The following is a 57671-nucleotide window of genomic DNA, read 5'->3' as shown; positions in this document are numbered from 1 at the left end:
CATGGAACTGGATGACCTGCACTTCCAACAGGCCGACCGCCGTGAGGCGCTGCACACGCTGCTGCAAGCCTTCCTGCGCGAAGCAGGTGGCCCCATGCACCTTAGTGTCTTCAGCACTGGCAAGCTGTCACCGAACGGACAAGCACAGTGGCTGGAGGCATTGGCCCGTCTCGGCCTGACGGTATGGTGGCAGGACGGCGCGGGGACCGGGCGCCTGCCTGAGTTCGTCCGCCAGCAGTACGCGGCAGCGCTCGCCTGCGAGATTGGCATCATCCGTGAAGCGTTTCGCCAAACCAGCACGGAAGGTCAACCGTTCAAGGCCACCCCCGCTCCACCGCAAACCACTACAAGCTGCCATCCGCAGGCCGTGTTTGAATTGCATTACCGGCCGTGGGCCAAGCACCTCCTGTCCGCGCCAGACGGTACCTGAGCCAGCTTCTGCTAGTCCGCCGTATCGGCTTCGCTGCCAGGCCCGGCGCCGACCGGCAAGCCACCAAAGCGCTTGTAGAACCCTGCGCTGGCATCCGGCAACGGCCCGTCGGCGGTCTCCATCGCCGACTCCAGCCACTGCTCGGCTGCCGCATAGATCAAGCGATAGATATTCCGGCACAACTGCCGCGCTGCACGCCCTTCCCAATCGCCAGGGAGCAATTCGTCAGGCAACTGCGGGTCACGCAGCAGCAGCTTGCGGTACTCATGAATCAGCAGGATGCGCGCCAGGAAGCATTCCTGTGGGTCGAGTTGCTCCTGCTCGCGCAGGCTTTGCCACAGTGGCCGGAACAACTGGATGAACTCGCTGTAATGTGCCGCCAACTCATCGATGTTCCAACTCTCGCGAACCTGCATGCGCAGTGCTTTTGAAGCCATCACATCCTGTGCAGTGGTCTCGAACAGCAGTGTGTCTTCCTGTGCGCCGAGGTCCAGAAGCGTGGCGTTCACATCGGCCCGGTCGCAACGTGGACACGCCAGCACCACCGGAGAAATCGCACCAAAGCCTTGCCACTCCAACTCTTCGCGCACCTGCTTGCGCTTGTCGGCCGGCAGTTGAGTCAACATTGCCAGGCACCACGAGCCGTCCCAGGCCGGTAAAGTGCTCGCGTAGACCCGCTTGAAGGCCTTGTCGAAACGACGCCGTCCCGTGCCGGTCAAGCTGTAATAGCTGCGCCGCCCGACTTTTTCAGCCGTTAGCCAGTTCTCCTTGGTCAAGCGAAAAATGGATGTGCGAATCAAGCGCTCGTTGATCCCAACGGGTTCGAGCAGCTGGATCAGGCTTCCCAGCCACACGGTACCGCCATGAGGCTCAATGGCATCACCGTAGAGCGTGATGATCAACGAACTGGCGCGAATGGGCGTTTGCTGCTGGAAACGGTCGATCAGTTGAGTGAGCGGAGCTAGGGACGACATGGGCGTTCCGGTCGAAAAATAAGAAATATACCCCTGGCAGTCAGCAATGACCATTCAGGGCACAGCCGGGGCGCTGTTCAGGCGCTGCCCGAGGACTTGGGGCGCAACCCGCTGTCATGGATACGGCGGCGGTCGGCCTCGACGACGCTCAGTGGCGTGCATTCCTGCAGCGAGGCCATGCAGCGTTGCGCCAACACTTGATATTCGCGAGTACCGGCCTGCTTCCAGGCCACTTCCTCATCGCTGAGCCGACGCTTGACCTGCGCAGGTGAGCCCAGCACCAACGATTGCTCTGGGCAACTGAAACCGGCCTTGACCAGCGCACCGGCCGAAACGAACGAACGCGCAGCGATATGCGCGTTATCCATCACCACTGCATTCATGCCAATCAAGGCATCTGCACCGACCCGGCATCCGTGCAGTACCGCGCCGTGACCGACGTGGCCATTGCGTTCAACTACCGTGTCGCTGTCCGGAAAACCATGCATCACACAGGTGTCCTGAACGTTCGCGCCCTCCTCCAGCACGATCCGACCGAAGTCACCGCGCAAGCTGGCCAGTGGGCCGACATAGCAACGCGGGCCGATGATCACATCACCGATCAACACGGCGGATGGGTGAACGTAAGCCGTTGGATCAACCACTGGCGTCAGTCCATCGAGGCTGTAACACGTCATAGGCACGCTCCTCGCGTCTAAAGCTGGAATTTTGTTCGCTGCAAAATCGTCTTTCTTGTATCACATTGCAACAGCGCCAAACATCCAGAAATCACTAATTCCGCAACAAAAATCGGCAGAAATAGTGAGCGGCGCGAGTAAGAGACCCGCGAATTTAAGACACGCTATTTTATTTTAGTATTGTATTTGCGTATCACGTTGTGGCTATACTCTGGAAAAACGGCCCTGGGGCCCGTCCAAAAAACCAGTCCGGCCAAAGGCCGCGTCCGCCTTGCGAGAGTCCTTGCCATGCCGCAAACACTTGCCGTGCAATCCCACCAGGCGGTGTGCCTGATCACCCTGCAGCGCCCTCAGGCGCTGAACGCACTCAGCACCGAACTGCTCGCCGAACTGGCGAACGAACTGGAACGCTGCAACCACGACGACACCATCCGCGCCGTGGTGCTGACCGGTAGCCGCAAGGCGTTTGCGGCAGGCGCCGACCTCAATGAAATGGCTGAGCGCGACCTCGTCGGCATGCTTAACGACCCCCGCCAGGCGCACTGGCAGCGCATCACCGGCTTCGCCAAGCCCTTGATCGCTGCAGTCAACGGCTATGCCCTGGGGGGCGGCTGCGAGCTGGCCATGCACGCGGACATCCTGATCGCTGGCGAAGATGCTCAGTTCGGTCAACCCGAAATCAATCTGGGGATCATGCCGGGCGCAGGCGGCACCCAACGGTTACTGCGCGCAGTTGGCAAATCGCTGGCCATGCAGATGGTCCTGAGCGGCGAGCCCATCAGTGCACGCCGTGCACTGGAGGCCGGGTTGGTCAGTGAAATCACACCACCAGAGCTGACGGTCGAACGCGCCCTGCAGATTGCTAACACCATCGCCAACAAGGCCCCGCTGGCGGTACGTCTGGCCAAGGAAGCGCTGTTGAAGGCGCAGGACCTCGACCTGGCCAGCGGCCTGCGCTTTGAACGCCACGCCTTTACCTTGCTCGCCGGCACCGCCGACCGAAACGAGGGCATTCGCGCCTTCCAGGAAAAACGCCCAGCCCGCTTCAACGGCCAGTAAGCCCCTGCGTCCGTTTCGCGACATTGACAGACCTGCAACCAAAGGCAGCCACCATGACGTTTGAACACATTCTGTTTTCCATTGAAGACGGCGTTGCACGCCTCAGCCTCAATCGCCCCGAGCAACTGAACAGTTTCAATACCCAGATGCATGAAGAGGTTCGCCAGGCACTCAAGACAGTGCGTCAGAGCGGCGAGGCGCGGGTACTGTTACTCACTGCCGAGGGGCGTGGCTTCTGCGCAGGTCAGGACCTGGGCGACCGCAATGTCGCGCCAGGTGCAGCAGTGCCAGACCTGGGCGAATCCATCGAGCGTTTCTACAACCCGTTGATCCGCACGCTGCGTGAGCTGCCAATGCCGGTTATCTGTGCGGTCAACGGCGTGGCCGCCGGTGCCGGCGCCAACATTCCGCTGGCCTGCGACCTGGTGCTGGCCGCCCGCTCAGCAAGCTTCATCCAGGCATTCTGCAAGATTGGCCTGATTCCCGACTCTGCCGGCACCTGGGCCCTGCCTCGATTGGTCGGTATGGCTCGGGCCAAGGCCCTGGCCCTGCTGGGTGATCGTTTGAGCGCCGAGCAGGCCGTGGAGTGGGGCTTGATCTACCGCTGTGTCGAGGATGCCGACTTGCGTGATGAAGCACTGAAATTGGCCCGACACCTGGCGACTCAGCCGACCTATGGCCTGGCCCTGATCAAACGTAGCCTGCACGCCAGCCTGGACAACACCTTCGAGCAGCAACTGACACTCGAGCGCGACCTCCAGCGCCTTGCCGGGCGTAGCGAAGACTACCGTGAAGGGGTCAGTGCCTTCATGGCCAAGCGCACCCCAGTGTTCAAGGGGTGCTGAACATGCCCGCCTTGAACCCGCACACCCTGATCGCAGTGATCGGCGCAGGCGCCATGGGGGCCGGCATCGCACAAGTGGCCGCCCAGGCCGGGCACCCGGTACGGCTGTACGACAATCGTCCGGGCGCGGCCGCGCAGGCGATCGCCAACATCGACCAACAGCTGGCCAAACGCTTTGCCAGCGGCAAGCTGGCGGCCACCGCCAAGGCCGATTGCATCGCCCGGCTGCAGCCAGCCGACAGCCTTGAGGCTCTGGCCGATGCCGGGCTGGTGATCGAGGCCATTGTCGAGAACCTGGAGGTCAAGCAGGCACTGTTCAGCGAACTGGAAGGCCTGTGCCGCAGTGACTGCATCCTGGCCAGCAACACTTCGTCACTGTCCATCACCCGCCTGGCGGCAGGCCTTCAACGCCCGGCCCAGGTTGTCGGCATGCACTTTTTCAACCCGGCACCGTTAATGGCACTGGTTGAAGTGATCAGCGGCCTGGCCACCGATCCAGAGGTTGCAGCCTGCATCCTGGCCACCGCCCGTGCCTGGGGCAAAACACCGGTGCTGGCGCGCTCAACGCCGGGCTTTATCGTCAACCGCGTGGCTCGCCCGTTCTATGCCGAAAGCCTGCGTCTGCTGCAGGAAGGTGTGGCCGATTGCGCCAGCCTCGACGCACTGTTGCGCGAAGCCGGTGGTTTTCGCATGGGCGCCTTCGAGCTGACAGACCTGATCGGACACGACGTCAACTATGCCGTCACCTGCTCAGTGTTCGACGCCTACTACCAGGACATGCGCTTTCAGCCTTCATTGATCCAGAAAGAGTTGGTCGACGCTGGCCACTTGGGTCGCAAGCGTGGACTTGGCTTTTATGACTACCGTGAAGGTGCTGTGCGCCCCCAGCCGAGCAACCTGCACAGCACCGCCGTGGTCGAGCAACTGATCGTGGAAGGCGAAAGCGGCCTGCTCGAACCGCTGGTCACGCGACTGGCAGCCAGCGGCATCAGCGTGGTACGCCGAGCAGGCCGCGGCGTGCTGCGGGTCGGCGATGCCACCGTGGCGCTGAGTGATGGTCGAATGGCCAGCCAACGGGCCCGTGAGGAGGGTCTGGACAATCTGGTCCTGCTCGACCTCGCCCTTGATTACCAACAAGCCTCTCGGTTGGCCATCAGCACTGCGGCAGACACCACTACGCTGGCCCGCGACCAGGTCGTCGCACTGCTCAACCGTGCCGGTATAGCCGTCAGCGCCCTGCGGGACAGCCCGGGCCTGTGTGTACTGCGTACCGTCGCCATGCTGGCCAATGAAGCAGCTGACGCCCTGTTGCAAGGCGTTGCCAGCGCTCAGGACCTGGATCTGGCCATGTGCGCCGGGGTCAACTATCCCTGCGGCCCTCTGGCCTGGGCGGATGCCATCGGTATCGAGCGGGTTGTCCAGGTGCTGGGCAACCTGCAGGCCGCTTACGGCGAAGAACGTTACCGTCCTTCTTTGCAACTGCGTCGGCTACTGGCCGAAGGAGCCCTGTTCCATGAATGAGTGTCTTGATCTGGCCAGCCGCTGCGCCCAGGCCCTGTTCCAACGCGACCAGGCCAGCCAGGGCATGGGCATGCGCCTGCTTGCTGCCGGCCCTGGCAGTGCGCGGGTCGGCATGAGCGTGCGCGAGGACATGCTCCAGGGCCACGGCACCTGCCACGGCGGTTACCTGTTCGCCCTGGCGGATTCGGCCTTCGCTTTTGCCTGCAACAGCTACAACGATGCCACCGTGGCGATTGGATGCAGCATCGACTACATCGCCCCGGCACGACTCGGCGACACGTTGACGGCGGTGTGTACCGAGCAAAGCCGCAGCGGCCGTACCGGCAACTACGACGTACGCATTGAAAACCAGCAGGGCGAACTGATCGCCCTGTTTCACGGCAAGTCCTACAAAGTGCGCGGCAGCGTGCTGAACACGGAGACCCCGGCATGAACGACGCATTGATCATTGATGCCCTGCGCACCCCCATTGGCCGCTACGCCGGAGCGCTCAGTGGCGTGCGCGCTGACGACCTCGGTGCGGTTCCGCTGCGTGCACTGATGCAGCGCCACCCACAACTGGACTGGAGCGCCATTGACGATGTGTACTACGGCTGCGCCAACCAGGCGGGCGAAGACAATCGCAACGTCGCGCGCATGTCAGCCCTGTTGGCCGGTTTGCCGCTGAGCGTGCCCGGCACCACCCTGAACCGCCTGTGCGGCTCGGGCCTGGATGCCATCGGCAGTGCGGCCCGGGCCATTCGCAGTGGCGAAGCCGGATTGATGCTGGCCGGAGGCGTCGAGTCGATGTCCCGTGCACCACTGGTCATGGGCAAGGCCGAGCAGGCTTTTTCGCGCCAGGCGGAGCTGTTCGACACCACCATTGGCTGGCGTTTCGTCAACCCGCTGATGCAACAGCAGTACGGCATCGATTCCATGCCGGAAACGGCAGAGAACGTCGCCGAACAGTTCAACATTTCCCGTGCCGATCAGGACGCGTTCGCCTTGCGTAGCCAGCAGCGCACCGCCGCGGCGCAGGCCCGTGGCCGACTGGCCAAGGAAATCATCCCCGTCCAGATCGCCCAGCGCAAAGGCCCACCCAAGGTGGTCGAACACGACGAGCACCCGCGTGCCGAAACCACGCTGGAACAATTGCAGATACTCGGCACCCCGTTCCGCGCCAATGGCACGGTCACCGCAGGCAATGCCTCCGGCGTCAACGACGGCGCTTGCGCTCTGCTCCTGGCCAGCCGCGCCGAAGCCCAGCGCTATGGCCTTAAAGCTCGCGCCCGGGTCGTGGCGATGGCCACCGCCGGGGTTGAACCACGGATCATGGGCATTGGCCCGGTGCCGGCTACCCGCAAGGTTCTGGAGCGGTCGGGCCTCAGCCTGGCCGACATGGATATCATTGAGCTCAATGAAGCCTTTGCCGCACAAGGGCTGGCAGTGCTGCGCGAGCTGGGCATCGCCGACGATGATCCACGGGTCAACCCCAATGGTGGCGCGATCGCGCTGGGGCACCCGCTGGGCATGAGCGGCGCCCGCCTGGTGACCACCGCGTTGATCGAGTTGGAGGAACGTCAGGCGCGCTATGCCCTGTGCACCATGTGCATCGGTGTAGGCCAGGGCATTGCGCTGATCATCGAGCGCCTTGACGGCTGAACGTACACCCCAGGCCATGGCGCCCAAGGTATTCTTGGCGTCATGCACTCAGGCCGGTAGCCCCGGCCCTTACAAAAACAATTTGAGTGAACCCATGAACATGCAGATCAGCAATGCCGCCGTGCTCGACCCGATGGAAACCGCCAGCATCGACCAACTGCGCCAGCATCAGCTGGAGCGCTTGCGCTGGAGCCTCGGTCACGCCTACCAGAATGTCCCCATGTACCGTCAGCGCTTCGACGAAGTGGGCGTACACCCCGACGACATCCGCAGCCTCGACGACCTGGCAAAACTCCCGTTTACCTACAAGGCCGATCTGCGCGACAACTACCCCTACGGCATGTTCGCTGTGCCCATGCACGATGTCGTCAGGCTGCATGCGTCCAGCGGCACCACCGGCAAGCCGACCGTGGTCGGCTACACCCAGAACGACATTGACACCTGGGCCAATGTGGTCGCCCGCTCGATCCGTGCCGCCGGTGGGCGCAAAGGCGACAAGGTTCACGTGTCTTACGGCTATGGCTTGTTCACAGGCGGCCTTGGCGCCCACTACGGTGCCGAGCGCCTCGGCTGTACAGTGATTCCGATGTCCGGCGGCCAGACCGAGAAGCAGGTGCAACTGATCCGTGACTTCCAGCCCGACATCATCATGGTCACGCCGTCCTACATGCTGAACATTGCCGATGAAATCGAGCGCCAAGGCATCGACCCGCACCAACTGGCCCTGCGCCTGGGTATTTTCGGCGCCGAGCCCTGGACACCTGAACTACGCAGCGCCCTTGAGTCGCGCCTGGGCATCACGGCCCTGGACATTTATGGCCTTTCGGAAATCATGGGGCCGGGCGTCGCCATGGAGTGTGCGGAAAGCAAGGACGGGCCTACCGTCTGGGAAGACCATTTCTACCCCGAGATCATCGACCCGGTGACCGGGGCGGTACTTCCTGATGGTGAGTTGGGCGAACTGGTGTTCACCTCCTTGAGCAAAGAGGCGCTGCCGATGATTCGCTATCGCACCCGCGACCTCACTCGCCTGTTGCCAGGCACTGCCCGACCGATGCGACGCATCGACAAGATCACCGGACGTAGTGACGACATGCTGATCATCCGGGGTGTCAACGTGTTCCCGACACAGATCGAGGAACAGGTCCTGAAAATAAAACAGCTTTCCGAGTGCTACGAGATGCATCTGTATCGCAATGGCAATCTCGACAGCCTCGATGTACACGTTGAGCTCAGGCCCGACCAACAGCACCTTGGCGAGGATCAACAGAAAGCCCTGTGCGGCGATCTGAGCCGACACATCAAAACCCACATCGGCATCAGTGCACGTATCGTGCTGCAGCCCGTGTTTTCGATTAAACGCTCCGAGGGCAAGGCCTGCCGGGTGTTCGACAAGCGCACGTAACCCGCCCCATAAGGGCTATTCCAGCAGCACGAAAAGAGCCTCGCTTCGGCGGGGCTTTTTTTCGCCCGCTGTTCGGGTAAAAGCGATACAAAAATTTTATACGACACGTATTTTTGTGTTTGATATTTGATTATGTATCACTTATAACTACTGCCAGGCCCAAGCCCACCCCTCAAGGCTGGAGACACAGCATGTACGCACAACTGGTTGAGACCGGCGTAAAACGCCTCAAGACGCTGGAGGAGATGTCCGAGCAGGAGCGCGCGTTCCAGGAAAAGATCGATGCGGAAATCAAGATCGAACCGAAGAACTGGATGCCCGATGCCTACCGGCAAACCCTGATTCGACAGATTTCCCAGCACGCCCACTCGGAAATCGTCGGCATGCTGCCCGAAGGCAACTGGGTCACCCGCGCCCCTAGCCTGAAACGCAAACTGCAACTGATGGCCAAGATCCAGGACGAAGCGGGCCACGGCCTGTACCTGTACAGCGCCATGGAAACCCTGGGCGCCGACCGTGACGAAGAAGTCGCCAAGCTGCACAGCGGCAAGGCCAAGTACTCCAGCATCTTCAACTACCCGACCCTGAACTGGGCGGACATGGGTGCCGTTGGCTGGCTGGTCGACGGCGCCGCGATCGTCAACCAGGTCGTGCTGCAGCGCACCAGTTACGGCCCCTACTCGCGGGCAATGATCCGTATCTGCAAGGAAGAGAGCTTTCACCAGCGCCAGGGCTACGAAATCCTCCTGACCATGATGCGTCACGGTACCCAGGCACAGAAGGACATGGTTCAGGACGCCATCAATCGCCTGTGGTGGCCTGCCCTGATGATGTTCGGCCCAAGCGACGAACACTCACCCAACAGCGCGCAATCGATGGCCTGGAAGATCAAGCGCCAGAGCAACGATGAACTGCGCCAGCGCTTCATCGACCAGACCGTACCGCAACTGGAACTGTTGGGCTGCACCGCACCCGACCCGGAGCTGAAATGGAACGCTGAACGCGGCCACTACGACTTCGGTGCGATTCAGTGGGAAGAGTTCTACGAGGTGCTCAAGGGCAACGGCCCCTGCAACCAGGAACGCCTCGCTACCCGTCGCAAGGCCATCGAAGACGGTGCCTGGGTACGTGCCGCCGCCGTTGCTCATGCCCGTAAAAAACACAACAAGAACGCCGCCTGATCTGGAGTAGCCGAGATGTCCGAGTGGACCCTTTTCGAAGTTTTCGTGCGTAGCAAGCACGGTTTGAACCACAAGCATGTCGGCAGCGTACATGCCGCCGACGCCGCCATGGCCATCGAAAATGCCCGTGAGCTGTACACCCGCCGCAACGAAGGGGTGAGCCTCTGGGTAGTGCCCTCGGCACTGATCACCGCCTCGTCGCCAGACGAAAAAGACCCGTTGTTCGACCCCGCCGAAGACAAGGTCTACCGCCATGCCAGCTTCTATGAGCTGCCGGCTGAAGTGGGGCATATGTAAGATGAACCAGGACCTGATCCAATACCTGCTACGCCTGGGCGACAGCGCCCTGATCCAGGGCCAGCGCCTGTGTGAATGGTGCGGTCGGGCGCCCGCACTGGAAGAAGAATTGGCCTTGATGAACGTTGGCCTGGACCTGGTTGGCCAGGCCCGCAACTGGCTGGAGTACGCCGCCGAACTGGCCAATGACGGTCGCGATGCCGATCACCTGGCCTTCCGCCGCGACGAGCGTGCCTACCGCAACCTGTTGCTGGTCGAGCAACCCAATGGCGATTATGCCGTCACCGTGCTCAAGCAGTTCTTCTATGACGCCTGGCACCTGGCGGTACTGGAAGGCCTGACCCACTCCAGCGACAGCCGCCTGCAAGGCATCGCCGCCAAGGCCGTGAAAGAAGTGACCTATCACCTGCGCCGCTCCAGCGAGTGGGTCGAGCGCCTGGGCGACGGCACCGAGGAAAGCCACCAGCGCATGCTCGCAGCCATCCCGCAGCTGTGGCGCTTTACCGTCGAGCTGAGCGACAGCGATGCCGTCGAGCAGCGCCTGCACGCGGCGGGCCTTATCGGCGACCCGCAGCAGATCGCCGCAGCCTGGCAACAGCAGGTCGAGCGAACGTTCGACAGCGCCACCCTGCCCTTGCCGGCACCGGCCTGCCACTTCTACCTCAGCGGTCGTCAGGGCCTGCACAGCGAGCATCTGGGCTTGCTGCTGGCTGAAATGCAGTTCTTGCCACGAGCCTACCCCGATGCAACCTGGTGAGCTGATTGCCAGCGACCTCGGCGCCCGCGCCGCGGCCCCCGGCGACCTCGACCAGGCCTGGCGGGTGCTGGGCCGGGTCATGGACCCGGAAGTGCCCGTGATCAGCGTGGTAGAGCTGGGGATTGTTCGTGCACTGGCCTGGAATGCCGGGCATTTGCATGTCGTGGTCACCCCGACCTATTCCGGTTGCCCCGCCACTGAAGTCATCGAAGCCGATATTCGTCAGGCCCTGGAAGACGCAGGGTTTAGCGCGCCGCAGCTCGAACGACAGTTGCACCCGGCCTGGACCACCGACTGGATCACCAGCACCGGCCGCGAGCGCTTGCTGGCCTATGGCATCGCACCCCCGCTGGGCAGTGCCAACAAACGCAGCCTGCTCGGCGATGACGGCACCGTGAACTGCCCGCAATGTGGCAGCGCACACACCGAACTGCTCAGCCAGTTTGGCTCGACCGCCTGCAAAGCCCTGTACCGCTGCTGCGATTGCCGCGAACCCTTCGATTACTTCAAGTGCATCTAAGCGCGTGATGGAGAGCCACCATGAGCCAATTTCACAGCCTGACCGTCAAGCAAGTGCGCACAGAAACCCGCGATGCGGTGTCGATTCTGTTCGACGTGCCGGCGACGCTCAGCCAGCAGTTTCGTTTTACCCAGGGCCAATACCTGGTCATGCGCACCCAGCTGGACGGTGAGGAAGTACGCCGTTCCTATTCAATCTGCACCGGGGTCAATGACGGCGAGTTGCGTGTGGCCGTCAAGCGGGTACCGGGTGGTCGCTTCTCGGCCTTCGCCAACGACGTGCTGAGCGCAGGCGATGTGCTCGAGGTGATGCCGCCAGCTGGCAGCTTCAACATCGCCCTCGCCCCTGAACGACAGGGCCGCTATCTGGCGGTTACCGCTGGCAGCGGCATTACCCCGATCCTGTCGATCATCAAGACCACCCTGGAAAGCGAACCCAACAGCCACTTCACCCTGCTCTATGGCAATCGCGCCAGCAGCAGTGCGCTGTTCCGCGAACAGCTTGAGGACCTGAAAAACCGCTACCTGCAGCGCTTGAACCTGATTTTTGTCTTCAGCCGCGAACAGCAGGACATCGACCTTTATAACGGCCGTATTGATGCGGACAAGTGTGGGCAACTGTTCAGCCGTTGGCTTGATGTGCCGCGCCTTGATGCTGCGTTCATCTGCGGACCACAGGCCATGACCGAGATCGTCCGCGACCGCCTCAAGGACAGCGGCATGGCGGCCGAACGCATCCATTTCGAGCTGTTCGCCGCAGCCGGCAACGAGCAGCGTCGCGAAGCTCGCGAGGCAGCACGCCAGGCAGATTCGGCGGTCAGCCAGATCACCGTGATCAGCGACGGCCGCGCCCTGGCCTTCGACCTGCCGCGCAACAGCCAGAGCATCCTCGACGCCGGCAATGCCATCGGCGCCGAACTGCCCTACTCGTGCAAGGCAGGCGTGTGCTCGACCTGCAAGTGCAAGGTCGTCGAAGGTGAAGTGGAGATGGACAGCAACCACGCCCTTGAAGACTACGAAGTGGCCGCCGGCTACGTGCTCTCGTGCCAGAGCTACCCGGTCAGCGATAAGGTCGTCCTGGATTTCGACCAGCTTTGATCCACCCGCAGGGGCAGGCAATGCCTACCCCTGCCGCAAGCCGGCAATACCCCCAAAACAACTACAAAAAAGATCAAGAGAGCGCCATGACACCCAACGATATCGAAAGCATCTGCAAGCACCCGGACTTTCAACAGCTGGTCAAGCGTAAACAGCGCCTGAACTGGTCGCTGACCTTGGCCATGCTTGTCATCTACTACGGCTTCGTCCTGCTGGTTGCCTTCTCACCCAGCACCTTGGGTCAATCCCTGAGTGGCGGGGTCACCTCGGTCGGCATGCTGGTCGGGGTCGTGATCGTGCTGTTGTCCTTTGCCTTGACCGGCATCTACGTCTACCGCGCCAACAACGTACTCGACCCGCTCAACGACAAAGTCCGGCAGGAGTGCGCCCAATGAAACCCGTATTTACCTTACTGCTGCCGGGCCTGATGATCAGCGACCTGGCGCTCGCCGCCGATGCTGCCCGCCCGTTGAACTGGAACGCCATCGGCATGTTCCTGATGTTCGTCCTGTTCACCCTGGGCATTACCCGTTGGGCTGCACGGCGCACCCGCTCAGCCAGCGACTTCTATACCGCTGGTGGTGGCCTGACCGGTTTCCAGAACGGCCTGGCGATTGCTGGCGACATGATCAGCGCGGCGTCGTTCCTCGGCATTTCCGCCATGATGTTCCTCAATGGCTATGACGGCTTGCTCTATGCGCTGGGTGTCCTGGCCGGGTGGCCGATCATCCTGTTCCTGATTGCCGAGCGCTTGCGCAACCTGGGCAAGTACACCTTCGCCGACGTGGTCTCCTATCGTCTGGCACAGACACCCGTGCGCCTGACCTCGGCGTTTGGCACCCTGACCGTGGCCCTGATGTACCTGGTGGCGCAAATGGTCGGTGCCGGCAAGCTGATCGAGTTGTTGTTTGGCATCAGCTACCTGTATGCGGTCATTCTGGTGGGCGTACTGATGGTGTTCTATGTCACCTTCGGCGGCATGCTGGCCACGACCTGGGTGCAGATCATCAAGGCCGTGCTGTTGCTGTCGGGCACCACCTTCATGGCGCTCATGGTACTGCGTCACTTTGGCTACAGCACTGAAGCGATGTTTGCCGGCGCGGCAGCGGTACACACCAAGGGGCAAGCGATCATGGCGCCCGGCGGGCTGTTGTCCAACCCGATCGACGCGATTTCGCTGGGCCTGGGCATGATGTTCGGGACCGCCGGCCTGCCGCACATCCTGATGCGTTTCTTCACCGTCAGCGACGCCAAGGAAGCACGCAAGAGCGTGTTCTACGCGACCGGTTTCATCGGCTACTTCTACCTGCTGCTGATTGTCGTCGGCTTTGGCGCCATCGTCATGGTGGGCACCGAACCAGCCTACCGCGATGCCAGCGGCGCGATCATCGGCGGCGGCAACATGATCGCCGTGCACCTGGCCCAGGCGGTTGGCGGCAACCTGTTCCTCGGTTTCATTTCGGCAGTGGCCTTTGCCACCATTCTGGCGGTGGTCGCCGGCCTGGCGCTGTCCGGTGCCTCGGCGGTCTCCCATGACCTTTATGCTTGTGTCGTACGCAAGGGCAAAGCCACCGAGCAAGAAGAAATGCGCGTGTCGCGTATTGCCACCCTGGCCATCGGCGTTCTGGCGATCATCCTCGGCCTGCTCTTCGAGTCGCAGAACATCGCCTTCCTCTCCGGCCTGGTATTGGCCATCGCGGCCTCGGTGAACTTCCCGGTGCTGTTCCTCTCGATGTTCTGGAAAGGCCTGACCACCCGCGGCGCAGTCGCCGGCAGCATGGCTGGCCTGGTCTCGGCCATCGCCCTGCTGGTGCTCAGCCCGGCGGTCTGGGTCAACGTCCTGCACTTCGACAAGGCACTGTTCCCCTACAACAACCCGGCCCTGTTCTCCATGAGCCTGGCGTTCCTTGGCGCCTGGGTGTTCTCAGTGACCGACAGCTCACCACAAGCAGCGCAAGAACGCGGCCGCTACCTGGCCCAGTTCATTCGTTCGATGACCGGAATCGGCGCCGCCGGTGCCAGTAAACACTGACCATTACGTAACGCTGTCACAGGACTGTTGGGTATAAAAATAATGAACCACATACGTACTGCTTCCGCTCCACAGCTTGCCGCCATGCTGGCTGGCCTCACCTTGCCGATGGCCGCCGCACCGGCCTTGGCTGACTTTATCGAGGACAGCCACGCCAAGATCGAACTACGTAACCACTACCTGAATCGTGATTTTCGTCAAAGCAACGCGCCACAGGCCAAGGCCGACGAATGGGCACAGGGCTTTACCACGAAAATCGAGTCGGGCTTCACCGAAGGCACGGTGGGCTTCGGTGTCGACGCCATGGGCCAGTTGGGTATCAAATTGGACTCAAGCCGCGATCGTCGGGGTACGGGCCTGCTGCCTTACGGCCGTAACAGCCTGGAGCCGGACGATGATTACAGCGAGCTGGGTTTGACCGCCAAGCTGCGCGCGTCAAAGAGTGTCCTTCGCCTGGGCACCCTGCAGCCGCTGCTGCCGGTGGTGGTCTACAACGACACCCGCCTGCTCGCCTCGACCTTTCAGGGTGGTTTGCTGACCAGCCAGGAACTCGACGGGCTGACCTTCAACGGCGGGCGGCTGACCAAAACCAATCTGCGCGACTCCTCCAGCCGTGACGATATCGGGTATGGCGCAGCCACAAGTGATGCCTTCGACTTTGCCGGCGGCAGTTGGGCAATCAACCCGCAACTGGCACTGAGCTACTACTACGGCAAGCTGGAGGATATCTACCGTCAGCAGTTCGTCGGCCTGGTGCATACCTGGCCATTGGCCGAAGGCTTGAGCCTGCGCAGCGATATCCGCTACTTCGACAGCCGTGAAGACGGCGCCGAACGCGCCGGGCGCATCGATAACCGCAACTTCAACGGCATGTTCACCCTGGGTGTCGGTGCCCACAAGTTCAGCACCAACTTCCAGCAGCAGTCCGGCGACAGTGCGTTCCCGTTCCTCAATGGTGGCGACCCCTATGTGGTCAACCTGGTGACCTACAACACCTTCACCCGCGCTGGCCTGGACTCCTGGCAAGTGCGCTATGACTACGACTTCGCCGCCCTCGGCGTACCGGGCCTGAGCTTCATGACCCGCTACACCGACGGTCGTCACGCCAAGACGGCCAGCGTGGACAACGGTCGTGAGTGGGAACGCGATACCGATATCGCCTATGTGGTGCAGAGCGGGCCACTGAAAAACGTCAGCCTGCGCTGGCGCAACGTCACCTTCCGCTCCGGCAATGGCCTGACCAACGCCGTGGACGAGAACCGCCTCATTGTCGGCTACACCCTGGCGCTCTGGTAAGCGCCCTCCCGCTGCGCCAGCGCTGGCGCAGCGGCCTTATTCACGTAGGAGAACACCTGATGTCTCACGCCCCAACCTTGCAAAGCTTCATCGGCGGCCGCTGGATAGGCCAGCACGGCGCTCAACCCCTGCGCAGCGCTTTGGACGGCCATATCCTGGCCTACAGCCACGAAGAGCGCCCAGACTTCGCCGAAGCCATTGAACACGCACGGGCCCGTGGGCTGGCTGAACTCATGGCCATGGACTTCCAGCAGCGTGCCGCCCGGCTGAAGGCCCTGGCGCTGTACCTGAGCGAACGCAAGGAGCAGCTGTATGCCCTGTCGCACCACAGCGGTGCCACCCGTGCCGACAGCTGGATCGACATCGAAGGCGGCAACGCTACCCTGTTCGCCTACTCGGGTATCGGTACCCGTGAACTGCCTTCGGGCAATATCGTCCATGAAGGCCCGGCCATGCCGCTGGGCAAGCAAGGACACTTCGCCGGTAGCCATATCCTGGTGCCGCGCGCGGGCCTGGCCGTGCACATCAACGCCTTCAACTTCCCGATCTGGGGCATGCTGGAAAAGTTTGCGCCGACCTTCCTTGCGGGCATGCCGTGTATCGTCAAGCCGGCCACCTCCACCAGCTACCTGACCGAGGCAGTCGTGCGCCTGATGGATCAGTCCGGCCTGTTGCCGGTCGGCAGCCTGCAATTGGTGATCGGCGGCACCGGCGACTTGCTCGACCGCCTGCAGGGCCAGGACGTGGTCACGTTCACCGGTTCTGCCGACACCGCCGCCAAACTGCGCGTCACGCCGAACCTGATCCGCAATTCGGTACCTTTCACGGCCGAGGCCGATTCGCTGAACTGCGCGATTCTGGGCCCGGACGTAACCCCGGACGACCCGGAGTTTGACCTGTACATCAAGGAAGTGGTCCGCGAGATGACCACCAAGGCCGGGCAGAAATGTACCGCCATCCGCCGCGCCATCGTCCCGGCCAAGCACATCGACGCGGTCGCTAGCCGCCTGCGCGAGCGCCTGAGCAAGGTGGTGGTCGGCGACCCATCGGTGGAAGGCGTACGCATGGGCGCACTCGCCTCCCATAGCCAACAGGCCGATGTCGCTGAACGTGTGCAGAGCCTGCTGCAAAGCTGCGACCTGCTGTTCGGCGAGCGCGATGGTTTTGCCCCGGTTGGCGAAGGCGTCGCGGAGGGTGCGTTCTTCGCCCCGACCCTGCTCCAGGCGCGCAATCCACATGCCGAGGGCGGTGCTCACGATATCGAAGCCTTCGGCCCGGTCAGTACACTGATGGCCTACGACGATCTGGACGAAGCCCTGGCACTGGCAGCGCGCGGCAAAGGCAGCCTGGTCGCAACGCTGGTCACCCATGATCGCCAGGTCGCCGCCAAGGCGATACCCGCCGCTGCCGCCTGGCACGGGCGCCTGCTGGTGCTGGACCGCGAAGCGGCAGTAGAGTCCACAGGGCACGGCTCACCACTGCCACAGCTCAAGCACGGCGGCCCCGGTCGAGCCGGCGGCGGTGAGGAACTGGGCGGCCTGCGTGCGGTCAAGCACTACCTGCAGCGCGCCGCCGTGCAAGGCTCACCGAGCATGCTGATGGCCGTGACCGGTGAATACGTACGTGGCGCCGAGGTGATCGAAACCGAGGTGCACCCGTTCCGCCGTCACTTTGAAGACCTGCAGATTGGTGAGTCACTGCTGACCCATCGACGTACCGTGACCGAAGCCGATCTGGTCAACTTCGGCTGCCTGTCGGGCGACCATTTCTACATGCACTTCGATGACATCGCCGCCAAGGAATCGCAATTCGGCAAACGCATCGCCCATGGTTACTTTGTGCTGTCGGCGGCGGCAGGGCTGTTCGTCAGCGCCGCACCCGGCCCGGTGCTGGCCAACTATGGCCTGGACACCCTGCGCTTTATCAATCCGGTGGGCATCGGCGACACCATCCAGGCGCGCCTGACCTGCAAGCGCAAGATCGACCAGGGCAAAAAGAGCCCGCAGGGTATCCCGCAAGGGGTCGTGGCCTGGGATGTCGAAGTCACCAACCAGCTCGGCGAGCTGGTGGCCAGCTACGACATCTTGACGCTGGTGGTAAAACGCCAAGGCTGATTCACGCAGCAAGCGTGCGCCGCTAGACCGCAGGAACGCCAGCACCCATGCAGTCCGTGTGGGTGCTGGCCTGCTGGCGGAGTTGACGATCACACCCTGACGGTTACGATGGTCGCCCACCCCTTGCCCGCAGAAACCTCACTTATGACCGTGCACATTCGCCCCGCCCGCCTTGAAGACGCAGGGCGCATTCTCGAGCTGATCATCGAGCTCGCCGACTACGAACGCGCCCGCCATGAAGTGGTCGCCAACCTCGCCGATATCGAGCGCAGCCTGTTCAGCCCTGAGGCGACGGCCAAAGCGCTGATCTGCGAGCGCGATGGCCAGGTCATCGGCTACGCGGTGTACTTTTTCAGCTACTCCACCTGGCTGGGCAGCAACGGCATCTACCTCGAAGACCTTTACATCACCCCCGACCAACGCGGTAGCGGCGCAGGCAAGCAGTTGCTGCGCCATATCGCCCGAGAAGCCTGCGACAAGGGGTGCGGCCGCCTGGAGTGGAGCGTACTGGACTGGAACGAACCCGCCATTCAGTTCTACCGCTCGATTGGCGCACAGCCTCAGGATGAGTGGGTGCGCTACCGGATGGAAGGCCAGACCTTGCACGCGTTTGCGCGCGGCGACCGCTAAAGCGGATCGGGCGTAACGCCCGGTGCCGTCCGCGACGGCACGCTCAGGGTTCCAGCCCGATACCTCGCAAGATGACGCAGGTGACGGTCTGCACAGCGCGCTCAAACTGCAGGTCATCGAGGGGCTGATGCGCGTTCAGCAGGCTGACCTGATGGCTGAAATCGGCGTAGTGCTGGGTCGAAGCCCAGATCATGTACAGCAACCCTGAGGGCTCGACCGGCAGGATGCGTCCGTCTTCGACCCACTGACGAATTTTCGCCTCCTTCAGTTTCGCCCAGCCACACAGGCTGTCATCCAGGGCTGTGCCGAGGTTGGGCGCACCATGGATAATTTCATCGGCCCAGACCTTGGAGCCATGAGGCCGGCTGCGCGAATGATTCATCTTGGCGCGTATGTAGCTGCTGAGCACGATCCTCGGATCGTCATACAGCTCGAAACACAGCGCATCCTGTTTCCACACCTCAAGCAAGCCGAGCACTACAGCCTGATACAACTCTGCCTTGGTACTGAAGTAATAGTGCACATTGCTACGCGGCAGTTCGGCAGCCTCGGCAATGTCGGCCATGGCGGTGCCGGCAAAGCCTTTTTCGGCAAATACCTTTTCCGCAGCGAGGAGAATACTGTCGACATTGCGTTGGCGAATACTGGGTTTGCGCGGGGCCATGGGCGAATCCATTGCGGCTGACACGGCAAGGCTACGCCGATTCACTCACCTCAGGCAAAAGCCTTGTGTGCGGTCATGGTCATTCAACGAGACTCAGCAGCACCTACCCACACCATGACTGCACTCAGGCCATAACATCAACGACGGCGGATCAACCGCCATGGTTGCAGGCTTGCGCCAGTTTCAGGTAGTCCAGGCTACGCACTTGCCCGGCCGAATCCTTGTAGACCATACGTGCCTTTACCACCTCACACAGCATCGACTCCGGCTCACTCAGGTTGACCACCTTGGCCACATCAAGCGGCATGCCATAGTGATACAACGGTACTGCGTCTTGTGCCTGCACAGCAGCACAGGCCAGCAAGGCCGATGCCAACACCCAACGGGCTTTCATGAGGGTTGCCCTCCAAATGGAAATGGCTGACACCCTTGAGTGTGGCGTCGCACAGACGATACGTAGGTTTTGCGGATCAACGGCACGCCTTCAGTTACACGGGTGAAACACCTGTCACCCATCATCTGGCCACAGGGCTCACCTGACGCTCACCCTCCTCGCTCATGGCGCCGGCATAACCGCCCGGAGAAAAACGCAAGGTCACCACGAGCATCAGTACCACGGTCAAGGTCAGCAACAGCCACGAGGCCTGGAAATCGCCGCTGATATCCCGCAGCCAGCCTGTCAGGTAGGGAATGATGCCGGTGATGATAAAACCGATACCTTGAACAAACGCCGCCAGTGCCCCTGCCTCGGCAGGCTTGCCGCGCAAGTGTTCAAGGGTGAGCGTGAGGCTCAGGCTGAAGCAGGCGCCCAGGCCGAAACCAATTAGCGCCACCCACAGCCCCGACCATAATGAAGGCTGCATCAGCAGGCCGATAAAGCCCAGCAACTGCGACAACAAGGCCACCAACAGCCCCGGGCGCCGATCAGCCAAACGCCGCAACAGCAACGGCAGGCCCAACGCACCCAACACCTGGAAAATGGTCATCAAGCCAATCAACTCGCCGCCGCCCTGGGCGCTGCCACCGATCTGCCGATAGTAGGCCGGCAACCAGGCAACCATGCTGGTGTAACCACCGTTGATCAGGCCAAAGTAGCCCGCCAGCAACCACGCACGGCGGCTGCCGAAAAAGTGTCGCCTGGCCTCTGCCCCACTACGCGCCTGCTCCGCGCTGGGGCGCGCCACGCACCACAAGACCAGGGCCAGCAGCGCCGGTAGCAGCCACACCCCAAGACCCGCCTGCCAGTGCCCGGCCGTTTCCGCGATCCGCGGGCCGAGCACGGCGGCGATTCCACCACCGCTCATCAACGCTGCCGAATACACGCCCATGGCCAACGCCAGGCGTGAGGGGAACCAACGATTGACCAGGCCTGGCATCAAGGCCTGAATAAAAGCCACACCCAGGCCAGCCAACGCGGCACTGGCAATCAGCGCCGTACCACTGTGCAGAAACAGGCGCCAGGTACACGCCAGGGCAATGGCTGCAAGCCCGGCAAGCATCCCGTGGTGCTCGCTCAGCCAGCGGCGTAGCCAGGGTTGCAGCAACGGTACCAGGCCCATGCACAACACCGGCAACGCGGTGAGCAGTGCCGCCTGCTGGTAACCCAGGCCGGTGCTGTTGCGAATCTCCTCCAGCAACGGGCCGATGCTGGTCAGGATCGGCCTGAGGTTAATCGCCACCGCCACCACCAACAGCCAGCCGAGCGCGCCGGTCCGACTCAGGTGCGCGTTCATTTCGCTGTTCATGCTTGCGCCTTTTAATGAGATTCAACACAGGCCGGTGATTATCCTGAGACGCCGGGGTAGTATGAAATTAATTGATTTCATGCATGCCAGTGGGATTTCGAATGCTTGACCCTTTACTGTTGCGCAGCTTCGTCACTGTCGTCGAAGCCGGCAGTTTCACCCGCGCTGGCGAGCGCCTGCACCTAACCCAATCAACCATCAGCCAACAGATCATCCGGTTGGAGCAACGCCTGGGCTGCCGTTTGCTGGACCGCAGCCAGCGGCAGGTCTGGCCGACCGAAGCAGGCGAACGGCTGCTGGGCTATGCCCGGCGCATCCTGCGCCTGGAAGAGGAAGCGCGCCACGCCCTGAGCCCTCAGCAACCGGAGGTGGCGTTGCGTCTTGGGGTGCCGGATGACTTCGCGGGCGAAATTCTCACGACGCCATTGAGCCACCTGCTGGCCGAGCGGCCACGTATGCGCCTGGAGGTCGAGTGCGGCCTCAGCCTGCCGCTGCTGCACCTGTACCGTAATGGCGAACTGGACCTGCTGCTGGTCAAGCAATGGGGCGCTGACAGTGACTGTCATGCGTACTGGCCGGAACCGTTGGCCTGGGTCAGCAGTGCCAGGCACCCGATAACCGACCCCGTGCCCTTGGTGGTGTTCCCGGTAGGTGCGCTGTATCGCCAGGAAATGATCCATGCGCTGGAAGCGGCCGGGCGCCCTTGGCGTATCAGTTACTCCAGCACCAGCCTGGCCAGCATCAGCGCGGCAGTGAGTGCAGGCCTGGGGGTAAGCCTGATCCCGGCACGCAGTGTTGAAAGCAGCCATCGCGTACTGGGTATCAATGAAGGCTTCGCGCCTATCGACGGGTTGACACTGGCACTCTACGCCCGCCCGGCGCTGGACGACGATGGCGCGGCTCTGCGCGACAGTCTGGAGGCCTTGTGCGCTCGTCGCGCCGCACACTGACGGCCACAAGGCACCGTAACACCGCAGGGGCTCAAGATCGCTGGTCGCCTGCGTCGCTATTGGGTAAATTAGCCGCGCTCGCTCAAGGTGGGCTGTTCGTTCCCCTTACGCCAAGGAACCCACGTTGACTGCAAAGCCGCCCTCTTCATCCTGGATTCGCTCCCCCTTGCGCAGCTTGCGCCAGCGTATGCAACGCGGTTCTACCCTCAACGATGGTCCCGCTCAGCAGTTGCGTCTGTGGTTCCAGCACAAAGCCCACGAACAGGGCTATACCCTGAGCCACAGCCAGCAACAGGTGATCGGCTTCATGGCCGGGCAGGTCGAACAACTGGCGCGGGGCCAGGCACGCAGCCTGTACCTCTATGGCGGTGTCGGGCGCGGCAAAAGCTGGTTGCTGGAGGGATTCTTCCGGGCAATCACCCTGGAGCAAAAACGCCGCCTGCACTTTCATGACTTCTTCGCCCGGCTGCACGACGGCATGTTCCGTCATCGGCATGCCGACAATGCGCTGGCCTGCACCCTTGACGAGTTGCTCGAGGACTGCAAAGTCCTGTGTTTCGATGAGTTCCATGTCCATGACATCGGTGATGCCATGCTCATCACCCAACTGTTCAAGGCGTTGTTCGAGCGACGTATCCTGCTGCTGGTCACCTCCAACTACCCGCCCGAAGGGCTGCTGCCAAACCCGCTCTACCACCAGCGTTTCGAGCCGGTCATCCGCCTGATCAAACAGCACATGCACGTCGTGGAAGTAGGCGGCGAGGACTACCGGGGCCTGCCGGGCAGTGGCAGCCACCAACGTTTTACCCAGGGTTGCTACCTGTGGCCAGGCAACGCCGAACAACGCACTGCCCTCGACCTGCCACCGGCGCAGCCCACCGCCCTTGCAGTGGGAAAACGAGATGTACAGGCCTGGCTAGTTGACGGCGAGCGTGTTGCGTTCGACTTCGCGGCCCTTTGCGAACAACCCACCGCCGTCATCGACTACTTGCAATTGGCGCAGCGATTCGAGCATTGGGTCATCGATGGCCTGCCAAACCTGGCGGACTGTTCGATCGCCGCCCAGCAGCGTTTCATCAACCTGATTGACGTGCTCTACGACCAGGACAAGTATCTGGTGCTGATTGGCGAACAGCCATTGGACGCCGCCCTGCAAGGGACAGCCAACGACCTGGCCCGCACCCGCAGCCGCCTCGGGCAGTTGCAGCAGAAGACAGAACAGTGAGAACACGCGGTACATGGCCTGTGTCTCAGGCCATGTACCGCCTACCCGTTAGCCTGCCCGGGCAAGGCTGGCGAGCACTGCCTCGATCTCATCCAGCACGGCGGGGTCATCGAGCGTCGATGGCGGCGTATAGGGCTGTTGATCGGCGATCTTGCGCAACACGGCCCGGAGAATTTTCCCTGAGCGCGTCTTGGGCAGGCGCTTGACCACACGAACCTGATTGAAGCAGGCCAGTGCACCGATCTGCTCGCGAACGCGGGCAACCAGCTCGCTCTGCAACTGCTGCTCACTGATTGGCGTCGCGTCCTTGAGCACTACCAGTGCCAATGGCACCTGGCCCTTGATCTCGTCGTAGACACCGATCACCGCACATTCGGCCACGGCCGGATGCGCGGCCACCAGGTCTTCCATTTCACCGGTCGAGAGGCGATGGCCTGAGACGTTGATCACATCATCGGTGCGCCCCATGATGTAGACAAAGCCGTCATCATCCAGGTAACCGCCGTCTCCGGTATGGTAGTAACCCGGATACGTCTGCAGGTACGACTGCACGTAGCGTGCGTGGTCGCCCCACAAGGTCTGGCTGCAGCCGGGCGGCAACGGCAAGGCAATGACGATGGCGCCTTGCTGATTTGGCCCCAGCAAATGCCCGTCGTCATCCAGTACCTGAACGTGGTACCCCGGTACCGCACGGTTGCTCGATCCTGCTCGCACGCCACTGCCATCAAGACCGACACAGGGCGCTGTCACCGGCCAGCCGGTTTCGGTCTGCCACCAGTGATCGTGGACCGCCTTGCCACTGGTTGCCTCGAGCCATTGGTGGGTGCTGGAGTCAAGTTTCTCGCCGGCCAGGAACAACTGACGCAACGAGCTCAGGTCATATTTACGCAGCAACAGGCCTTCCGGGTCCTCCTTGCGCACCGCCCGCATCGCTGTCGGCGCGCAGAACATCCCGTTAACCTTGTACTGCTCTACCACACGCCAGTAAGCACCGGCGTCTGGTGTACGAATCGGCTTGCCCTCATAGAACACACTGGTGCAGCCATTCATCAGCGGCCCGTAAACGATCAACGAGTGCCCGACCACCCAGCCCACATCGGAGATTCCCCACCAGACATCACCCGGCTGCATGCCATAGATGTGCTGCATGGCGAACTTCAGCGCCACGGCATTACCGCCGTTTTCGCGCACGATACCTTTGGGTTTTCCGGTGGTGCCCGAGGTGTACATGATGTAGAGCGGGTCGGCAGCGCCCAGCTCGACCGGCGCGACCGGTTCAGCACTGGCGACGGCGGCCTGCCAATCCAGATCGCGCCCCTCGATCATCTCGGCACGGGCTTGCGGGCGCTGAAGTACCAGTACCTGCCTGGGCTGATGTTGTGCCAGTTGCAGGGCCCGGTCGACCAAGGGTTTGTAGGCAATGACCCGGTCGAACTCCAACCCGCAGGAGGCAGTCAGCAGCAGTTTTGGCCGGGCATCATCGATGCGCAGGGCCAACTCATTGGCGGCAAAGCCACCAAACACTACCGAATGCACCGCGCCAATGCGGGCACAGGCGAGCATGGCCATAGCGGCCTGGGGCACCATGGGCATGTAGATGATGACACCGTCACCCTTTTCCACACCCAACTGGCGCAGCAAGCCGGCCAGGCGTGCGACTTCGTCGCGCATTTGCAGGTAGGTAAAGGTTTGCTGGGTGTGGGTTACCGGGGAGTCATAGATCAGCGCGACTTGCTTGCCACGGCCTTGCTCGATTTGATAATCGAGGGCCAGGTAGCAGCTGTTCAAACGGCCATCGCTGAACCACTGGTGCGTACCATCGGCGTTTTCGGTCAGCGTCTGTGTAGGTTTTCGGTACCAGGCCAGGTCATTGGCTTGCTCGGCCCAAAACGCAGCGGGGTCAGCAATGGAGCGATCATAGCAGTGCTGGTAAGTCATCGATGTCGAACCCTGAGCTTGTTGTTATTTAAGGGCGAACGATGAGTATGGACCGCTTCAATGAAGCCGCCATGGTACTAAGGTCTTATTTTTCGGCGCCGCTACGCGCCAATGAATCCTCGAACACCTTCCACAATGCGGCCAGCCGTCGGGCATAGGCCTCAGGCCCGGCGTAGATCAGCTCCACCGCCAAACTGTCGACAATTCCCATGTAGGCATCCCGGTAGAGTCCGGCCTGCTCATCATTGAACGTCGGCCGATAGGCCTTCATGCGTGCAACGAACAACGCCGCCAGCCGCGACAGATAACCCTCGAACCCCGCAGAGATCCAGGCCCGCAGCTCCGTCGGCGGAAAAAACGCCGTGCGCAGCAAGAAACGCAAATGCGCCGACCCTAGATAGCGCTCACCCAGACGCTGGCAGTACAGCCCGCCGGGAACATCGCCATGCGGATGAGCAAAACAGTCCTCGACATACAACCGCTCTGCCTCTACCGCACGCTCGAAGACGGCCTGGAACAGGTCGTCCTTGCTGCTGAAATGCGCATACAACGATGGCTTGCGCATACCCGCCGCCACCGCAATGTCATTGAGCGAACAGGCGTCGTAGCCGCTGTTGGCAAAATGCTCGACGGCAATCACGCATATCTTTTCTGCCGAAGGCGACAGGGTTCTCATGCAGCGTTCTCCAGAAAACAGTTACCCCGGGCCTCAGTGCCCGGCCAGATGCTGCCGCTCGCCAGGCGCACAGCGCACACTGGCGCGTACCAGCACCGCTACCAACACAGCCGACAGCGCCAGCAGCAACGCCCAATGCGATGCGCCCAAAGGCGCCATGATGCCTGACAACGGCGTGGCGAACGACGAAATGATCAACTGAAACGCCCCCAGCAACGCCGCCGTAGAGCCTAGTGCACGGGTTTGTGAAGCCATGGCCATCGACATCAGCGTGGCCTCGGCAACGCCCAGCCCAAACATGGCCAGGGCCATGCCTGCGACGATCCCAACCAGCCCGCTGGCGGTAACGGCGCCAATCAGTACCAGTAGCGACCCGAGCAACATGCAGCCGGCGCCGACCAACGCCAACCGCCCAAGCCCTTTGCGTGCCACCAGCCGCCCCGCCGTGATCGCCCCCAGCAAAATCGCAATGCCGGTTGCGCCAAACAGCGTGCCAAACGCCTCGACCGACAGCCCATAGTGGTGCTGATAGACATACGCGGCGCCGCCAATGTAGGCGAACAGGAAGAAAAACACCGCCGCCAGCGCCAACGCCGGGCGCAGGAACTGACGGTCACTGGCAATCCCTGCATAAGTGCGCAGACATGCCCTGGGTCGAAAGGCCATACGTTGGTCTGCAGGCAAGGTTTCCTTGAGCACCAGGCTGGCGTTCAGCAGCACGACGGCACCCAGCGTGGCCAACACCAGCATGACCATTCGCCAGCCATAGTGCGCACCAACAACGCCCCCCAAGGCCGGCGCAACAACCGGCGCCAGGCCTTCAATGGTCATCAGCAAGGCAAAGAGTTGCGCCGCCCGGGCGCCTTCGGCGACATCGCGCACCATGCTCATGATCACGACCAGTGTCAGGGCACTGCCCAAGCCCTGGACAAAGCGCGCCACAACCAACGCGTCGAGGGAATCTGCGCGGGCCGCCCATACCGAACTGAGGATGAACACCAGCAGCCCTGCCAACAATGGCCGACGTCGACCCAGCATATCGATCAGTGGGCCAAACAACAGTTGCCCGGCGCCCATGGCCAGCAGGAACACCGTCAAGGTCAACTGCACGGCGGCGTATGACGTTCGAAATTCGGCAGCAATCGCCGGCATGCTGGCCAGGTACATGTCGACTGCCGAAGGGCCAAGGGCGCCGATCAGCGCCAGCGCTACGGCAAACCGAACAGGCGGTGATGGCGTTTTCGTTACGGTGTGCATGTGCTCGATTTCCAATTCGCCTCAAACAAAACCTAACGGTCGGTAGTCTTCTGGGTGACGCGAGCGTATACACCTCTTTTCAACGGGTCAAGTCATCAACACAGGCGGGCCGGAGCGACACCCCCGTTGCACGGCCAACAGGGCTGCCATTCCAAAGACGTACAACCTTAAGCGGGGGTGTGAGCCTGTTGGCGCAGGCGTTCGGTGTCTACACGAACAAACACCGAGTCGGCGGTCACGGTCAGGACATCACCGGCCCAAATTTCGCAAATCACCCGGCTCTTGCGCCCTACTTCGCCTTCAACGCGGGCCTTGAGCACCAACTCGACACCCATGGGGGTCGGCTTGAGGTAGGTCAGGCTCAGTTGCCCGGTCACGCAGTCGATACGTGGCAGGCTACCCGGTTCACGGCCCTCGGCACGGTAGTGATAGGCCATTGCCGTCCAGTTGGAATGACAATCGACCAGCATCGCCAGCAGGCCGCCGTAGACCAGCCCCGGCCAACCATGGAATTCACTTGCCGGGGTGTGCTTGCACAGCACATGCACGCCGTCTTCGGCCCAATGGCTTTCAACGTGCAGACCGGTAGGATGGGAGCAGCCGCAGCCGTAGCAGGAACCCTCGGGCGAGGCCAACTGCTGGATGGAAAGTACATGGGTGTTGTTCATAAACGTCCTGATTGTTGTTATGGGAACAATTACAGGACCGATGTTAACGCCATGCTGGCGTCTCGACCACCGGGCAGGCAACAAGGCTGCCCGGCAGTGTGACGGGAAGGTGTTAGCCTGCCAGACCGACGTAGACGTTTTGCACGTCGTCGTGGTTGTCGATGGCCTCAAGGAAGGCTTCGACTTCAGCGAGCTTTTCTTCACTGTCGAGGGTAACGGGGTTTTTCGGTACATAACCGATTTTCGCCGAAATGACGCTGAAACCGTGCTCAGGCAGCGCCTTCTGCACCGCATCCAGATCGGTGGTTTCGGTGATGAACAGGGTCGCGCCCTCTTCGGCAGGCTCGAAATCCTGGGCGCCAGCTTCGATGGCGGCCATTTCCGGGTCGGCGTCGGCGCTGTCCGGGCTGGCTTCGATCAGGCCAACGTGGTTGAAGTCCCAGGACACCGAACCCTCGGCACCCAACTGGCCCTTGCGGAACAGTACGCGGATTTCAGCAACGGTGCGGTTGACGTTGTCGGTCAGGCACTCGACGATCAGTGGCACCTGATGCGGAGCGAAACCTTCGTACTTGACCAGGGTGTACTGCACGACGTCACCCGACAGGCCAGCACCTTTCTTGATCGCGCGCTCCAGGGTTTCGCGAGGCATCGAGGCCTTCTTGGCCTGCTCGACCACCAGACGCAGGCGGGAGTTCATGTCAGGGTCGGCACCACCGCGTGCGGCGATCTGGATTTCCTTGGCCAGCTTGCCGAAGATCTTGCCCTTGGCATTGGCTGCTGCTTCTTTATGTTTGGCTTTCCACTGTGCGCCCATGTCGACTCTCTTTCTGTGCTTCAAGCGCCGGTTCAGGTAGCGACCGGCAAAGTGGGTGCAGTTTATACGCCCTCTTTGCCGCAATCGACAAAAAATCGCCTCAACCCTTGTCGGCCTTGCCAGCCGCTGCAGCAAACCTGGCCAGGTGCACATCAAGGCGGCGGGGTCGGCGCCCACGGTCTTCGGCCTGCTCCTTGCGCCGGATTGCATTGCGCACCATCAACGACCCCAGGTAACGGATCGGTTCAGGTGGAAAATAGCCCAACGGGCCATTGACCAGCGGCGAGCGCGTCCAGGGGTTGTCGAGCCCCAAAACCAGTGAGGACAGAATCTGCCCGCCCATATGGCAAGGCCCCACCCCACTCCCGGAGTAGCCAAAGCCATAGAACACCTGGCCCTCGCCCTGTAACCGGCCAAAAAACGGCAAGCCGGTGACCGAGCGGTCAGAAGGGCCATTCCAGGTCGCCGCGATCCGTGCGTCGGCCAATGCGGGGAAAAACTCGCCAAGGCTTCGCCGCAACAACGGCTCGTAGGGCGACGGCTGATCGAACACCGGCAGCATTTTTCCGCCATAAGCAAAGGTATTACCGCCTTTGCCAAGCATCAGCCGGCCATCCGGGGTGTTGTGGTAGTAATGCACGAAAATCCGCGAATCCAGCACACTGATACCTGTGTTCAAGCCCATCTGTTCGAGTAACTGTGGGTAGGGCTCAGTGATGATCATGTCGCTGGAGACAATCGCTACGCTGCGTTCGAACTGTGGGAACGCCCGTGCCATCCAGGCATTCAAGGCCAGCACCACACGGTCGGCGTGTACCGTACCGTGAGCGGTCTGTACCTGTGATTGTCGACCCTGCTGCAAGCCGGTCATCGCAGTCTGTTCGTGGATACGAATGCCCCGCTGCAGCGCGACCCGGCGCAAACCACGTACCAGTTTACCGGGCTGAACCGTTGCTGCCGCCGGCGAGAACCACCCCTCCAGGTGCTTGTGCGAACCTGCCAGGCGCTGCACCTGCGCCAATGGCAAACGCTGGAACGAGTTCACGCCCTGGCGCTCCAGCGCGGCGATCACACGGTCTGTCGCCCCCACTTGAGCGGAGTTGGTGGCGGTGTACAGGGTGCCATCCAATCGGTAGTCGGCGTCGATACCATGGGCAGTACAGTAGTCGCCGATAGCCCGAATACTCTGTTCCGACTCCCGGACCAGGCGCACCGCCTCCTGAACCCCAAACAGCCGCTCCAGCGTGAAATACTTGGCCGACCAGGACAAGGCACAGCCACCATTGCGCCCGCTGGCACCTGCGCCGCAGGTATCCGCCTCAATCAGCAGGATATCCAGCGTCGGCTGTTGCTCCTTGAGCATCAGCGCGGTCCACAAACCGGTGTAGCCGCCGCCGACGATGCATACATCGCAACGGCTGTCACCGGCCAGCGGCGCACAAGGCGCCGCCTCTTCCTGGTCCAATGCCTGCTGTAACCAGAACGGCCTCATTGTGTGTCTCCTTGTCGACTCAGGTGCGCATTGGCTTGATTGCCATTGATGTGTTCGGTGCGACGGCTGCCGTATCGGCCAGGCTGGCCGGGCGGCTGTTCCAATGCGGTACCAGTACCAGCGCCGAGAACAAGGCGCAGCCAGCAAACACAATGAACACCGTGACCGTATCGAAGTAGCCCGGCAGCAGGCCGCCAAGAATGGCCCCCACCGAGCCACAGCCATTGACGAAACCAGCAGCAGTGGCGCCCGCTTTGGCGGTACCGAAGTCAATTGCGGCGGCGCCGCTGATCATCGAATCCGGCCCATAGAGGGTCAGGCCCATGACAAACAGCAAGGCCACGACCAACATCACGCTGCCGGTGTGCATCGCACCCATGAACAACCCCAGCGTCACGGTCAACACCAGCAGACTGAGCACACAGGCGGGCATGCGCCGGGCGCCAAACAGTTTGTCCGAGGCCAGGCCAATCATGATCGGCCCCAGCAAGCCGGCCAGTTCAAACGCAGTGGGCACGATGGCCGCGCCAACCTTGCCCAGCGACGGCATTTGCTCGAAGACGATGACAGGCCCCCAGAGCAGAATCGCGTAGCGCGCCGGCTTCAACATGAAATAGGCCAGGCCCAGGGTGAGCACCGTGCGGTTGCGCAGAATCTCGCGTAGCGGTGCCCAGACGCTGCACAGGGTGGTACCAGGCACCATGCTTTCCGGCTCTGGCTCAACCGCCGGCAAGCCAACGTCCTCGGGCTTGTTGCGCTGCAGGAAGAAGAACAGCACTGCCACCACAGCGACCACCGCAGCACTGGAGAAAAACGCAGCGTGCCAGCTGCCAATCAGCGTGTACGCCCACCAGCCGGCAAACGGCGAGGCGACCAGGCCGCCGAAGGCGTAGCAAGAACTCCACAGCCCCAGTACACGGCCGCGCTGAACCGCCGGGAAGAAGCTGCCAATGTTCTTGCACAGCCCTGCCCAACCGGTGGATTGCGCCAAGCCCTGAATCAGCATGCAGGTGGCGAAAATCGGGAACGTCGCATAACTCCCCATGACCACCGCCGCGGCGGCCGAAATCACCAGACCGCCCAATACCACCACCCTGGGACCAAAGCGGTCGGCGAGCATGCCCCAGGTGAACTGGCCGACGGCATAGGCCGTCAGGTAGATCGCATCGAGGTTGGCCATGGCCATTTTGTCGAGGGTGAAGCTGGGGTCTTCGCCAATGCCCAGTTTGGCCACCGAGAAAGCCTTGCGGGTGAAATAGAACGCCGCATAGGCCAACCAGGTGATGGCGAAGATCTGCATGCGCCAACGTTTGATGCTTGCGATGTGTTTATTCATGGTGAATCTGACCTCGGAATCTGAGTGTGCCGGCAGAATTGGGAAAAAACGCCTGTGTTGTTCTTGTGTTGCGCACTGCGTGACGGCCAAGCAAGGCCATCACCTGGTCAGATGGATCCCGGGGATACGCGGTTGTTGTTTGCGCTGTCGTCCAGAGCCCATGGCCCGGGACACACTCGAACGAATGTTGCCAGCGGGCTGAGAGCGATGGAAACAATTACTGACTGATAAAGAAAATCGATTTATCGTATTTCAAATATAAGCTCAGCTTGTAACAGGTGCCGCCATGTCCGTTTCACACGCTCAACTCAAGGCTTTCCACGCGGTTGCGCTGCACGGCAGCTTCACCCGTGCCGCCGAACGATTATTCCTCACTCAGCCGGCGATCTCCGATCAGGTGCGCAAACTGGAGGAGCGTTTCGGCATCCTGCTGTTCCACCGCAACAAACGCTCGGTGCAACTGACCGATCTGGGTGAGCGCTTGCTGGGCATCACCCAGCGCCTGTTTGCCTGCGAGGACGAAGCGCACGAACTGCTGCAGGATTCACGTGCGCTGCAAACCGGCACCCTGGTACTGGCGGTAGACGCCCCGGTACACGTGCTGCCGCAGATCGCCCGGTTCTGCCAGCGTTACCCCGGCATCAGCGTAAAGATCGAGACGGGCAACACCGACGAGTCGCTGCTGCGCCTGTTCAACTACCAGGCCGACCTGGCCCTGCTGGGGCGCGATGTCGACGATCAACGGCTGCTCTGCGTGCCCTTGCGCGACGACCCGATGGTCGCCTTCGTCTCCCACCAGCACCCGTGGGCAAACCGTGCCTCGATCAGCCTCCAGGACCTCGACGACACGCCCATCGTGCTGCGCGAACCGGGCTCGGTGACCCGGCAAACCCTGGAAGAGGAAATGCAACGCGCAGGCCTGCGCATTCGCCCGGCGATTCAGGTCGAAGGCCGCGAAGCGGCGCGGGAGGCTGTGGTGGTGGGCATTGGCGTCGGGGTGGTGTCGGCGGCCGAGTTCGGCGCCGATGCGCGGGTTTGTGCCCTGCCGATTGTCGACTGCCAACGACGCTTGACCGAAACCCTGGTGTGCCTGCGCGAACAGAGCTCACGGCGACTGGTGGCAACCTTTCTGCAGATGGTTCAGGAAAGCCTGGATGAAGACAACCTCATGACGCAAAGCCCGCGTTCGACGCCCTGAATTGCCCCTGTGGGACGTTGGCTTGCCAACGATACAGGCGCCACGCATTCACTGACGCCCCGTCGAAACCATCGCAGGCAAGCCCGTCACAGAACCCTGAAAGCGGTCAAAATAACAAGCTAGAATTTACTTTAAGTACAGGTATTTAATCTAATTAAAACAAGTAGATACTTTATACACATAATGTAAATTCGAGATCATGCCGCTTCCCGATCACGCGCTATGGCCTGCGCTGCCGACAACATCGCCCGCAGCAACACCGCACACCCATCGGCGAGGTCTTGCGGTGCGGCATTCTCGATTTCGTTGTGGCTGATCCCGCCTTCGCAAGGTACGAATATCATCCCGGCCGGCCCCAGTTCTGCCAGGAAGATCGCGTCATGCCCGGCACCGCTTACGATGTCCATGTGTGACAGGCCCAACCCCCTGGCGGCATTACGCACCGCCTCCACACAACGTTCATGGAAGTACAGGGGCGGGAAGTCGGCGGTCGGCATCAGGGTGTAGCTCAGGCCATGCTGACGACAGGTGTCGGTGATCACGTCCTTGACCTGCGCGATCATCGACGCCAGGCGCTCGGGCTCCAGGTGACGGAAGTCCAGGGTCATGCGCACTTCGCCAGGTATGACGTTGCGCGACCCCGGGTAGGCCTGCAAGCACCCTACGGTGCCACAGGCATGCGGCTGGTGCTCCAGTGCCACGCGGTTTACCGCGGCCACCACAGCGCTTGCCCCCACCAGCGCATCCTTGCGCAGGTGCATGGGTGTCGGCCCGGCGTGGGCCTCGACCCCGCGCAGGTTAAGGTCAAACCACTTCTGGCCAAGGGCACCGAGCACCACGCCAATGGTCTTTTGCTGGTCTTCAAGTATCGGCCCCTGTTCGATATGCGCCTCAAAATAGGCGCCCACCGGGTGCCCGGTCACCGCACGCGATCCTGCGTAGCCGATGGCATTGAGTGCTTCGCCGACAGTGATGCCCTCGGCATCGGTCTTGGCCAGGGTTTCCTCAAGGGTGAACTTTTCGGCAAAGACGCCCGAACCCATCATGCACGGAGCAAAACGCGAGCCCTCCTCGTTGGTCCAGACCACCACCTCCAGTGGCGCTTCGGTCTCCACCTTCAGGTCATTGAGGGTGCGCAACACCTCAAGGCCCGCCATCACCCCGAAGCAACCATCGAACTTGCCGCCCGTAGGCTGCGTGTCGATATGGCTACCGGTCATCACCGGCGGCAGTGTCGGGTTGCGCCCTGGGCGACGGGCAAAGATGTTGCCCACCGCATCCACCGTCACCGTACAACCGGCAGCCTGTGCCCACGTCACGAACAGGTCACGGGCCTGGCGGTCCAGGTCAGTCAGTGCCAGACGGCAAACGCCACCTTTGGCGGTGGCACCAAGCTGCGCCAGCTCCATCAGTGAACGCCAGAGTCGACCTCCGTCGACGTGGTGGAGGGTAGATTGCAGAACGTCCTGAGCTGTTTGCATGTGCATCTCCTGCATCAGTCAACGGGCCTCCACGGGCCTGAGGGTTTAAACGCTGGCTTTGACGCTCGCAGCGCGGTAAGCCTTGAGGCTGCCAAGCATGTAGTAGATCAGCCCACCCAAGGCCGAACCGGTAAACCAGCCGTAATCATAGAACCAACTGAACGCCGTGCTGCCTAGCGACAACAGGGTCAGGGCCACCGGCACACCGAAGGCGACGAAACCGGCCAGGTTCCAGGCGGGATACACGTCGTCGCGGTAGAGGCCAGCCAGGTCCAGGGTCTGCCGACGAATCAGGAAATAGTCCACCACCATGATTCCGGCAATCGGCCCCAGCAGGCTGGAGTACCCCAGCAGCCAGTTGGAATAGACCGACTCCAGGCTTACGTCAGAGACGATCAGGCCGAGCTTTTTCAGCAACTCATGGGCCATCAGCAACAGCCCGACCACGCCGGTCAGCATGACGGCACTGGTGCGGCCGATCCATTTTGGCGCCAGGTTCTGGAAGTCGTTGGTCGGCGAAACAATGTTTGCAGCCGTGTTGGTCGACAGTGTGGCGATGATGATCAGGGCCATCGCCAAGGCAACCCACAGCGGGTTCTGGATGTGCCCGATCAGGCTGACCGGGTCGGATACCGTTTCCCCTACCAGCGATGCCGATGCGGCCGTCAGTACAACCCCCAGGGCGGCGAAGAGGAACATGGTCAGCGGCAAACCGATGATCTGCCCGACGATCTGGTCCTTCTGGCTTTTCGCGTAGCGGCTGAAGTCAGGGATGTTCAGCGACAAGGTGGCCCAGAAACCGACCATGGCTGTCAGTCCGGCGAGAAAGTAACCGGCCACGCTCGCGCCTTCCGGGCGTTTCGGCGGTTGCGCCATCAGTTCGCTGATGGACACGTTCGGCAAGGCCCAGAACAGCAAGCCAGCCCCCACCAGCATCAGCAATGGAGCCGAGAGGGTTTCCAGCCATTTGATCGACTCGGCACCGCGCAACACCACCCACAGGTTCAAGGTCCAGAACAGCAGAAAGCCGATCACCTCACCGGTGCCGCCCAAGGCTTTCCATTCGGGCGAGATCGCGCCGAAAAACAGGTGGATAGCCAGACCGCCGAACATCGTCTGGATGCCAAACCAGCCACACGCCACCAAGGCACGGATCAGGCACGGTACGTTGGAGCCGATGATGCCGAATGAAGAGCGCAACAACACCGGAAAAGGGATGCCGTATTTGGTCCCGGGAAAGGCATTGAGTGTCAGTGGGACCAGCACCACGACGTTTGCCAGCAGGATCGCCAGCAACGCCTCCCCAACCGTCAGACCGAAGTAGGCGGTCAACACACCGCCCAGGGTGTAGGTCGGCACGCAGATCGACATGCCGACCCACAGCGCAGTGATATGCCATTTGTTCCAGGTGCGCTCGTGGACTTTGGTCGGCGCAATATCGTGGTTGTACCGGGGGCTCTCGAGAACATCACTGCCGGCGTCGAGCTCGAACAAGCCGTCGCGTTCGCTCACTTGCGATTTGATCTGCTGCATGGCCGCTCCACTGTTGTTCTGATTGTCTGCACATCGTGACGATGGCTGGAGTTCTTGCACTTGCATTGAACAATCGCGGCTCCGGCCAACGCACAGCGGCGGCAAACAATAAGCGTGCCGAAACAGGCGACGGCGGCTGCGATTGTGTTGAAACCGGCGTACAACGCCGCTTTCCCGGCACCGACAGCACCGATGGACGCACCCCGGCGGCGACTGGGTTCACGGTCACCTGACGCAGGTACGCCCCTGGGGAACCAAAGGGGTGCAGGGAATATTTTTGGGTGATTGCCATAGGCCCGCACCTGTCCCGGTCAAACCGCTGATTTCCCATGAGAAATCTTGACCATTTCGGCTTTCTGTCAAGTGCGTCAATTTGGTGAGCGCCTGCACTAATTTGTTGATTTTGTATTTTTATCCTTAAAAATCAGTAGCTTGAATTAGGAATAAGCTTATTAGAAATATTCTTGCCCAATCGAAAAAGCGCAACTAGATTCAATTTCTGACAGCAGTGGCAGGATTCTGCCAGCAGCGTCCCGTGGCACAAAACGTAGAACCGGAACACCGGTCAAGCCTGTGAGGAGCTTCGCTATGACGTTGTTGATCCGTGGCGCCACCCTGATTACCCATGAAGAGCGATACAGGGCCGATGTGCTCTGCGCCGACGGCCTGATCAAGGCCATTGGCGACAACCTCGAGGTCCCCACTGGCTGCGAGGTACTCGACGGCAGCGGCCAGTACCTGATGCCGGGCGGCATCGACCCGCACACCCACATGCAATTGCCCTTCATGGGCACCGTGGCCAGCGAGGACTTTTTCAGCGGCACCGCCGCAGGCCTCGCCGGTGGCACCACGTCAATCATCGATTTCGTCATTCCCAACCCGCAGCAGTCGCTGCTCGAAGCCTTCCACCAGTGGCGTGGCTGGGCCGAGAAGTCCGCCGCCGACTACGGTTTCCATGTCGCAATCACCTGGTGGAGCGAACAGGTACGGGAGGAAATGGGCGAACTGGTTCAACAGCACGGTGTGAACAGTTTCAAGCACTTCATGGCCTACAAGAACGCGATCATGGCCGCCGACGATACCCTGGTAGCCAGTTTCGAGCGCTGCCTGGAACTGGGCGCGGTGCCTACCGTGCATGCCGAGAATGGCGAACTGGTCTACCACCTGCAACGCAAGCTGCTGGCCCAGGGCCTCACCGGCCCCGAGGCGCATCCCTTGTCGCGGCCATCGCAGGTCGAAGGTGAGGCGGCCAGCCGCGCAATCCGTATCGCCGAAACCCTCGGTACGCCGTTGTACCTGGTACATGTCTCCACCCGCGAAGCGCTCGACGAAATCAGCTACGCCCGGGCCAAGGGCCAGCCGGTGTACGGCGAGGTCCTGGCCGGGCACCTGCTGCTGGATGACAGTGTGTACCGCCACCCGGACTGGCAGACGGCCGCCGGCTACGTAATGAGCCCACCGTTCCGCCCAATCGGCCACCAACAGGCGCTGTGGCAAGGCCTGCAATCAGGCAACCTGCACACCACCGCCACCGACCATTGCTGCTTCTGCGCCGAGCAGAAAGCCGCCGGGCGCAACGATTTCAGCAAGATCCCCAATGGCACGGCCGGCATTGAAGACCGCATGGCCGTGCTTTGGGATGAAGGGGTCAACAGCGGCAAGCTGTCGGTGCACGACTTCGTCGCCCTGACCTCGACCAACACCGCGAAGATCTTCAACCTCTTCCCGCGCAAGGGTGCCCTGCGCGTCGGCGCCGATGCCGACCTGGTGCTCTGGGACCCGGAGGGCACGCGGACCATTTCGGCCAAGACCCATCACCAGAACGTCGACTTCAACATTTTCGAAGGCAAGACCGTGCGCGGCATACCCAGCCACACCATCAGCCAAGGCCGCGTGGTCTGGGCCAACGGTGACTTGCGCGCCGAGCGCGGTGCCGGGCGCTACCTCGAACGGCCCGCCTACCCTGCGGTATTCGACCTGTTGAGCAAGCGTGCCGAATTGCATAAGCCGAGCGCCGTGAAACGCTGAAAGCAAAGCAGTGACGCTGCTCCACAGGTCGTAGTGACTCTAACAATCAGAACAGAGGCCACCACCGTGATCGACTCCTTGAATCACCTCCCCCGCCCCGGCGTCGATAACGCCACCCTGGCCGAGCGCTTCAGCGACCTGGCGCCGCCGCTCAATGCCCGCCAGGCTGCGCTGGAAAGCGCACGCTGCCTGTATTGCTACGATGCGCCGTGCGTCAACGCCTGCCCCAGCGAAATCGACATCCCCGCCTTTATCCGCAACATTCATCACGACAACCTCCAGGGCGCGGCCGAGAAAATTCTCTCGGCCAACATCCTCGGTGGCAGCTGCGCGCGGGTCTGCCCAACTGAGGTGCTGTGCGAGCAAGCCTGCGTGCGCAACCATCATCAGGAATGCGCACCCGTGCTGATCGGCGCGCTGCAGCGCTACGCCCTGGACCACGCTGACTTCGACGCCCACCCTTTCCAGCGCGCGCCCGTTACCGGCAAGCGCGTCGCGGTGGTCGGTGCCGGCCCAGCCGGGTTGGCCTGCGCTCATCGGCTGGCCTGGCATGGCCACGACGTAGTGATCTTCGAGGCACGGCCCAAGGCCGGAGGGCTGAACGAGTACGGGATCGCCAAGTACAAGCTGGTCGACGACTTCGCCCAGCGCGAACTGGCGTTCGTGCTGCAGATTGGCGGCATTGAAATACGCCATGGTCAGGTACTGGGCGACAACCTGAGCCTGTCGGATCTGCGCCAACAGTTCGATGCGGTGTTCCTTGGCCTTGGCCTGAACGCCAGCCGTCAACTCGGCCTGGCCAACGAAAACGCGCCGGGGTTGCTCGCCGCCACCGACTACATCCGCGAACTGCGCCAGGCCGACGACCTGAGCCAACTGCCACTGGCCGAGCGCTGCATCGTGCTCGGTGCCGGCAATACCGCCATCGACATGGCCGTGCAGATGGCCCGCCTGGGTGCTCGTGAGATCAACCTGGTGTACCGCCGTGGCTACCCGGACATGGGCGCAACGGCACATGAACAGGACATCGCCAAGGCCAACCAGGTGCGTCTGCTGACCTGGGCACAACCCGACGAAGTCCTGCTGGATGAACAGGGTCGGGTGCGCGGCATGCGCTTTGCTCGTACCCACCTGCACGAAGGTCGCCTGCAGCCTACCGGGGAAACCTTCGAACTGGCCGCCAATGCCATCTTCAAGGCCATCGGCCAGACCTTCGACGAACACGCCCTGAGCGACGCCAGCGGGCAACTCCTGGCCCGCGACGGCGACCGCATTCGCGTCGATGAACAGATGCGCACCAGCATCCCCGGCGTGTATGCCGGTGGTGACTGCACCCAACTCGGGCAGGACCTCACCGTCCAGGCCGTGCAGCACGGAAAGCTGGCAGCCCAGGCCATTCATGCCCAACTGATGAACCACGTGGAGGCCGCATAAATGGCAGACCTGTCGATCGAATTCGCGGGCATCAAAGCGCCCAACCCTTTCTGGCTGGCCTCCGCCCCGCCCACCGACAAGGCCTACAACGTGGTCCGTGCGTTTGAGGCCGGCTGGGGTGGCGTAGTCTGGAAGACCCTTGGCGAAGACCCGGCTGCGGTCAACGTTTCCTCACGTTACTCGGCGCACTATGGCGCCAACCGCGAGGTTATCGGGATCAACAACATCGAATTGATTACCGACCGCTCACTGGACATCAACTTGCGCGAAATCACCCAGGTCAAAAAGGACTGGCCCGACCGCGCCCTGATCGTGTCGTTGATGGTGCCCTGTGTCGAGGCATCCTGGAAAGCCATCCTGCCGCTGGTGGAAGCCACCGGCGCTGACGGTATCGAGCTGAACTTCGGTTGTCCCCACGGCATGCCTGAGCGTGGCATGGGGGCGGCAGTCGGCCAGGTGCCGGAGTACGTCGAGCAGGTTACCCGCTGGTGCAAGACCCACAGCAAGCTGCCAGTAATCGTCAAACTCACTCCGAACATCACCGATATCCGCCAGTCGGCACGTGCGGCCTACCGTGGCGGCGCTGACGCGGTGTCATTGATCAACACCATCAACTCCATCACCAGTGTCGACCTGGAGCGCATGGTCGCCCTGCCCATTGTCGGGAATCAGAGTACCCATGGCGGTTACTGCGGTTCGGCGGTGAAACCGATTGCCCTGAACATGGTTGCCGAAATCGCCCGAGACCCGGCCACCCAGGGCCTGCCGATCAGCGGCATCGGTGGTATCGGCAGCTGGCGCGATGCGGCCGAGTTCATCGCGCTGGGCTGTGGTTCGGTACAGGTCTGCACCGCCGCCATGCTGCATGGCTTTCGAATCGTCGAAGCGATGAAGGACGGCCTTTCACGCTGGATGGACAGCCAGGTTTATCACACGTTGCGGGATTTCAGCGGGCGGGCCGTCGGCCACACCACCGACTGGAAGTACCTGGACATCAACTACCAGGTCATCGCCAGGATCGACCAACAGGCCTGCATCGGCTGTGGGCGCTGCCATATCGCTTGCGAAGACACCTCGCACCAGGCCATCGCCAGCCTGAAACAGCCCGATGGCAGCCACCGCTACGAGGTGATCGACGCCGAATGCGTAGGCTGCAACCTGTGCCAGATCACCTGCCCGGTGCAGGGTTGTATCGACATGGTCGCGCAGGATAACGGCAAACCCTTCCTCGATTGGCAGCATGACCCGCGTAACCCCTATCACGTAGCACCTTGAGGGGCTTCTCAGCGACCAGAGGCCAGCCGCAGCCGCGGCTGGCCGTCACTCATGTTAACCGGCGCAGCCCCAGCGGCCCCGTTAAAATAAAACTGCGGCCCGTAATGGCAGCGGGATTATCCTGCTGCGTAACAGGGACCGTAAGCCGATTCAGGAGTGATCATGTTGTACCGTCTGGGCGCCGATGGTTTGGTGCTGTTTCATCTGCTGTTTATTCTTTTTGTGCTCTTTGGCGGACTGCTGGTGCTCAAGTGGCGCCCGCTGATCTGGTGCCACGTGCCGGCCATTGCCTGGGGCGCAGCGGTCGAAGGCTTTCATTTGACCTGCCCCCTGACCGCCTGGGAAAACGCCTTGCGCCAGGCCGCCGGCAGTTCGGGCTACAGCGGCGGGTTTATTGATCACTATGTCTGGCCGTTGATCTACCCGGCCGGGCTGACCGCCTCGATCCAGATCGTACTGTGTGCCGTGGTGCTGCTGGTCAACGGCCTGGTCTACTGGTGGGTATTGACCCACTGGCGTACTACCCGGCGAGTACGCAACAGCTACTGAGCCACTCTACTGCGAAACAACCTTGGCCGGCGCGCTGTAGCGGTAGGTGGTCACCACGCACACCAACAGTGCAGCCCCGGCCAGCAGACCACCGACGACGCCGATGTGAGCCACACCCACGTGGCTGATCACCACGCTACCGAGCAAGGCTCCACCACCGATACCGATGTTGTAGATCGCCGAATGCAGCGACATCGCCACGTCGGTGGCATCCGGCGCCAGGTTCAGCACTTTGGCCTGCATCACCAGCCCGAAACACATGATGGCCACGCCCCACAGTACGCACAGCGCGCCCAGCGCCAATACCTCACCGGAGAGGGGCAACAACAGCGCCAGGCACAGCGCCAGTGCAGCGATTGAGGCCATCAGCAAACCGCGAGGGAAGCGGTTGTTGTAGCGGCTGAACAGCAACGAACCGAACAACCCCGCACCACCGAACAGCAATAACAGCAAGGTGGTCACCTCGCCGCTCATGGCCGCCACGACGTCGACAAACGGCTCGATGTAACTGTAAGCGGTAAACTGGGCGGTAATCACCATTGCGGTCAGCACATAGAGCGACACCAGCGCCGGCCGCTTGAACAGCACCGGCAGGCTTCGCAGCGAGCCGGAATTCTGGCTGGGCAGCAACGGCAAGGACTTGGCCAGGCACAGCATGGTTAACCCGGACACCCCGGCAATCGCCATGAAGGTCATCCGCCAACCCAGCGCCTCGCCCACCACCCGCCCGAGCGGAATGCCCAACACCATCGCCAGTGTTGTGCCGGTCGCCAGCAGGCCGAGCGCCTGCACCTGCTTGCCCGGCGGCGCCACGCGCACGGCCAGCGAGGCGGTGATCGACCAGAACACAGCGTGCGCCAACGCAATACCGATGCGGCTGAGCAGCAACATGCCAAAGCTCCAGGCCATGCTGGACAGCACATGGCTGGCAATGAACAGGACAAACAGCAGAACCAGCAGCTTGCGCCGCTCGATATTGCGCGTAAGCAGCATCATCGGCAGCGAGGTCAACGATACGACCCAGGCATAGACCGTCAGCATCAGGCCGACCTGAGCGGTCGACAGTTCAAAGCTCGCGCCGATGGCGCTCAGCAGGCCTACCGGAACGAACTCGGTGGTGTTGAAAATAAAAGCCGCCAGGGCCAGCGCAATCACGCTCAACCAACTACCGGCACGCGTATCCATGGGTGTATTTGTCAAAAGATGGGCAACGCTCTGGGAGCACACCGCCTACAGGGGCCGCTGCCGGGCTGGTCTAGAACCAACCCGGTACCTGTACGGGCACTCGAAACTCAAATTCATACGCAAAAGACCTGCGCAGGCTATCGCCACCCAGGGCCGGAGGCCTGGGTGAAGCGAGCAGTCAACAGATCATTATGAGTATGGAGGGTGCGGCCTGATGCCCGGGATTCTACGCCGCCCCCCTGCGCTGAACAACACGGCCGTCGGCAGCGCCATAGAACGCGGGCCCCAGGCCTCGGCGAACACAGGTGATAACTGCGGGCCGACAACGCAACTTACCGCCATCTCAATGGTCGAACACTCGCTAGAATCCACCGCCCTTATTGCCGATCAGCCTTGGTTCCAGAACCCTCATGCCAGCCGCTTCCTTGCGTACACTGGGCCGTTCGATGGCCCTGAGCATTACCCTGTGCAGCCCCCTGCTCGCCTCTGGCGCCACGACCCAATGCCCCACCGGCCAGTACCAGGTGTGCATGGGCAGCTGCTTCTGCGCGCCGGTCAGCCAAACAGAGATCGGTACCGTCTTTGCGCAAGTCGGCCAAATAGCGGCTACCGGCCTTGCCGGCTGGATCAAGCAGTCGCGCAATTCAGCCGCTGCGGGTGATGTTCAGCCGATTCCGCTGAACATCCGTGTGCAACTTGAACCCTACTACGACTTCCAGGTCCTCGACAGCGCCCGCTACAAGGTCGGCGATACCCAGGAGCTGAACGCCGCCAATGCCATGCTGCAAAACCCCGACGTGAATGCCGTGACCTTGATGGACATCATCGTCTTTCGCCATGAGCAGGACGCCCTGAACAACGTCGCCCTCTGGGCCCATGAGCTCAAGCATGTGCAGCAGTACCAGCAATGGGGCGTCGATGACTTTGCTGCGCGCTACACCCGTGATTACGACGCGGTGGAAGCGCCGGCCTACAAGATCCAGGCCGATGTCGCCAAGGCGCTCGGCAAACACGGCTCCTAGCCAGCACGGGGCGCGAGCCGAACGGATCACCGTCACTACGGCGCGGAACTATACTTAAAGCCTCACTCCCGATGTAACGGCCGGAGGTCACCGACCTGGTCGGTGCCTGCGTTGATAGTGGTCTTCTGAAAGGAGTACACACCATGGACGAGGCCAAACTGAATGACTTCATGGGCAAGCTGGTGACCGACATGGGCGCCGCTGCAATGCTTGCCAACGTAATTCTTGGCGAAGAGCTGGGCCTGTATCGGGCCATGGCCGACAGCCAACCCACCACCCCTGAAGCGCTGGCCAGCAAAACCGGTTGCAATGCCCGGTTGCTGCGCGAATGGCTGAGTGCTCAAGCGGCGTCAGGCTACATGGAGTATGCCGAGGGCCAGTTCCGCCTGCCTGAAGAGCAGGCCATGGCCCTGGCAATAGAGGACTCGCCGGTGTACGTCGCCGGTGGCGCCGTGGTGATTTCAGCGTTGTTCCACGACAAGGACAAGCTGGTAAAAGCCATGCGTGGTAACGGTGCCCTGCCATGGGGCGAGCACCATACCTGCATGTTCAGCGGCACCGAGCGCTTCTTCAGGCCCGGCTACCGTGCGCACCTGGTCGCGGAGTGGCTGCCCGCGCTGGACGGCGTCGTCGAAAAATTGCGTGCAGGCGCCAAGGTGGCCGATGTCGGCTGCGGGCATGGCGCCTCGACCGTGATCATGGCCCAGGCCTTCCCGGCGTCGCGGTTTACCGGCTTCGACTACCACGCACCGTCCATTGCCACGGCAACACAGCGCGCGGTGGAAGGCGGTGTAGAGGATCGCGTGCAGTTCATCCAGGCCAGCGCCAAGGACTATCCCGGTGCGGACTACGACCTGATCTGCTACTTCGACTGCCTGCATGACATGGGCGACCCCGTGGGGGCTGCCCGGCATGCCCGGGCAACACTGAAACCGGACGGCACCGTGTTGCTGGTCGAGCCCTACGCCAACGACACCCTGGAAGAGAACAGCAACCCGGTGGGCCGGCTGTTCTACGCCGCCTCGACCTTTATCTGCACGCCCAACTCCTTGTCCCAGGAGGTTGGCTTGGGCCTGGGTGCGCAGGCTGGTGAGGCACGCTTGCGCAAAGTGTTCAACGAGGCGGGATTCAGCCGGTTCCGCCGCGCAACGGAAACTCCATTCAACCTGATCCTGGAAGCCCGTGTGTAAGGGCTGCGAACGCAGAGCGGTAGTAGTCGGCATTGCTGGCGATGGGTATATCGCCGGCAATGCTGCCGCTTACACGGGAGACAGTCCAGATGACATGCTCGATTTTTCGGATAGAGATGTCGCAGCACTAGGAATGGTCCTACATTGGTTTTCATAGGCATTTGTTAGCGTCACAACCTTCATCGCTGTGCGCACTCAGGGCTGCGGCTTGGCCATGAGGGCCGCTAACGTACAAGGACGACAAACAGATGCTGGTTAACACCTACACCGTCAAAGCCGGCGACACGCTGGTGCTTATCGCTCAGCAGAATGGGTCTAGCGTGCCAGAGGTACTGGCGCTCAATCCGATCATCAAGGATCCCGATGTGATCAAGGTAGGCTGGCAACTCAACCTGCCCGCCACACGATCACAGATACCGTTGCCGCCCCTCAGCTTTGCCAATGACCAGACCTGCCTTTCCATTGAAGGCAGTATCGAATGCAAGGAAGAGCTGGTTGATGTGGTCCATGTGACAGGCTCGCCGCACCTGTGCGTGTTGACCGCCCCGCAGGCCAAGGCCCTGAAACAGGAAGTCGTCTTCGTTCGCGAACTGATGGACGAACTGCACGAAACGCTGGCAGCCGCCCAGCCTGTCAGCCACTGCGCCCGCATCGAAGTGCCTTATGCCGCGTGCAGTTGCACCCGTTGCGTCAAGGAGGACTGGACGCTCAAGGCCGAAGCCGCAGGCGTGCTCACCCGTGAGGCGCCGGTCGAACCTGCTGAGCCGAGCACACCAGCGCCGACGACCGAGGAAGATTTGTCCGGGCAACTCTATACGCTGCAGGAAGCCCGCGACTGGTACCAACGCTATGAGCCCAGCCTGTTCTCGGGCAACCGCCGCGAAAGCAACTGGGAACAACTGCAGCAACGGAAAGTGCAGGATATCGACGCGCAAATCACCGAACTGCGCACGCAGTTGGCTGCCCAGCGCAAGGGCGAAGCCGAAGCCAGCAGCACCCGCTCCACGGCGGCCATGCCCGACCTCAAACACGGTAAAGGCCGTGAGCGAAGAGCAGAACAAGGGCATCAACAGCGCACCGGCATCCATGTGGTGGAAGTGATCCTGTTCAGCGACCCGAGCCGTCGCTACTACATTCGAACAGTGTTTCATGAGCGCATCGACTGGAAAGTGCGCATCAGCACGCAGACTCTTGCCAGTAAACCCTTCAACAAGCAGTTGGCCGGTGAGCTGATCAAGGACATTCAGTCGGCGATCAGCACCAGCCGTAAATCAGGGCCACTGGGTAGCCTGGAGGCCAAGCTGGCCTCGTGGAGCAGTGACAAGGACAACCTGCTCAATACCCTGCACCAGGAAGTGTCCTGGACCTCCAACGCCACCGATGCGGCCCGCTACGCCGTCTCGGCCGACGCCCAGGCCTTGCGCTTCGCCGCCAGCGCCAGTGCCGGTATCAATAGCTGGAACCCGGCGCAGGGGCTGATCGATGTCGGGGTCAAGGGCACGGCCGAATTTTCCCTGGCTGACGCAGCGGTGTCCTTCAACAGCTACTTTCCCAGCCAGGGCGGCTACCTGGCCAGCATGACCTACCGCAACGGCGAGGGTAAGACCGTGCGCCACCCCCTGGGCGTGTTCCGCCTGAGCGGCCGGCTGGAGCTGAGCTGCTTTGTGGGCACGCAGTTACAGGGGGAAGCGGCAACAAAGACACAGTACAAACCCCGCGAGCAGCCCGCGGGCGCAACGGCCTTGCTCGGCACGCCAACCCTGGACGTCGGAAAAAGTGGCTATATCGGGGTCAAAGCCACTGCGTTTGCTGGCGCCCAAACCGGTGGCGCCTTGACCGGCAGCTTTCAATGGATCGAACCCGACCTGCAAGGCATTGGCAACATCGAGCCCGGTCAGGCGAATGCCAGCAGCAACTGGGTGGATTTGGCGCAGATCAAGGCGGAGGGGAATGTTGCCGCAGGCATTGGCGTGAGTGGCGAGTTTGGTATTGAAATCGCGAAGAACCGGCTGGCTATACGCTGCAGTGGTTCGCTAGTACTGGGGCCAGGGGCCGGCGGCGGCTTCACTACCGTAGTCGACGTGGAGCTGGTCGGGAAACTGGCCTTACTGTTTTGCAAGGCGTTGGCTGAGGTGGATTACCGGTATTTACTGGGTGTAACGGATGATGCGTTTAGTTACTTGGTATCTGGGCTATTTAAGGTCGCTAGTCACCCTATAGATGAGAGCCAGAGAATACTTCATGAAAGCTTGTATGAAATGGTTACTTGGTGGGACGAAAGAAATGCGACCACGCTGGAAGCAGAACGGCTAACAGACCACTTACTTAAGTATCACGCTGTATGGATAGGTGGGCAACGTATTCCCCTGAACCTGCTACCGCCCGAGACAATGGGCCCTATGGTCCACCTGTTGTCAGAGAGCTTGGTTTGGAGCTTTAACGAGCGTCGGGAGCGTGCATTGATTATGCTGCTTTCAGCTGTGCGCACTTGGCGACAGTTTATCGAGGTGTTGGAACACTGCGATCCCAAAGCCCAAAAGGTAAATGCCATGGAGAGTCTGGCACGAATCAACTCGCTACTCGATGCCCGCGAGCAACGCTTCTTCAATCGCTTTATTGATGGGCTAGCCGTCAGTCCGAAAGCCGAACGCAGTGAGGAGCGCATGGCCTGGTCGCCGAGCTCTTTTAGCACCAAGCAGGACATTCTATTGGCTGCGCAACGCAACGGCACGTTCACAGGGCTAGCGTAAGCACTGAAAGTGACAAGGGCGGATGATTACGCCCTTGTCTGCTACTTACTCAGAGTGGCTGATCGGACTGTATGGAGCAGCGGAAGCCAAAACCGGGCAAGTATCGGCTTTTTACAGGCTCATCAGCCCAGCGCCGAACCGTACTCGCAGAAAGTAGCGGCCCTTCGGCATAGGTTGAGCCTCTGTGCACGCGCAGTGTTCCGGTTTCTGGGCCGGTTGGATTTTCTACGGGGGAGTGACGGTAATAATCCGCACTATACCAGTCATTGACCCAGTCAACGGCGTTGCCAGACAGGTTGTAAATGCCCAGGGGGTTGGGTACGAAACGGTCTACTGCAAAGGTACGCGTTTCATCCGGGTGAGGAAAATTTCGCCCATAGTCCAAACCACCGTTATCGGTAGCAAAAAACACATACTGACCACGGTTGCGAGCGGCATATTCCCATTGGGCTTCAGTAGGTAAATCTACAGGGTAACCACTCAACTGGCCCAGCCAGCCACAGTAATCTTTGGCTTCTTGCCACGCTTGAGGGAAGGCGGGTTTTTTAGGCTGGTACCGGAACTGCAAGTCCTCTCGCTTTCGTAGCTCTTTATCAAAAAGAGGTTTGCCTTGGGCAATAAAAAATAAATCGAAGTCTTTTAGCGTGGTCTGGAATTTAGAAAAATAGTAGCCGCTCAACTTAACCGGATGAACAAAATCATCATCCCCATCCATGCTGATATTGCACAACCGCTCGGTCTCAACCCCACACGGCCATTCGCACATATTGCTGGGGTCATAGTCACACTTCCAGCCAAAATCCCCCATCTGAAACTCGCCGCCTTCGACAAACACCATATTGTCCAGCGACTGCACCACGGTATTGAGCAGTTGGGTGCGTATGTCGGTGGACAGCTTCGGGTAGGTCTGGTCGATGGTCGTCGCGATCTGCGCGACTTTTTCTGCGGAGAGTTTTTCGCTCTTGGGCAATGACAGGGATTGGGCCTGGCAGCCGGTCAGCAACAGCAGAACCGCAGCGGGAAACAGCAAGCGAACAGTGGGCAGACAGAGCACAGCAGTATCCCCATGGGCCGATAGCCCGAAAAGCTTGAACGCTAGCAGATCCACCTGCAGGCTGGCTGTAGGACCGTTCTGAAATCAACAACTCGACCCGTATCAACCCACGCGACGCGCATAACGTTGCGCCAAGACCGCGCAAACCATCAACTGGATCTGGTGAAAGATCATCAGCGGCAGGATTACCGCGCCAATGCCACCCCCGGCAAACAAAACCTGAGCCATTGGCACACCGGTGGCCATGCTTTTCTTTGAGCCGGCAAAGAGGATGGTGATGCGATCCTCCAGGTTGAAGCCCAGCCAACGGCCCAATGCCTGGGTGCACCACAGCACTGCGGCCAGCAGCACGCAACACGCCAGCGTCAGGCCCAACAGTCGTGAGAACGCGACGGACTGCCAGAGCCCGCTGACCACCGCATCGCTGAAGGCGGTATAGACCACCAGCAAAATCGAGCCCTGGTCCACGGTTTTCAGCCACGTAGCGTTACGCATCACCCAGGCGCCAATCCAGCGTCGGGCCAGTTGCCCGGCCACGAAGGGCACCAGCAGTTGCAGAACAATCTTCAACAACGCATCGAGGCTGGAAGCCCCCTCGCCCTCCCCCCCCATCAACAGCACCACCAGCACAGGCGTCAGTGCGATACCCAGCAAGCTCGATGCGGCGGCGCTGCAGATTGCCGCCGGAATATTGCCACGGGCCAGTGCGGTAAAGGCGATGGCCGACTGCACCGTCGCAGGCAAAGCACAGAGGTACAGCACGCCCAGGTACAGCTCATCGCCAACCAGTGGCAGGAACAGCGGTTTGAGTGCCAGCCCCAGCAGCGGGAACATCACGAAGGTGCACCCAAACACCAGCAGGTGCAGACGCCAGTGCCCTGCCCCGGCCACGACCGCCGCGCGGGAAAGCTTGGCCCCGTGCAGAAAGAACAGCAGGGCGATGGCCAGGTTGGTCAACACGCCAAACACCAAGGCGCCCTGCCCCTCGCATGGCAACAGTGTGGCGACAAGGATCACTGCGAGCAGCGCAAGGGTGAAATTATCGAACAACACACGTAACGATTTCATCGGGCGTCCTGGCAAATGAGGTTAGGCTTGAAGCTTGCCGGGCGAGACGATACGGTCTGTGGCCCATTCCGACTAACGCCAGAACGCTGCCAGTGTCGCCAAACGGACAACACGCAATACGCCCCACACAACGCCTCGCCGCGCTCAAGCGGCTGCCGCGTCCGGTGTACGGCCATGCACACGCATTACCCAACATTGCGCTCGGCTACGCCCATCGCCACCCGTGGGCGCAGTTGTCCCATGCCATCAGTGGCGTGTTGGAAGTGCATACCGAACACGCGTTCTACGTCGTACCGCCACATCGCGCGGTATGGATACCCGCCAACACCGTGCATCGGGTGACCTGCACGACGGGCACCTGTATTCGCAGCCTGTACCTGGACCAGGCTGCCAACTGCAGGCGTACCACCGACTGCCGCGTGCTGGGCATCAACCCGCTGCTACGCGAACTGATCTCCACCTTCAGCGGCCTACCAGTGGACTACGAACAACACGGCGCCGATGGTCGTCTGGTGCAGGTGTTGTTGGATCAACTCGCCAGCGCGCCTGAGGAAGACATGCGTTTACCGCTGCCCGGCGATAAACGACTGCGTGGTTTGTGCCAGCGCTTGCAGGAGCACCCCGACGATGCAACCGGGCTCGCGACCTGGGCTTTCCAGCTGGGCGTTTCGGAGAAAACCCTCAGCCGAGTGTTCCGACGCGAGACGGGCCTGACCTTTCGTGCCTGGCGTCAGCGCCTGCGTATGCTGAGTGCGCTACCGGCACTGGAGCGTGGCGACCGCGTGACCGATGTGGCGCTGGCGTGCGGTTACGAGTCGTTGTCAGCATTCATTGCGGCTTTCGGTCAACAGTTCGGCAGATCACCCGGCGAGTGGCTGCGAGGCAACACCAAGGCCGTGGCAGTACCCTGAGCTAGCCGCCTAAACGCCACTCGCCCACAGGTCGATATTGGCCTTTATGGGACTCGAACAACGTGAAATGGCCGGTGTTCAAATGAAAGTCCGGCGGCGCGCTGCTTTCCGGGACGGCAGTACGGTAGTCGCGCATCAGTGTCAGGTGCGGCCGGAAATCCTTGGGCAACTCAGTGAAGCCCAACGGCAACATGGCTTCCCGCAGGGCATAGACCAGTTGACGCAGCAGCAGCGGCGTCTGCACGGAAGTCAGCAAGAGCACACGGGACTGACGCCACACCTCCAGGCGATCAAGTGGCAGTGTCAAGTGCTGGCCTGCTCGCGCAACAGTCGCAGCCGCCGTACAGAGGGTAGGAACCTGCGATACCGCAACGGCACCAAGAAATAGCAACGTGACGTGGAAATTGTCGACCGGCACCGGGCGCCCGCTGTCCACGTGGAGAGCACCGCGCCATTGAGCAATGGCTCGACGTTGTGCCGGCGCACAAGGCAAGGCGAAAAACAGGCGTTTGACGGGTTCACCCGGCTCACGCGATTCGTTGCGCATACACGCCTCCCTCTCGGCAGAGCCCTGTGACTGGCTAGAAAAGCAGAACACCTGCGCTTGCAATACCCCTTTAAAGCCTACGCCTAAAGCTCAATTTACGAGTCAAAACCTTTCGGATTCAATACCAGTGGCCCACGCAGATGCTTGCTGCTGCGCGTGGCCAGCACATGGCACGGGTGTGACCCACCAAGTGACTGCCTGGTGCAGCCAGGCACCTCACCCCAAAATACTTGTACATAAAATTACTTATGTACAAGTATTTGGTGCACAATGGTACGACAGTATCAAATTGCCTTCTGCGACTCTCACGCTACGCTTCTCTCTGGAACTCCCGGCATGTTCACACGTAAATCCACCCTTCTGAAAAACGCCCTGGATGCCTGCCAGCAGCGCCTGGCCGAGCGGAACGCCGAACACGAGGCCCTGCGCGGGTCGATGGCAATCATCGAATTCAGCACTAGCGGTGAAATTCTCGATGCGAACCCGTTGTTCCTCACCCTGATGGGGTACTCCCTGAGCGCCCTCACTGGCCGCCATCACCGCCTGTTCTGCACCAACGAGTATGCCAACAGCCCGCAATACGCGGCACTCTGGCGCCGCTTGCAACAAGGCGAGCCTGTCAGTGGTGAGTTCCAGCGCCTGTCGAGCACGGGGCGAGCGGTGTGGCTGGAGGCCACTTATCTGCCGGTTCGAGGCGCCAATGGCCAGGTTGAAAAAGTCATCAAAGTGGCCTCCGACATCACCGAAGGTACGCTGCGCAACCAGATGCACGCCAGCGTAATGGATGCGGTGAATCGCTCGATGGCAGTGATCGAGTTCGACCTGCAGGGCAAGGTGGTGAACGCCAACGATAACTTCCTGAACACCATGGGATACCGCCTGGAAGAGATTCGTGGCAAACACCACAGCACATTCTGCCTGCCCAGTGAAGTGCACGGCGCCGCCTATAAAGATTTCTGGCTGGGCTTGTGCCGAGGTGAACCGCGTTCGGGGCTGTTCCAGCGCGTAGCCAGGCAAGGCCGACACGTCTGGCTACAGGCTACCTATAATCCGCTCTATGACGTCGACGGCAAGCTGTACGGAGTCATGAAACTGGCGAGCGACATCAGCGAGAGAATCGAGCAGCGCCGGTCCGAGTCGCAGGCGGCGATGCTGGCCTTCGAAACCTCGCGTGAAACCAATGAGCATGCCAGTCAGGGCACGGCCGTGGTTGCCCAGGCGGTCAGCCGGGTACAGGACATTGCCGAGGAACTTCGGGAGGCCGCCGGCAACATCAATGCGCTGAGTCAGCTGTCCGAGGAAATTGGCAGCATTGTTGGCGCCATTCGCGCCATTGCCGAGCAAACCAACCTGTTGGCGCTCAATGCTGCCATCGAAGCGGCACGCGCCGGTGAACAGGGCCGCGGTTTTGCAGTGGTGGCCGACGAAGTACGCAACCTGGCGACACGCACCAGTACCTCCACCCTTGAAATCGGCGAGGTGGTGGCGCGCAGTCAGGCGCTTGCCCAGCAAGCAGTCAAAAGCATGCACGACAGCACCCTCAAGGCTGAACAAGGCCTGGCACTCGCAGAGGAAGCAGGCGCTGCCATGCAGGCAATTCACGTGGGTGCCAAACAGGTGGTCGAGGCCATTGGCCGCTTCTCGGATATCCTCGAGAGCGATCAGGGGGCGAAGGGTACCCAGCCCTGAATCAGCCAACCTGACTGAAATGTAATCACCTGCCCGATTGCGCTGTGGCATCGTAATGTCCATGGCGCCCGGCATCCGCAAAAATGCCTCCCGCCCTGAGATAACACGTTCTCTCCAATCGAGAGATTCTGACTGACGGGACACCACAGGCATGTCTTCCACGACCTCCAGACGCACCTTTGTCAAAGCCCTGGCCGCAGGCGGATTGCTGGCAGGCTGCGGCCTGTGGCGCACGCCAGTATGGGCGATTGCCAGCCCTGGCCAGCCGAATGTACTGACCGGCAACGACTTCGATCTGTCCATTGGTGAAATGGGCGTTAACTTCACCGGTACGCCACGTACCGCCATGACAATCAATGGCAGCCTGCCAGGGCCGCTACTGCGCTGGCGTGAAGGTGATACGGTCACCCTGCGAGTCAGGAACCGTCTGAAAGAAAATACCTCGATTCATTGGCACGGAATCATCCTGCCGGTGAACATGGACGGCGTACCCGGCCTGAGCTTCCACGGTATCGAGCCGGGTGGTGTGTATGTGTACCAATTCAAGGTCAAACAGAACGGCACCTACTGGTACCACAGCCATTCCGGCTTTCAGGAACAGGTTGGTGTCTATGGGCCGCTGGTCATAGACGCGAAGGAACCCGAGCCATTCAGCTACGACCGCGACTATGTGGTGATGTTGTCGGACTGGACCGACGAAAACCCGACGCATGTCATGAAAAAGCTGAAGAAGCAGTCCGACTACTACAACTACCACAAGCGTACCGTCGGTGACTTCATTGATGATGTCGGCAAGAACGGCTGGGCCGCCACTGTAGCCGATCGAAAGATGTGGGCACAGATGAAGATGAACCCCACCGATCTTGCCGACATCAGTGCAGCCACCTATACCTACCTGCTCAATGGGCACGCTCCCGACGCTAACTGGACCGGCCTGTTCAAACCGGGTGAGCGGCTACGGCTGCGGATTATCAACGGCTCGGCCATGAGCTACTTCGACCTGCGCATTCCCGGCCTGAAAATGACCGTCGTCGCAGCAGACGGCCAATACGTCACGCCGGTAAGTGTCGATGAGTTACGTATTGCCGTGGCCGAAACCTATGACGTGCTCGTCGAACCGACCCTGGAGGCCTATACCCTCTTTGCCCAATCAATGGACCGCACCGGCTTTGCCAGGGGCACACTCGCCGTACGCGAAGGGCTGAGCGCTCCTGTGCCAACGCTCGACCCACGGCCGCAGATCAGCATGAGCGACATGGGCATGGGCGGTATGGACCATGGGAGCATGGACCATGGCGATATGACCAACATGGACCAAGGGGCTATGCAGAGCATGGATGGAATGCAGAGCATGGACGGCCTGCAAACCATGGATGGCATGCAGAGCATGGACCATGGCCAGCCAGGCACAACGCCTGAGCACAGCATGCATGACATGAGCGCGATGAGTGGCATGGAGCACCACCCAGCCTCTGAAACCGATAATCCACTGGTAGACATGCAAACCATGGCCCCGGCCCCCAAGCTCAGTGATCCCGGCATGGGCCTGAGAAACAATGGCCGACGCGTACTGACCTACGCTGACCTGAAGAGCACCTTCCAGGACCCCGATGGCCGCGAACCGAGCCGCACGATCACCTTGCACCTGACCGGCCACATGGAGAAGTTCTCGTGGTCGTTCGACGGCATCAAGTTCGCCGATGCCGGGCCGATTCGGCTCAAGTACGGGGAGCGAATCCGTATTGTCCTGGTCAACGACACCATGATGACGCACCCAATACACCTGCACGGCATGTGGAGCGATCTGGAAGATGAAAACGGCAATTTCATGGTTCGCAAACATACGATAGACATGCCACCCGGCACCAAGCGCAGTTACCGCGTCACCGCCGATGCACTGGGTCGATGGGCCTATCACTGCCATCTCATGTACCACATGGAAATGGGCATGTTCCGCGAAGTACGGGTAGATGAGTAGGAGAACGGCATGAACATCGAAAAAACCGCGAAACCGTTGCGCGCAAGCCTCGTGGCTTTCAGCCTGGGGCTATTGCACCTCCCTGTGGCGGTGGCGCAGGAACAGTCGATGCAAAGCATGGATCCTTCCCAGATGCAGGGTATGGATTACAGCCCTATGCAGGGCATGGCCCCAAGTGCAACGCAGGAAAGTCGCACACCGATTCCGGTGCTCACCGACGCTGATCGCGCAGCCGTCTTCGAGAGCGCGGGCGGCCATCAAATGCATGATGACGCGATCAACTCAAAGGTGCTGATCGATAAGCTCGAATGGCAGGACGCGGACAATGGCGCCGTACTCAACTGGGATGTGAACGGCTGGATTGGCACCGACCTGAACCGTTTGTGGGTACGCTCCGAAGGTGAGCGCAGCAACGGTGTCACCGAAAAGGCAGAACTGCAGGCGCTTTGGGCGCATGCCATCGGCCCTTGGTGGGACGTCGTCAGCGGGATACGTCAGGACTTCAAGCCAGGAGATCCCCAGACCTGGGCAGCACTGGGGGTGCAAGGCATGCCCCTGTATGACCTCGAAACGAGGGCAACCGCCTACGTGGGCGAGAACGGTCAAACGGCCGCTCGACTTGAAGGTGAGTACGACGTATTGCTCACCAACCGCCTGATCCTGCAGCCAACGGCTGAACTGAACCTCTACGGCAAAAACGACCCGCAACGGGCTACAGGCTCCGGATTGGCCAATACCGAGGTAGGCCTGAGGCTGCGCTATGAAATCCGTCGAGAGTTTGCACCTTACATTGGCGTTACCTGGAATCGTACGTATGGCAAGACCGCCGATTACGCCCTTGACGACGGTGAAGACCGCAGCGAGGCACGCTTGGTGATGGGCGTGCGCATGTGGTTCTGAACAGCGGCCCCCCCCTTGAAGCCCACCACACACTAACCCAACCACGGCCCAGGCCGTCAGGAGCCTTGCATGTCCCCTCTGAAAACACTCAGCGTCGCTGCCGCACTCAGCGCCGGTCTGTTCCTCAGCCTCAGCGCTCAAGCGCATCCCAAGCTGCTCTCCTCCAGCCCGGCAGAGGGCGCCACTGTCGCCTCACCGGCGAAAATCGAACTGCACTTTTCCGAGAACCTGGTGACGCAATTCTCAGGTGCGAAGCTGATGATGACCGGCATGCAGGGTATGGCGCACGCCCCGATGGCCGTCAAAGCCGCGGTCAGTGGCAGCAGTGACCCGAAAGCCATGCTCATCACGCCGGCAGCGCCACTCAGTGCGGGCACCTACAAGGTCGAATGGCGAGCCGTATCTTCCGACACCCACCCTATTACCGGCGCTGTTACCTTCACGGTGAACTGAGAGCATGGATGACCTGCTCAACATCGCCTTGCGTCTAGTGCTCTGCATCGACCTGATGCTGCTCTTTGGGCTGGCAGCCTTTCGCCTGTACAGCCCTGCGACGCAGGTTGTGGCCGAAAGCTCGGCAGCGCGCTTCAGCGCACTGCTTGCCACTGGCGCCGTGTTGGGTGTGCTGTTGTCGGCCCTCGGCATACTGCAACTGACGAAAACGATGAGTGGCGCCTCAGATTTCACTGAACTGCACCCGCACATGCTGCAGATGGTACTGATGGAAACCGATGTCGGGCACATGTGGTGGCTGCGCATCGGCGCGCTAACCCTCGCGACCCTCGTAGCCCTCGGCGTAGGGCGCGACTCACGCGTGGGTCAGTGGCTGGTGATGCTGTGTGGCGCAGTGGCCCTGGCAACCCTGGCCTGGAGCGGACACGGTGCCATGGACGATGGCTACAGGCGCTACCTGCATTTCACCAGCGATATTGCGCACCTGCTGGCCGCAGGTGGCTGGCTGGGAGCATTGTTCTCCTTTGCCTGGTTGCTAAAGGCCAATCACCCCACAGCAAACCAGCAACTGCGGGCACTGGCCCAGGCGCTCAGGGGTTTTGAAGTCACAGGGACATTGATCGTGGTTGTGCTGGTGCTCACCGGCGTCGTCAACTACCTGCTGATCGTCGGGATGACGTTGGAACCGCTGACAAACAGCACATACGGTGGGTTGCTGTCGCTCAAACTCATACTGTTTGCTGGCATGCTGGTGTTTGCCGCACTGAATCGCTTCCAGTTGAGCCCACTGCTGGAAACCTCGCTACAAACCGGCCATTACCAAAGCGCTATCAACGCCTTGCGGCGCAGCATGGTCCTGGAGCTATCGGTAGCGGTGATCGTTCTTGGCCTGGTGGCCTGGCTGGGTACCCTTAGCCCGGAGGTGGAGCTGCCCAGCGGCTAGGCGGATCCGGGTTTGAGGTGGACGCCTCGATAGCATCCAGCGGATGGCCTACCCTACTCAGGTGCTCCCCGTGCAAGTGTGCTACCCATGCTAAAGGTCGAAAACCTGTACAAGTCCTTCACCACCGCCCAAGGCACACTGCCGGTTCTGCGGGGCGTAGACCTGCACCTGCCCAACGGGACGAGCATGGCCTTGATGGGCGAGTCCGGCAGCGGCAAGAGCACCCTGCTGCACCTGATCGCAGGCCTGGAACGGGCAGACAGCGGGCACATTCTGATCGATGGCACACCGCTTCAAGGGCGTCGGGAAGCGGAGCTGGCACGCTGGCGACGGCTCGGCATTGGCCTGGTATTCCAACAGTACAACTTGATCAGCAGCCTTGATGTGGCCGCGAACCTGACCTTTCAAGCGCGCCTGGCAGAGCGTCACGACCCCGCCTGGGCCACCTACCTGGCCGAACAACTGGGGCTGCGCCCCTTGCTTGAGCGTTACCCCGAACAACTTTCCGGTGGCCAACAGCAACGCCTGGCCATTGGCCGCGCGCTGGCAGCAAAGCCCTCGCTGATGCTGGCCGACGAACCGACGGGCAGCCTCGACGAAGCTAGCAGCGACACAGCACTCGAGCTGCTCCTGCGGCTGGTCGGTGAGGCCGGCAGCAGCCTGTTGATGGTCACCCACAGCCCACGCCTGGCTGCCCGACTGTCCCGGCAATGCTATCTGCACCTGGGCCGTGTCCAGCCCCAGGCGGTGTAATGAGCAGCCTGAGGATCAGCCTCCAGGCCCTGCTCAGCCACTGGCGGCGCCACCCGCTGCAGTGCTTCAGCATTTTCACCGGGCTCTGGCTGGCTACCGCACTGTGGGCCGGCGTACAGGCACTCAATACCCAGGCACGGGCCGACTACGCCCGGGCCAGCGCCGTACTCGGCGGCGTGGCGCAGGCATATTGGGCACCACGCCAAGGCCCGCACATCGGCCAAGCGGTCTATGTTGCGCTGCGCCGTGAGGGCTGGCCCGTTTCGCCGCTGCTCGAAGGCCGCCTGAACCTTGTGGGTGATGCCGCGCTTAACGTGCGGCTGATCGGCATCGAACCGCTCACCCTGCCCCAGGGATCAGCCATCGCCGGGCAAGCCAACGAAGGACTCGACCTTGGCGGCTTCATTGGCCCGCCCGGGCAAGCCTGGGTCGGCCCAGACACCTTGCAACGCCTTGGCCTGAAACCGGGCGCCCAGGTGCAGACCGA

52 protein-coding genes and 1 pseudogene (2 of these 53 running past the window's edge) are annotated in these 57671 nt (G+C 61.4%); 35 read left to right on the top strand and 18 right to left on the bottom strand.

Features of this window, described 5'->3' with window-relative positions; translation table 11 throughout:
- Positions 1–430 carry the 3' portion of a DUF4434 family protein gene (locus ACZ9H3_RS03890; RefSeq protein ID WP_454241517.1) on the top strand. It extends 422 nt beyond the left edge of the window, so the window shows 430 of its 852 coding nt (coding positions 423–852); its start codon lies off the left edge, out of view; the stop codon is at positions 428–430.
- Positions 431–441: 11 nt separating this feature from the next.
- On the opposite strand, the gene paaX is transcribed toward ACZ9H3_RS03890, so the two are convergent.
- Positions 442–1404 carry a phenylacetic acid degradation operon negative regulatory protein PaaX gene (paaX, locus tag ACZ9H3_RS03885; RefSeq protein ID WP_454241516.1) on the bottom strand — a complete coding sequence of 321 codons (963 nt, stop codon included), beginning with the start codon at positions 1402–1404 and terminating at the stop codon, positions 442–444.
- A 77-nt stretch (positions 1405–1481) separates the two neighbouring features.
- Complete coding sequence (gene paaY, locus ACZ9H3_RS03880) at positions 1482–2081, bottom strand: phenylacetic acid degradation protein PaaY (protein WP_102052296.1); 600 nt, start codon at positions 2079–2081, stop codon at positions 1482–1484.
- Between the two features lie 288 nt (positions 2082–2369).
- Here paaY and paaF point away from each other — a divergent pair, with 288 nt between their 5' ends.
- The 16 genes from paaF to ACZ9H3_RS03800 all read left to right on the top strand — a co-directional run bounded on the left by paaF (position 2370) and on the right by ACZ9H3_RS03800 (position 18475).
- The gene (gene paaF / locus ACZ9H3_RS03875; protein WP_454241514.1) at positions 2370–3140 is read left to right on the top strand and encodes a 2,3-dehydroadipyl-CoA hydratase PaaF; all 771 of its coding nucleotides are present in this window, start codon (positions 2370–2372) and stop codon (positions 3138–3140) included.
- Positions 3141–3193: 53 nt separating this feature from the next.
- Entirely contained in the window at positions 3194–3985 is a 792-nt protein-coding gene (gene paaG / locus ACZ9H3_RS03870; protein WP_476219690.1) for a 2-(1,2-epoxy-1,2-dihydrophenyl)acetyl-CoA isomerase PaaG, read from the top strand.
- Positions 3986–3987: 2 nt separating this feature from the next.
- Complete coding sequence (paaH, locus tag ACZ9H3_RS03865; protein ID WP_476219688.1) at positions 3988–5505, top strand: 3-hydroxyacyl-CoA dehydrogenase PaaH; 1518 nt, start codon at positions 3988–3990, stop codon at positions 5503–5505.
- A complete protein-coding gene (gene paaI, locus ACZ9H3_RS03860) occupies positions 5498–5938 on the top strand; it encodes a hydroxyphenylacetyl-CoA thioesterase PaaI (RefSeq protein ID WP_476219686.1) in 441 nt (146 codons plus the stop codon). Before paaH ends, paaI begins: the two co-directional genes overlap by 8 nt.
- Positions 5935–7146: a 3-oxoadipyl-CoA thiolase gene (gene pcaF / locus ACZ9H3_RS03855; RefSeq protein ID WP_476219684.1), complete on the top strand. Its 1212-nt coding sequence runs from the start codon at positions 5935–5937 to the stop codon at positions 7144–7146. Before paaI ends, pcaF begins: the two co-directional genes overlap by 4 nt.
- A gap of 94 nt (positions 7147–7240) precedes the next feature.
- Positions 7241–8551: a phenylacetate--CoA ligase PaaK gene (gene paaK / locus ACZ9H3_RS03850; RefSeq protein WP_099774743.1), complete on the top strand. Its 1311-nt coding sequence runs from the start codon at positions 7241–7243 to the stop codon at positions 8549–8551.
- A gap of 191 nt (positions 8552–8742) precedes the next feature.
- Entirely contained in the window at positions 8743–9732 is a 990-nt protein-coding gene (gene paaA / locus ACZ9H3_RS03845; RefSeq protein ID WP_065758394.1) for a 1,2-phenylacetyl-CoA epoxidase subunit PaaA, read from the top strand.
- Between the two features lie 15 nt (positions 9733–9747).
- Complete coding sequence (paaB, locus tag ACZ9H3_RS03840; RefSeq protein ID WP_065758393.1) at positions 9748–10029, top strand: 1,2-phenylacetyl-CoA epoxidase subunit PaaB; 282 nt, start codon at positions 9748–9750, stop codon at positions 10027–10029.
- 1 nt (position 10030) lies between these two features.
- On the top strand, positions 10031–10786 hold the full coding sequence (paaC, locus tag ACZ9H3_RS03835; protein ID WP_102052290.1) for a 1,2-phenylacetyl-CoA epoxidase subunit PaaC: 756 nt from the start codon (positions 10031–10033) through the stop codon (positions 10784–10786).
- Complete coding sequence (paaD, locus tag ACZ9H3_RS03830; RefSeq protein WP_102052289.1) at positions 10773–11306, top strand: 1,2-phenylacetyl-CoA epoxidase subunit PaaD; 534 nt, start codon at positions 10773–10775, stop codon at positions 11304–11306. The genes paaC and paaD overlap by 14 nt, the downstream gene beginning before the upstream one ends.
- 20 nt (positions 11307–11326) lie before the next feature.
- Complete coding sequence (paaE, locus tag ACZ9H3_RS03825) at positions 11327–12403, top strand: 1,2-phenylacetyl-CoA epoxidase subunit PaaE (RefSeq protein WP_476219680.1); 1077 nt, start codon at positions 11327–11329, stop codon at positions 12401–12403.
- Between the two features lie 86 nt (positions 12404–12489).
- Positions 12490–12798: a DUF485 domain-containing protein gene (locus ACZ9H3_RS03820; RefSeq protein WP_102052287.1), complete on the top strand. Its 309-nt coding sequence runs from the start codon at positions 12490–12492 to the stop codon at positions 12796–12798.
- Positions 12795–14435, top strand: coding sequence for a cation acetate symporter (locus tag ACZ9H3_RS03815; protein ID WP_218060839.1), 1641 nt, complete (start codon positions 12795–12797; stop codon positions 14433–14435). The genes ACZ9H3_RS03820 and ACZ9H3_RS03815 overlap by 4 nt, the downstream gene beginning before the upstream one ends.
- 42 nt (positions 14436–14477) lie before the next feature.
- Positions 14478–15731 (top strand): OprD family porin, encoded by a 1254-nt coding sequence (locus ACZ9H3_RS03810; RefSeq protein ID WP_102052286.1) that lies wholly within the window; start codon positions 14478–14480, stop codon positions 15729–15731.
- Between the two features lie 59 nt (positions 15732–15790).
- Positions 15791–17845, top strand: coding sequence for a phenylacetic acid degradation bifunctional protein PaaZ (gene paaZ / locus ACZ9H3_RS03805; protein ID WP_102052285.1), 2055 nt, complete (start codon positions 15791–15793; stop codon positions 17843–17845).
- Between the two features lie 144 nt (positions 17846–17989).
- A complete protein-coding gene (locus tag ACZ9H3_RS03800) occupies positions 17990–18475 on the top strand; it encodes a GNAT family N-acetyltransferase (protein WP_065758386.1) in 486 nt (161 codons plus the stop codon).
- A 43-nt stretch (positions 18476–18518) separates the two neighbouring features.
- On the opposite strand, the gene ACZ9H3_RS03795 is transcribed toward ACZ9H3_RS03800, so the two are convergent.
- The 3 genes from ACZ9H3_RS03795 to ACZ9H3_RS03785 all read right to left on the bottom strand — a co-directional run bounded on the left by ACZ9H3_RS03795 (position 18519) and on the right by ACZ9H3_RS03785 (position 20884).
- Positions 18519–19139 (bottom strand): TetR/AcrR family transcriptional regulator, encoded by a 621-nt coding sequence (locus ACZ9H3_RS03795; RefSeq protein ID WP_099774730.1) that lies wholly within the window; start codon positions 19137–19139, stop codon positions 18519–18521.
- A 151-nt stretch (positions 19140–19290) separates the two neighbouring features.
- Complete coding sequence (locus tag ACZ9H3_RS03790) at positions 19291–19533, bottom strand: DUF2790 domain-containing protein (protein WP_476219674.1); 243 nt, start codon at positions 19531–19533, stop codon at positions 19291–19293.
- 121 nt (positions 19534–19654) lie between these two features.
- Positions 19655–20884, bottom strand: coding sequence for a cyanate transporter (locus ACZ9H3_RS03785; RefSeq protein ID WP_330522637.1), 1230 nt, complete (start codon positions 20882–20884; stop codon positions 19655–19657).
- Positions 20885–20985: 101 nt separating this feature from the next.
- Between ACZ9H3_RS03785 and ACZ9H3_RS03780 the strand changes: the two genes are divergently transcribed.
- Both ACZ9H3_RS03780 and zapE read left to right on the top strand, forming a co-directional pair.
- Positions 20986–21834 carry a LysR substrate-binding domain-containing protein gene (locus ACZ9H3_RS03780; protein WP_476219672.1) on the top strand — a complete coding sequence of 283 codons (849 nt, stop codon included), beginning with the start codon at positions 20986–20988 and terminating at the stop codon, positions 21832–21834.
- 124 nt (positions 21835–21958) lie between these two features.
- Complete coding sequence (zapE, locus tag ACZ9H3_RS03775) at positions 21959–23059, top strand: cell division protein ZapE (protein ID WP_476219670.1); 1101 nt, start codon at positions 21959–21961, stop codon at positions 23057–23059.
- Positions 23060–23107: 48 nt separating this feature from the next.
- On the opposite strand, the gene ACZ9H3_RS03770 is transcribed toward zapE, so the two are convergent.
- The 7 genes from ACZ9H3_RS03770 to ACZ9H3_RS03740 all read right to left on the bottom strand — a co-directional run bounded on the left by ACZ9H3_RS03770 (position 23108) and on the right by ACZ9H3_RS03740 (position 31243).
- Positions 23108–24997, bottom strand: coding sequence for a propionyl-CoA synthetase (locus tag ACZ9H3_RS03770; protein ID WP_476219668.1), 1890 nt, complete (start codon positions 24995–24997; stop codon positions 23108–23110).
- Positions 24998–25082: 85 nt separating this feature from the next.
- Positions 25083–25673 (bottom strand): TetR/AcrR family transcriptional regulator, encoded by a 591-nt coding sequence (locus tag ACZ9H3_RS03765; RefSeq protein WP_476219666.1) that lies wholly within the window; start codon positions 25671–25673, stop codon positions 25083–25085.
- Positions 25674–25706: 33 nt separating this feature from the next.
- On the bottom strand, positions 25707–26930 hold the full coding sequence (locus ACZ9H3_RS03760; protein ID WP_476219664.1) for a multidrug effflux MFS transporter: 1224 nt from the start codon (positions 26928–26930) through the stop codon (positions 25707–25709).
- A 167-nt stretch (positions 26931–27097) separates the two neighbouring features.
- Entirely contained in the window at positions 27098–27598 is a 501-nt protein-coding gene (locus ACZ9H3_RS03755) for a PaaI family thioesterase (RefSeq protein WP_065758377.1), read from the bottom strand.
- Between the two features lie 112 nt (positions 27599–27710).
- Positions 27711–28415 (bottom strand): YebC/PmpR family DNA-binding transcriptional regulator, encoded by a 705-nt coding sequence (locus ACZ9H3_RS03750; protein WP_102052280.1) that lies wholly within the window; start codon positions 28413–28415, stop codon positions 27711–27713.
- A 100-nt stretch (positions 28416–28515) separates the two neighbouring features.
- Positions 28516–29907, bottom strand: coding sequence for an FAD-dependent oxidoreductase (locus ACZ9H3_RS03745; RefSeq protein WP_476219660.1), 1392 nt, complete (start codon positions 29905–29907; stop codon positions 28516–28518).
- Positions 29908–29926: 19 nt separating this feature from the next.
- Positions 29927–31243, bottom strand: coding sequence for an MFS transporter (locus ACZ9H3_RS03740; RefSeq protein ID WP_102052278.1), 1317 nt, complete (start codon positions 31241–31243; stop codon positions 29927–29929).
- Between the two features lie 286 nt (positions 31244–31529).
- On the opposite strand from ACZ9H3_RS03740, the gene ACZ9H3_RS03735 reads away from it, so the two are divergent.
- Positions 31530–32441 carry a LysR family transcriptional regulator gene (locus tag ACZ9H3_RS03735; protein WP_454241499.1) on the top strand — a complete coding sequence of 304 codons (912 nt, stop codon included), beginning with the start codon at positions 31530–31532 and terminating at the stop codon, positions 32439–32441.
- Positions 32442–32638: 197 nt separating this feature from the next.
- On the opposite strand, the gene ACZ9H3_RS03730 is transcribed toward ACZ9H3_RS03735, so the two are convergent.
- Positions 32639–33922, bottom strand: coding sequence for a Zn-dependent hydrolase (locus tag ACZ9H3_RS03730; protein WP_476219657.1), 1284 nt, complete (start codon positions 33920–33922; stop codon positions 32639–32641).
- A gap of 45 nt (positions 33923–33967) precedes the next feature.
- Positions 33968–35455, bottom strand: coding sequence for an NCS1 family nucleobase:cation symporter-1 (locus ACZ9H3_RS03725; RefSeq protein WP_476219656.1), 1488 nt, complete (start codon positions 35453–35455; stop codon positions 33968–33970).
- A 588-nt stretch (positions 35456–36043) separates the two neighbouring features.
- On the opposite strand from ACZ9H3_RS03725, the gene hydA reads away from it, so the two are divergent.
- From hydA to ACZ9H3_RS03705, 4 genes are all read left to right on the top strand, one after another.
- Positions 36044–37483 carry a dihydropyrimidinase gene (hydA, locus tag ACZ9H3_RS03720; protein WP_330522644.1) on the top strand — a complete coding sequence of 480 codons (1440 nt, stop codon included), beginning with the start codon at positions 36044–36046 and terminating at the stop codon, positions 37481–37483.
- A gap of 66 nt (positions 37484–37549) precedes the next feature.
- Positions 37550–38917, top strand: coding sequence for an NAD(P)-dependent oxidoreductase (locus ACZ9H3_RS03715; RefSeq protein WP_476219654.1), 1368 nt, complete (start codon positions 37550–37552; stop codon positions 38915–38917).
- Positions 38918–40192 (top strand): NAD-dependent dihydropyrimidine dehydrogenase subunit PreA, encoded by a 1275-nt coding sequence (gene preA, locus ACZ9H3_RS03710; RefSeq protein WP_476219652.1) that lies wholly within the window; start codon positions 38918–38920, stop codon positions 40190–40192.
- Positions 40193–40354: 162 nt separating this feature from the next.
- Entirely contained in the window at positions 40355–40741 is a 387-nt protein-coding gene (locus tag ACZ9H3_RS03705; protein ID WP_102052271.1) for a DUF2784 domain-containing protein, read from the top strand.
- 6 nt (positions 40742–40747) lie between these two features.
- Here ACZ9H3_RS03705 and ACZ9H3_RS03700 read toward each other — a convergent pair whose 3' ends face one another.
- Positions 40748–41926, bottom strand: a complete 1179-nt coding sequence (locus ACZ9H3_RS03700; protein WP_476219650.1) for a sugar transporter — start codon at positions 41924–41926, stop codon at positions 40748–40750.
- A 410-nt stretch (positions 41927–42336) separates the two neighbouring features.
- Here ACZ9H3_RS03700 and ACZ9H3_RS03695 point away from each other — a divergent pair, with 410 nt between their 5' ends.
- The 3 genes from ACZ9H3_RS03695 (at position 42337) to ACZ9H3_RS03685 (ending at position 46888) form a co-directional block, all read left to right on the top strand.
- On the top strand, positions 42337–42948 hold the full coding sequence (locus ACZ9H3_RS03695; protein WP_083199920.1) for an eCIS core domain-containing protein: 612 nt from the start codon (positions 42337–42339) through the stop codon (positions 42946–42948).
- Positions 42949–43091: 143 nt separating this feature from the next.
- Complete coding sequence (locus ACZ9H3_RS03690) at positions 43092–44138, top strand: class I SAM-dependent methyltransferase (protein ID WP_102052269.1); 1047 nt, start codon at positions 43092–43094, stop codon at positions 44136–44138.
- A gap of 248 nt (positions 44139–44386) precedes the next feature.
- Complete coding sequence (locus ACZ9H3_RS03685) at positions 44387–46888, top strand: LysM peptidoglycan-binding domain-containing protein (RefSeq protein ID WP_476219646.1); 2502 nt, start codon at positions 44387–44389, stop codon at positions 46886–46888.
- Positions 46889–46937: 49 nt separating this feature from the next.
- Here ACZ9H3_RS03685 and ACZ9H3_RS03680 read toward each other — a convergent pair whose 3' ends face one another.
- Positions 46938–47942 carry a formylglycine-generating enzyme family protein gene (locus ACZ9H3_RS03680; RefSeq protein ID WP_476219644.1) on the bottom strand — a complete coding sequence of 335 codons (1005 nt, stop codon included), beginning with the start codon at positions 47940–47942 and terminating at the stop codon, positions 46938–46940.
- A gap of 102 nt (positions 47943–48044) precedes the next feature.
- Complete coding sequence (locus ACZ9H3_RS03675; RefSeq protein ID WP_476219642.1) at positions 48045–49010, bottom strand: bile acid:sodium symporter family protein; 966 nt, start codon at positions 49008–49010, stop codon at positions 48045–48047.
- 92 nt (positions 49011–49102) lie between these two features.
- On the opposite strand from ACZ9H3_RS03675, the gene ACZ9H3_RS03670 reads away from it, so the two are divergent.
- Positions 49103–49921, top strand: a complete 819-nt coding sequence (locus tag ACZ9H3_RS03670; RefSeq protein WP_099774700.1) for an AraC family transcriptional regulator — start codon at positions 49103–49105, stop codon at positions 49919–49921.
- A gap of 1 nt (position 49922) precedes the next feature.
- On the opposite strand, the gene thpR is transcribed toward ACZ9H3_RS03670, so the two are convergent.
- Positions 49923–50468, bottom strand: a complete 546-nt coding sequence (thpR, locus tag ACZ9H3_RS03665; RefSeq protein WP_476219640.1) for an RNA 2',3'-cyclic phosphodiesterase — start codon at positions 50466–50468, stop codon at positions 49923–49925.
- A gap of 336 nt (positions 50469–50804) precedes the next feature.
- Here thpR and ACZ9H3_RS03660 point away from each other — a divergent pair, with 336 nt between their 5' ends.
- From ACZ9H3_RS03660 to ACZ9H3_RS03630, 7 genes and pseudogenes are all read left to right on the top strand, one after another.
- Complete coding sequence (locus tag ACZ9H3_RS03660) at positions 50805–52157, top strand: methyl-accepting chemotaxis protein (protein WP_476219638.1); 1353 nt, start codon at positions 50805–50807, stop codon at positions 52155–52157.
- Positions 52158–52308: 151 nt separating this feature from the next.
- Complete coding sequence (locus tag ACZ9H3_RS03655) at positions 52309–54135, top strand: copper resistance system multicopper oxidase (protein ID WP_065761417.1); 1827 nt, start codon at positions 52309–52311, stop codon at positions 54133–54135.
- Positions 54136–54144: 9 nt separating this feature from the next.
- Complete coding sequence (locus ACZ9H3_RS03650) at positions 54145–55035, top strand: copper resistance protein B (RefSeq protein WP_476219637.1); 891 nt, start codon at positions 54145–54147, stop codon at positions 55033–55035.
- Between the two features lie 69 nt (positions 55036–55104).
- Positions 55105–55488 carry a copper homeostasis periplasmic binding protein CopC gene (gene copC / locus ACZ9H3_RS03645; RefSeq protein WP_065761415.1) on the top strand — a complete coding sequence of 128 codons (384 nt, stop codon included), beginning with the start codon at positions 55105–55107 and terminating at the stop codon, positions 55486–55488.
- A gap of 4 nt (positions 55489–55492) precedes the next feature.
- A complete protein-coding gene (gene copD, locus ACZ9H3_RS03640; protein ID WP_476219635.1) occupies positions 55493–56431 on the top strand; it encodes a copper homeostasis membrane protein CopD in 939 nt (312 codons plus the stop codon).
- An 87-nt stretch (positions 56432–56518) separates the two neighbouring features.
- Complete coding sequence (locus tag ACZ9H3_RS03635) at positions 56519–57184, top strand: ABC transporter ATP-binding protein (RefSeq protein WP_476219633.1); 666 nt, start codon at positions 56519–56521, stop codon at positions 57182–57184.
- Positions 57184–57671: pseudogene (locus ACZ9H3_RS03630) on the top strand (ABC transporter permease) (it continues 1991 nt past the right edge of the window). The gene ACZ9H3_RS03635 and the pseudogene ACZ9H3_RS03630 overlap by 1 nt, the downstream one beginning before the upstream one ends.

The sequence above is a fragment of the Pseudomonas sp. TE3910 genome, from assembly GCF_056279025.1.
Note: the sequence above shows the minus strand (reverse complement) of the source record. Positions and strands in the feature narration are given on the sequence as shown.

What these genes read in the sequence shown, in the direction of transcription:
- paaI (WP_476219686.1), top strand. Translation starts at nt 5,498, where the DNA reads ATGAATGAGTGTCTTGATCTGGCCAGCCGCTGCGCCCAGGCCCTGTTC.
- copC (WP_065761415.1), top strand. Translation starts at nt 55,105, where the DNA reads ATGTCCCCTCTGAAAACACTCAGCGTCGCTGCCGCACTCAGCGCCGGT.
- paaH (WP_476219688.1), top strand. Translation starts at nt 3,988, where the DNA reads ATGCCCGCCTTGAACCCGCACACCCTGATCGCAGTGATCGGCGCAGGC.
- paaD (WP_102052289.1), top strand. Translation starts at nt 10,773, where the DNA reads ATGCAACCTGGTGAGCTGATTGCCAGCGACCTCGGCGCCCGCGCCGCG.
- ACZ9H3_RS03705 (WP_102052271.1), top strand. Translation starts at nt 40,355, where the DNA reads ATGTTGTACCGTCTGGGCGCCGATGGTTTGGTGCTGTTTCATCTGCTG.
- ACZ9H3_RS03660 (WP_476219638.1), top strand. Translation starts at nt 50,805, where the DNA reads ATGTTCACACGTAAATCCACCCTTCTGAAAAACGCCCTGGATGCCTGC.
- paaA (WP_065758394.1), top strand. Translation starts at nt 8,743, where the DNA reads ATGTACGCACAACTGGTTGAGACCGGCGTAAAACGCCTCAAGACGCTG.
- ACZ9H3_RS03765 (WP_476219666.1), bottom strand. Translation starts at nt 25,673, where the DNA reads ATGAGAACCCTGTCGCCTTCGGCAGAAAAGATATGCGTGATTGCCGTC.
- ACZ9H3_RS03780 (WP_476219672.1), top strand. Translation starts at nt 20,986, where the DNA reads ATGCTTGACCCTTTACTGTTGCGCAGCTTCGTCACTGTCGTCGAAGCC.
- ACZ9H3_RS03755 (WP_065758377.1), bottom strand. Translation starts at nt 27,598, where the DNA reads ATGAACAACACCCATGTACTTTCCATCCAGCAGTTGGCCTCGCCCGAG.
- ACZ9H3_RS03790 (WP_476219674.1), bottom strand. Translation starts at nt 19,533, where the DNA reads ATGAAAGCCCGTTGGGTGTTGGCATCGGCCTTGCTGGCCTGTGCTGCT.
- copD (WP_476219635.1), top strand. Translation starts at nt 55,493, where the DNA reads ATGGATGACCTGCTCAACATCGCCTTGCGTCTAGTGCTCTGCATCGAC.
- paaB (WP_065758393.1), top strand. Translation starts at nt 9,748, where the DNA reads ATGTCCGAGTGGACCCTTTTCGAAGTTTTCGTGCGTAGCAAGCACGGT.
- ACZ9H3_RS03800 (WP_065758386.1), top strand. Translation starts at nt 17,990, where the DNA reads ATGACCGTGCACATTCGCCCCGCCCGCCTTGAAGACGCAGGGCGCATT.
- ACZ9H3_RS03745 (WP_476219660.1), bottom strand. Translation starts at nt 29,907, where the DNA reads ATGAGGCCGTTCTGGTTACAGCAGGCATTGGACCAGGAAGAGGCGGCG.
- ACZ9H3_RS03815 (WP_218060839.1), top strand. Translation starts at nt 12,795, where the DNA reads ATGAAACCCGTATTTACCTTACTGCTGCCGGGCCTGATGATCAGCGAC.
- paaK (WP_099774743.1), top strand. Translation starts at nt 7,241, where the DNA reads ATGAACATGCAGATCAGCAATGCCGCCGTGCTCGACCCGATGGAAACC.
- ACZ9H3_RS03725 (WP_476219656.1), bottom strand. Translation starts at nt 35,455, where the DNA reads ATGCAGCAGATCAAATCGCAAGTGAGCGAACGCGACGGCTTGTTCGAG.
- ACZ9H3_RS03785 (WP_330522637.1), bottom strand. Translation starts at nt 20,884, where the DNA reads ATGAACAGCGAAATGAACGCGCACCTGAGTCGGACCGGCGCGCTCGGC.
- paaG (WP_476219690.1), top strand. Translation starts at nt 3,194, where the DNA reads ATGACGTTTGAACACATTCTGTTTTCCATTGAAGACGGCGTTGCACGC.
- ACZ9H3_RS03650 (WP_476219637.1), top strand. Translation starts at nt 54,145, where the DNA reads ATGAACATCGAAAAAACCGCGAAACCGTTGCGCGCAAGCCTCGTGGCT.
- paaC (WP_102052290.1), top strand. Translation starts at nt 10,031, where the DNA reads ATGAACCAGGACCTGATCCAATACCTGCTACGCCTGGGCGACAGCGCC.
- paaE (WP_476219680.1), top strand. Translation starts at nt 11,327, where the DNA reads ATGAGCCAATTTCACAGCCTGACCGTCAAGCAAGTGCGCACAGAAACC.
- paaY (WP_102052296.1), bottom strand. Translation starts at nt 2,081, where the DNA reads ATGACGTGTTACAGCCTCGATGGACTGACGCCAGTGGTTGATCCAACG.
- ACZ9H3_RS03700 (WP_476219650.1), bottom strand. Translation starts at nt 41,926, where the DNA reads ATGGATACGCGTGCCGGTAGTTGGTTGAGCGTGATTGCGCTGGCCCTG.
- ACZ9H3_RS03810 (WP_102052286.1), top strand. Translation starts at nt 14,478, where the DNA reads ATGAACCACATACGTACTGCTTCCGCTCCACAGCTTGCCGCCATGCTG.
- paaZ (WP_102052285.1), top strand. Translation starts at nt 15,791, where the DNA reads ATGTCTCACGCCCCAACCTTGCAAAGCTTCATCGGCGGCCGCTGGATA.
- hydA (WP_330522644.1), top strand. Translation starts at nt 36,044, where the DNA reads ATGACGTTGTTGATCCGTGGCGCCACCCTGATTACCCATGAAGAGCGA.
- ACZ9H3_RS03730 (WP_476219657.1), bottom strand. Translation starts at nt 33,922, where the DNA reads ATGCAAACAGCTCAGGACGTTCTGCAATCTACCCTCCACCACGTCGAC.
- ACZ9H3_RS03690 (WP_102052269.1), top strand. Translation starts at nt 43,092, where the DNA reads ATGGACGAGGCCAAACTGAATGACTTCATGGGCAAGCTGGTGACCGAC.
- ACZ9H3_RS03750 (WP_102052280.1), bottom strand. Translation starts at nt 28,415, where the DNA reads ATGGGCGCACAGTGGAAAGCCAAACATAAAGAAGCAGCAGCCAATGCC.
- thpR (WP_476219640.1), bottom strand. Translation starts at nt 50,468, where the DNA reads ATGCGCAACGAATCGCGTGAGCCGGGTGAACCCGTCAAACGCCTGTTT.
- ACZ9H3_RS03635 (WP_476219633.1), top strand. Translation starts at nt 56,519, where the DNA reads ATGCTAAAGGTCGAAAACCTGTACAAGTCCTTCACCACCGCCCAAGGC.
- ACZ9H3_RS03760 (WP_476219664.1), bottom strand. Translation starts at nt 26,930, where the DNA reads ATGCACACCGTAACGAAAACGCCATCACCGCCTGTTCGGTTTGCCGTA.
- ACZ9H3_RS03740 (WP_102052278.1), bottom strand. Translation starts at nt 31,243, where the DNA reads ATGAATAAACACATCGCAAGCATCAAACGTTGGCGCATGCAGATCTTC.
- paaX (WP_454241516.1), bottom strand. Translation starts at nt 1,404, where the DNA reads ATGTCGTCCCTAGCTCCGCTCACTCAACTGATCGACCGTTTCCAGCAG.
- ACZ9H3_RS03820 (WP_102052287.1), top strand. Translation starts at nt 12,490, where the DNA reads ATGACACCCAACGATATCGAAAGCATCTGCAAGCACCCGGACTTTCAA.
- ACZ9H3_RS03735 (WP_454241499.1), top strand. Translation starts at nt 31,530, where the DNA reads ATGTCCGTTTCACACGCTCAACTCAAGGCTTTCCACGCGGTTGCGCTG.
- ACZ9H3_RS03770 (WP_476219668.1), bottom strand. Translation starts at nt 24,997, where the DNA reads ATGACTTACCAGCACTGCTATGATCGCTCCATTGCTGACCCCGCTGCG.
- pcaF (WP_476219684.1), top strand. Translation starts at nt 5,935, where the DNA reads ATGAACGACGCATTGATCATTGATGCCCTGCGCACCCCCATTGGCCGC.
- paaF (WP_454241514.1), top strand. Translation starts at nt 2,370, where the DNA reads ATGCCGCAAACACTTGCCGTGCAATCCCACCAGGCGGTGTGCCTGATC.
- ACZ9H3_RS03655 (WP_065761417.1), top strand. Translation starts at nt 52,309, where the DNA reads ATGTCTTCCACGACCTCCAGACGCACCTTTGTCAAAGCCCTGGCCGCA.
- preA (WP_476219652.1), top strand. Translation starts at nt 38,918, where the DNA reads ATGGCAGACCTGTCGATCGAATTCGCGGGCATCAAAGCGCCCAACCCT.
- ACZ9H3_RS03795 (WP_099774730.1), bottom strand. Translation starts at nt 19,139, where the DNA reads ATGGCCCCGCGCAAACCCAGTATTCGCCAACGCAATGTCGACAGTATT.
- ACZ9H3_RS03675 (WP_476219642.1), bottom strand. Translation starts at nt 49,010, where the DNA reads ATGAAATCGTTACGTGTGTTGTTCGATAATTTCACCCTTGCGCTGCTC.
- ACZ9H3_RS03685 (WP_476219646.1), top strand. Translation starts at nt 44,387, where the DNA reads ATGCTGGTTAACACCTACACCGTCAAAGCCGGCGACACGCTGGTGCTT.
- ACZ9H3_RS03695 (WP_083199920.1), top strand. Translation starts at nt 42,337, where the DNA reads ATGCCAGCCGCTTCCTTGCGTACACTGGGCCGTTCGATGGCCCTGAGC.